The following is a 56,095-nucleotide window of genomic DNA, read 5'->3' as shown; positions in this document are numbered from 1 at the left end:
GATCCCTTCGGCGGTGAGCTCGTTCTGCAGGTCGCGCTGGAACTGCCCGACGGCGGTGATCACGTTGATGAGCAGGGCGGTGGTCGCGTCGTTGGCCGCCAGGTCATGGAAGTTCGACAGCGGTCCGGACAGGACGCGCAGGGCGACGCCGCGGGCCTGGCACCAGTCGCGGACGGCGTGGATGTCGACCAGGTCGCGGCAGAGCCGGAACAGCTCCGACACTGTCAGGACGTCCCCGGGGTGCGCGGCGGCGGCGACCTTGGCGAACGCGGGCCGCTCCAGCGCGGGGATCTTGGAAGTGGTAGCCGGGTCCTCGAACAGCAGCACGCCCTCGGCGGGGCGGAATCCTTCGGCGACGCCTTCGGTCCGGACGAGGAGGCCGGCCTCGGTGAGGATGTGGCGCTGCCGCAGCAGTGACTGGGTCGCGGTGGACACGCGGGAGTAGACGATCCGCACTAGGTGCTCCTCGAGAAGGTCGGAGCCCCTTTTACCTGTCGGGAAATCCTGTCGTCAATTCAGACGCGAATTCGACCGCCTGGGGCGGTGTTTCGTCACCCGGTGTCCGGTTTTCCGGGTGGTCGCGGACCGGTTCGGTGGGGTGTCGGGAAACCTTCTAATCCCGACACCCATCACGCGAATCCAATGGCGCCGTCAGACCTACCTGGCGGCCGGGGACACGTTCGGGAGCGGAGGGCCGGCTCCGCGAGGCCGCCCCTGGGGCCACCAGGGTCAGCCGCCTTCCCTCGCCGCGAACCACCGTGATCGGATTAGGCTCTCCGGATGATCACTCCGATTGAACTCGTCATTTTCGACTGCGACGGCGTGCTCGTCGACAGCGAACGCATTGCCGCGCGCCTCCACGTCGCCGTGGGCGCCGAGCTGGGCTGGCCGCTGACCGAAGCCGAGGTAATCGAAAAGTTCATCGGCCGGTCGCCCCTCTCCAACGGAGAACAAATCACCGCCCGAGTAGGGCCGCGCCGGGCCGCACTCTGGCAGGAGAGATTCGAGCAACTGCACCGCACGGCCGTCGATGCCGAACTCACCCCGGTCGATGGCATCCTCGAAGTCCTCGACACCCTCACACTTCCCAGCTGCGTCGCCTCTGGCGGCAGCCACGACACGATGCGCCACACCCTGGGCCACACCGGGATCTACCCATACTTCGAAGGCCGCATCTTCAGCGCCAGCGAGGTCGCCCACGGCAAACCGGCCCCCGACCTGTTCCTGCACGCCGCCAAGCAGATGGGCGTCCACCCCTCGGTCTGCATCGTCGTCGAGGACAGCAAATACGGGATCCAGGCAGCCCGCGCAGCCGGCATGCGCGCTCTTGGCTACGCCGGCGGACTCACACCCGCGAAATGGCTCGAAGGACCAAACACCACAGTCTTCGATGACATGCGCGAACTCCCGACACTCCTCGTACAAACCTGACCGACCATGACTCCGCTGCCCCGCTGGTAGGTGTGGGCCCAGTCGCCCACGGCGACGGCCAGCGCGGCGAGTAGGCCCGCGCGCCAGTCGAGCAGGACGCCGGGTGTGAGTAGTTGAGGTACAGGAAATCCCGGCAAGATTGATCTTGGTCGGCTGGCACACCGGGTGCGGGCACGGCCGGGGTTCGCGGAAAGCTCGCCGGACGGGCGTCGGTGCTGGTTACGGTCCGCCTCGTGCCGGTGGAGTTTCTGACTGATGAGCAGGCCGAGGCGTACGGGACGTTCACCGAGGTGCCCACGCGCCCGGAGCTGGAGCGGTGCCGAGCTGGCGACGTTGCGCCGCCTCGTCGACGAAGGCGTCAGCGTCACGGAGGCCGCCCGCATCCTGAAGCTCTCCCGCAGCACGGCCTACGCCGCACTTGCCGCCGATCAGTAACCAGGCAACTTGTGAAATACGCGCTCCCTATTCTCGCAAGTGACCCTGCGCCCTTGTGAACCGCCTTCCGGGGACCTGCCGGGGCCCGGGAACACGATCTGCCAACGGCCTTCCGATCTTCTTCCCAGCCACCGCACCAGTCCGGCATCGTGGGAGATATGCCGCGTCTCCCCCGCGCACCCCGCCCCGACGGCGCCGCCGAGCCGCGGCCGGTCAAGCTGCTGCACATCGGCGCCGCCCTGGCCCTCACCCTGGCCGCCGCCACGCTTCTCGCCGGCGGACTGCTGGCCGGGGGCCTGGCCTGGATCGGCCTGCCGTCCACGCTCACCCTCGACACCGGCAACCTGCTGGAGATCATCAAGATCTCCCTCGCCGTGGTGGGAGGCATCGGCGGCGCCGTAGCCCTGGTCGTCGCCTACCGCTCGCAGCTCTACGCGGAGCCGCAGCGCCTGGTCACGCTCGGCCTGGTCTCCGCGACGCAGGAGGAGATCGGCCGCAGGCGGCGGACGTTCGCCGTCACCGACACCGGGCGCGAGGAGCTCGTGCGCTGGCTCGGGGAGCCAGCCGAGGCGTCGCAGCACCGCGACCCGGCGATGCTCAAGCTCTTCTTCATGGACGCCGCCCCCGAGCTCATCGAACCCCTCGCCCGCCGACGGGTCGAAGAGCTCTCCGGGACGTTGCGCTTCCTCGAACAGCCCGGGCTCGGGGGCGTCCAGCCGAGCCATCTGCGGGTGCTCACCTGGGGGAGAGCGACCGTGCGCGCCAACCTCGCCTTCTGGCGATCCGTGCTCGACGACCTCGGGGGAGAACGATGATCAAGCGGGATCCGCTGCTCGCCTTCTTAGCCATGGCCTACCTGGGCTCCTGGATCGGCTGGAGTCCGTGGTGGCTGTCGCAGAGCGGGGTGGGGCTTCTGCCGTACGAGCTCTCGCTCCCGGCGATCGCGGGCGTCAACCAGCTCGGCCTGTTCGCCGGTCCGTTCGCGGCGGCGATCGTGGTCACCCGCGTGGTTGAGGGGCCTTCCGGGTGGCGGCGGCTGCTGCGGTGGCGCGCACATCCTGGCTGGTACGTCCTCGCTCTCGCGGTGATCCCCTTCGTGGTCGCCGTGGGGTACACCGTGCAGATCGGGGCGGCGGCGGCCGTCACCTACGTCGTCTACCTGATCGGCGGGCCGGTCCAGGAGGAGCCCGGCTGGCGCGGCGTAGCGCTGCCCCTGCTCCAGCGACGGCTGCATCCGCTCGCCGCCGCGTCGGTGCTCGGGGTGATCCACTGCTTCTGGCACGCGCCGCTCTTCCTGACCCGCGAGTGGGACACCGCGAGGAGCGACGCCGGGCAGCTCGTCGCCTACCTGGTGCTGACGGTCGCGCTGTCGATCGTGCTGGCGTGGCTGGTCAACGGGTCGCGGGGGAGCATGGCGGTGGCCGTCCTCGGGCACAACGGCGTCAACTGGGCGCTCTTCCTGGCGGGGACGACCGTCATGAGCACCTGGCCGGCGGCCCTGGGCCTGGCGGCGCTCGCGGTCGTGGCCGTGGCCGTGACCAGAGGGCGGCTCGGCGTGCCTCAGTAGCGGTCGAGGTGCCTCGAGACCGTTGTCATGTGCAGGTCGGGCCCCGATCACTCGCGGAGTGCGCTTCTCGCAAGTGACCTGGAACCCCGGGTGACGCACGACATCTTCCGCGACCAGGGGGCGAGCCAAGGGGATGGTTCACCGTGGAGGTCAGGCATATCCGTTGGAAATTTCCCCCGTACTACCGGGACCCCTCGAAGGGGGCGGGCCGCTTCATGTCGGCAGGCAGACATACGCGAACCGCCAACTCTTGTGACGAATCGTCCCGAGGGTCGTACCGTGGGTAGCCATAGCTGCCCCCCACTCCACGGAGGACCGATGTGGAGCCAGCAGACAGCCGGGTCATCCTGTTCATCGCCATCGCCTTCGCCCTGTTCATCGCGGGGAGGGCCTTCCAGCGGATGGTGGACCGGTGGCGAAACTGGCGGAACACGGTCGCGTCGATCCCCGGGCTGCGTCAGACAGCGTTCGGCGGGGTCAGGGTGATGTTCAAGGTCGGCGCCATCGCCGCGATCGTGCTGTTCCTCGTGGTGCAGTTGGGCCGCTACATGTAGGCAGCTACCAGCGGCAGGCGGACCGGTACGGCGGGTCTTTCGCCGCGGCTGGCGGAGGTTCCGCCTCAGGCGCCGGAAGGCTCGCGCAGGCTCCAGACAGGTGCAGGACCTGGTGGATCCACGCCTGGACGGCTGCCGAGGCGGGCGGCGGCTGATGTGCCGGATCGTGCTGCGTCACCTGCGGTTTCTCCCCAGCACAAAGCCCGTTTAACAGCATGTTGGAAGCTAGAGAGATTGCAAGGATCCGGGTTCTCGCGTGCCTTGAGCCTGCGCACGCCGATCGCTAGAGTTTCGTCACGCATCTCCGTGACGAAAGCAGGGCCGACGATGGCAGCAGAACCGGACTACGACATGGTGGCGGCCCGCATCCTGCGCCGGATGCGCCCCGAGATCGCGCAGGAGTTCCTCGCCTCGCCCGAGTGGCAGGCCATCCCCGCCGACCTGCGCGAGCGCATCTATGTGGCCGATGCGCGCTGGGAGGAGATCGAGCGCCGTGCGCGGCTCGATACGTCACCGGCCGAGCGTGACGAAACCCCGGTGGCGGCGACGCAGGCCGACCCCGAGCCCGGGGAGTGCGAGGGATGCGGAGGCCCGGTACAGCGCGCCGGCACCGGCCGACCGGCCCGCTTCTGCTCCCAGGCGTGCCGCCAGCGCGCCTACCGGATCCGCAGCACGCCGACGACCGCCACCAGCACGGCGCACCACCTGGCCGAGCGGGTCGCCACATCCGCGAGGCGGGCCGCCGACGCCATCACCGCCCGCACCGACGCCGGTCCTGATCTCGGCCGGGCTCGCGCCGCGCTTGCCGAACTGGCCGCCATGCGTGACGAAACCACCGCGACGGAACCGGCCACCGGCCACGAGAGGAGCCGGCAGTGATGGCCCTTGGGGAGTATCGGAACGGGAATTAGCGGTAGAAGACCGGTCTTGATTCCGGTTCGGTGACGGGTCTCGTTTTTCCTGGTCAGCGGGTCGTACGGTCCTCGGCATGCCTGTCGAGTATCTGTCGCGTCGGCTCGCTAACGCCACTGACCGTTCCGTTGTCGATCAAGCCCCGACACTCTCCAACGGGGACGGCGGTCGGCCGGACCTCCGGATGAGGATCTCCGCCACGATGAGGTTGACGACCCACCCGAGAGCCTGCCCGATCGGGATCATGGACTGGGCGCCGGCGGCGAGCGAGCCCGCGCCCCCCGTACCGCTGAACGGGATCTGGGCCAGCAGGAAGAGCGGCACCAGGATGCGAGAGGTGACGGCGAGGAAGGTGAGCGCGTAGTTGCGCATCATCCAGTGCCGGTGGCGGACGAAGTCGCGGCGGCGGGCGGCCCGGACGGCGAGCCAGCCCGTGATGAGCCACAGGACGGCGGGGATGGTCAGGCCGATCTGGGTGATGACGCGGCCTGACAGCAGCGCCACCGGTACGGCGGCCAGCGCGGAGGGCAGCACCCCCGCCAGGAGGTAACAGCGGCCGATCGTCCGGTGAACCCGCCGGCGCGCCCGGATCGCGGGAATGAACTGCAGCGGGCCGAGCACGAGCGCGACCAGCGCGGTGAAGACGTGCACGACGAGCAGGTAGTAGTACCACTCGCTGGTGACGTCGAGCCTGCTGGAGCCGCTGTCGAGCCCAAGGTAGGGGCTGATGAGCACGGCGCCGAACCCAGCCGCGACGATGAGCATCAGCCAGACCTTGCGGGCTCGCGCCGGCTTGGCGGCGGCTGGCAGGCTCTGGTTGTGGTGGATCATTGAGCTTTCCAAGGTCTAGTGGTGGGGCGGTGCTGAGGCACGCTCGGTGGCCGCCAGCCGTGGACCGCGTCGCCGTGTCTGAGAAGGGAATCGCCGCCTCGGCGGCCGGCCAGCCACAGCCCGGCATCCCGCAGCACCACGGCCGCGCGGGGTTGGACCGCAGCGCCATGCGTCCCAGGGCGCAAGGCCGCCGCACAGGTCAGCCCGCCCAGCCCGCCCCCGATCACCACGGCTTTCACGTTGCGCTCCCTTTCCTGCGCTGATCCAACAACCGCCCATCATGGGATGCGGCGGATCCTCCGGCATCAGCCCAGGAGCGCGACCTCGGCTACGCAAATCGGTGTACACGGACAGGTCGCAACCCGATGCGGGGGGTACAGAAGTGCACGCGGGCGAGCACGGCGTAGGTCGGCGGGAGTACGCACACTGTCGTCAAGAGGATGAAGACGGCCGATCTGCCGTCCCCGTAGCAGCCCCGGACACCGCCTCAGATCACACCACCAGCGAGGCCCCCGCACCAAGTCAGCGCGGGGGCCTCGCCTCATGACTCCGCCTGACGGCGAGGGGTTCCAAAAATCGGCCCGAGACTGAGGGCCAAGATCGAATGCAAATTTTCTCTACGTCTTCAAGGGCGGCCCGCTCCCTCCGGGGCTTGCGCCAGGACGGCCGGACCGCTGCGCCCGGCGTTCTAGTCGGTGAGCAGGATGTCGTCCAGGCACAGCGTGTACGGCGCGTCCGCGCCGCCCAACTGGAACAACACCTGGGCCTCCCGGTCCGAGGTCTTGGCGGTGTTCTGGTAGGCGTAGGTCCTGGACCCGGTGCCGACCTCGGGGTAGCCGTCCACGATCGCGGTGTGCGTCTCACCGCTGCCCTGGACCACCGACCTGATCTTCGCCGTCCGCGTCGCCGACGCCTTGAAGCTCAGCCGGTACGTCTTCCCGGCCGCCACGGCGATGCCGCTCTGCCCGACCATCGAGGCCCACACGTTGTCACCCCCCGCGGGGACCTGGGCGCACAACCGCCCGCCCGTCACCGTGATCGGGGTGTTCTTGGAGGCCCACCAGCCCTTGACTCCGTTGTCCAGCGAGCCGTTCACCACGCTCTGGTGCACGGGCACAAGGGAGACATTGTCCAGGCACAGCGTGTACGGCGCGTCCGCGCCGCCCACCTGGAACAACACCTGGGCCTCCGAGTCCGACACCTTGGCCGTGGCCGCGTAGGTGAACTTCTTCGGGCTGCCGCCGACCTCGGGGTAGCCGTCCACGATCGCGGCGGGCTTCTCGCCGCTGCCCTGGACCACCGACCTGATCCTGGTCGTCTTCGTGGCGGTCGCCTCGAAGCTCAACTGGTAGGTCTGTCCAGCCTGGACCGCGATGCCGCTCTGCCCGATCATCGCGGCCCACATGTTGTCACCACCTGCGGGGACCTGGGCGCACAACTGCCCGCCCGTCACCTTGATCGGGGTGTTCTTGGAGGCCCACCAGCCCTTGACTCCGTTGTCCAGCGAGCCGTTGACCACGAGGTCGCCGGCGGGCGCGGCGGCGTACGCGGGAGTCGCCGCCGCGGCCATTGCCACGAAGGCACCGACGGCGATGAGACGCATCGAGAAAGGATTCATGAAAAATGATCTTATATCGAATGAAAACTTCCTGCGACATAAATTTCCTGCGACATCAAGGCGGCCCGCCGCCGCGCACGACGGCCAGCACGCGCGGTCGGCCGACCCCATGACCAATGGCCAGCCACTCGACCGCCACCTGAGACCGGCCGAGCCTGGCAGGGTCATTCCTCCGGCGAGCGGCGGGCCGCCAGTTCGTCGGAAGCCACCTCCAGCTGGTCGAGCCGCTTCCGCACCCCGGCGACCTGCTCACGCACCAGGGCGACGGCGGTCTCGCCCGATGTGACGGGCGCGGGCAGGTTGATCAGCGTGTGGGGGCGGCGGCCGATCCCGGCGAACACCGGCAGCGATACCACCGCCCACGCCAGCACGGCCACCCCCGCCGCCAGGGCCTGGCCGGCCGCGGGGCTTCCGGCGTAGACCATCGCCACAGTGCCCGCGCCGTACAAGGTCCAGGCCAGGCGCACAGCCCAGGACCGGAACCAGCCGAGCAGCCACAGGACCACCCCGACCACCGCCCACGCCTTCCACAGCGTCTCGGCGGTGATGGGCAGTCCCGCAGCGTGCTCGGTGAGGTAGGCGTGGACCGGCTTGGTGATGACGTCCATGAACTGCGAGGAGGTCGCCGCGTCCACCCCTCCGGCAGCGGCGCCCGTGGCGGCGCCCACGAGGGCTTTGCCGATCGCGATCACCACCCACAGCGCGGCAAACACGACGGCGAGGAAGGCCAGGACCGCCGCGGCCATCACGGAGATGAGCACGGTCTTGCCGCGAGTGCTGTCGACGCCGTACCGGCGATCGACCTGGCCCAGGAGTCTCTCGTAGAGGGTGAGCAGCCTGATCAGCAGGGGTTCATCCGTGTCAGTTTTGCGGGGGCCGGCCGATTGGCTCATAAGCAGTGCTCCCGCTTGCCGAGATCATCGCTCATACCGCCATAGGAACATTTCGCGGGAGCCAACGCACCCCCTGGAGAAAATGATCGGCCGACCGACGCCGACCAGTCCCCGACCCGACTCCCAGACAGCCAAGGCCGTGACGATCGCCGGGGGTGCCTGGCAGCCGCACGTGGTCGGGGCGATCGCTCACTTCGGTGCTCGCCTTACGTGATCCGGCTCGCCTGCCCTAATTCGCCCAGATATGACCGCCCCCGCCGATAACAGCTCAGTAAGCCGTCCCTTTCAGACGCCACAACGGCGGGCACCCTCGGCCACAGTAGGGACAAGCCGATCACGGGGGAGGGCGAGATGCAGCAGTACGGCGAGCACCCGACGACCCCACGCGGCCGCCATCCCTACGGCGGAGCCGCGGGCCAGTCCAGGCAACACGATCCCGCGCAGCCCCTCGGCCCGGACGGGCCCGCCGACGAAGTGGCCACAGACGAGTTCGCGCGCATCGCCAGCACCCCACAACCACCCATCACTGCCGCCCGCTGGCGCCTGCCGTATGAGGTGCGCGACCGACTGACCAAGCCCGCACTCGTCCTCGGCTTCCTCGCCTGCACGACCGCGGGCATCAGCCTCGCCAACGCCCGCCCTGCGCCGCCCGCGCGCCACGGCGCGGCAGCAGCCAGCCCCGCCCCCAGACTTGCCGAGGCCCGACCCCGCATCCTGCCGCCGACCGCCAAGCACTCCCCTGCCGCCGTCGCTCCGTCGCCGGCGAGGACCCCCAAGCCGAAACCCCGGGCAGCCGAGCCGCCAGTGGCCCGCCCGCTCGCCAAGCCGGTGATACTGGCCGAGCCACAGACGAGGCGGACGACGCTAGAGCCCGCCCCTCACCGGGAGGCACGCACCCCGCGGCCGCGCCCGACCGAGCGTAGTCGCCGCAAGCCGCCCACATCTCGGGGCCTTCCGCCCGGTCCGGCATGGCTCCACGACCCCGACCCCTGCAGCGGGTTCCAGCCCTTCCAACAGCCCACCTGCCACGCATTCCTTGGCCGGTGACGGGCCCACGCTCGGACTAATCCGCCGATTACGCCGCGTGGCCCGCGTCGACCGCTGCACCTGGCTACGGTCGGCCCTCGTGATCCCGGACGAGTGCCCGCACGAGGTCGCAGTGCCACTGGTCGACGATGGGCCGACCGGGGGCCGGTCCGTCGTCTGCCTATGCGGTGCCCGATGGACGCGCCGGGCCGACGTGCCTCACGCGGTCGCGCTGCGCCTCGATGCCCGTCTCGGCGCCGAGGCATGGACACCGACCAGGGCAACCGGCCCGGAGTACCCTAAAGGCGCACATGACCATGAGGCAGGGAGGCAACCGTGTCAGCTCAGCCCATCGAGCCCCACGGCGCCGGGGCCGGCCACGATCCCGACGAGATCCTCTCCCGTCTACCCGAGCGCTACCGCGCCCGTTTCCTCGCCGACTACCGGGAAGCGATGATCGCGGCGGCTCACGAGACGTGGCGATGGAAGCACCTCGCCGAGGTGCTCAACCTCTGGCACCTGCGCTCGCTGACCTACTCCCAGCCCGGCTACGACCAGGCCCGCGCCGATGTCGCGGCCGGTCTGCCCGGCACCCCCGCCGAGGATGTCATTCCCGGATGGGCCGAGCTGGTCGCCGAGCGCACGAGCCGCAGCGCGTGAACTACGCGGTCAACTTCCACGCGTCGGCTTCCTCACAGATTCCGGGGCTTCCCGCTGAGGCGTTTCGCGCCCTGGTCGACGAGCTGCTCATCATCGGCGCAGACCCTCACCACCGCGGCTTCCCCGATCCCGACGATCCCAGATACCGCGAGCAGGTGTTCGGCGCGGTCGGCCTGGCCTCCTACCTGATCGACGACGCCGCCAAGGTTGTGCACGTGTACGCGATCACCTGGGCAGGCTGACCGCTGCGCTCGGCAGGGCTACGGCTGGCCGCCTTCGCCCGCGGGTAGCTCATCACTTGCGGACTCTTTGACGAACGTGCCCCGACCCTGCACCGACTCAATGAGCCCTGCATCCCGGATCGGCGTCGGCTGCCCGACCAGGGACAGCGATGCGCAAGCGCAGCCGGAGGCCCGATCTTGTGTCACCGTTCGCAGTGGACTTCTTCGCGTACCCGCTCAGATCGGTCAACGGCGCACCCGATAGCGCAGGTGAAGCACCCGGTTGCCCTGAATCACCACGTCAGGATCCTCCAACAGGTGCTGCGCGTGGACCGACCCGAAGTAGCGCTTGCCGGACCCGAACACGACGGGTACGACGTCCATGCGCACCTCGTCGATCAGGCCCGCGGCAAGCACCTGGCCACCGACGTCGCCAGCGGCGACCTCGACCATGCGGTCACCCGCAAGCTCCTGCGCCTTGGCCATGGCTGCCTCGACGCCGTCGATGAAGTGAAACGGCGCCTCGGGGTCCCAGCCCTCGGGCATCGGCCGGTGCGACACGACGACCACGTGATCGATGCCGCCCGGCGGCTTCCCGTCCCAGCCGTCCGTCAGGTCGAATACGTGGCGGCCGACGATCGTGACTCCGATCTGGTCCCAGTACGTCCGGGTGTAGTCGTAGGACGTCTGCGACACCTTCAGCTCGCCGCTCTCGTCCAACGGGACGTCACCGCTGGACAACCAGTCGAACAGCGGCCCGGGCTGGTCATTCTCGTCCGCGACGAAGCCGTCCACCGACACCGAGCTGTACATGACCACCTTGCCCACGGGGCTCTCCTCTGCTTTGGGGTGCCCCCAAATTAACGTGTCGTGAACTGTCGCTCTTGTAAGAAATCAATCGGCCGGCAGCGGCCAGCCGTCCAGCGCGTGGCCGGGATGTTCGCGCAGGAACCGCCGCCGGACTTAGACGTACCGGGTCGGCGTGAGCCCGGTGAACGCCCGGAACTCGTGGCCGAAGTGGGCCTGGTCGAAGTAGCCTGCGCCACCGGCGAGGTCGCCCCAGTCGATCGGTCCGGCGGGGTTGATCGCGAACACGGTGGCGGCGAAGCGGTAGGTGCGGGCCAGCCGCTTCGGCGTGACGCCGATGAGCTCCTTGAACCGCTGTGCCAGATGAGTGCTGCTGACACCGGCTGCCACGCTCAGGTCGCCGATCGCCACCGCCCCGCTGGTCGCCGCGATGACACTGCTCGTGTGGCGGACCAGCCCCAGGCCGGCGGTCTCGCACAGCCGTCGCATTAGCTCCTCCTCGAGCAGCGTCAGCATCTCGTGCGGTCCGTCCGCCGTGGCCAGCCGGTCTCGCAGCTCAGCAATGGCGGGCCGACCTCAAACCTGCTCTACCGTCACAGGCCAGTCACACAGCTCGGCCGCGGGCATCGGCAGGAACGGCGCCATCTCCCACGGCTTGAAGTGCACGCCGACGGACCGGGTCCGGAGTGGGTAGCCGAACTCCAACGCGCGGGTGGGCATGGTGACCACGCAGCCGTCGGCGTACTCGGCCGTCTCGATGTCGGTGCCGGCGCGGATGCGGAACGGCGCCCCGAGGTTGACGATGAGCAACGCCGACGGCATCGGCGGCAGCGTCAGCCGGGCGTACGGCGGCGCACCCTCCAGGTAGTAAAGGTCGTCGATCAGCCCGTCCAGCGGCGGTCGCGGCACTCTGGACACGTACGCCACGCCCACAGCATCGCCGCCACCGTGTTCGCGATCAACCCCGCCGGCATCGGGCGCCGGGATGGTCCAGCCGCGCTGCCGCCGGAACGGATGGTCCGTCCGACGTTCTGAGTTGTGATCGCGGGACGTATGGCCGCCTATGGGAGGATTGGTTCGTGGGAGCATCAGTGAGGCAGATTCAAGTCACTTTCGACTGTGCAGAACCTGAGCGCGTTGCTCGTTTCTGGTGTGAGGTGTTGGGGTACGTCGCGCCGCCGCCACCGGAGGGGTTTGCCAGCTGGGACGATTTCAATCGCACGCTGCCGCCTGAGCAGCGGGATTCATGGTTCGCATGCAGTGATCCCTCGGGCGCGGGCCCGCGGTTGTACTTCCAGCGTGTTCCCGAAGGCAAGGTCGTCAAGAATCGGCTGCACCTTGACGTGCGGGTGGGGATCGGGCTGGTGGGCGAGGAGCGCCTGGCGGCCCTTGAGGCCGAATGCTCGCGGCTGATCCAGCTCGGCGCGGTACGCGTACGGCTCCTGCCTGCCGATGAAGTAAACGAGTCGGTCGTGGTCATGCAGGACGTTGAGGGCAACGAGTTCTGCCTCGCCTGAGTGGCAGGCAGGAGCGAAGAGCCCGGCCGGCTATGCCGGCTCCCATTCGCCGACCTCGAACTCCTCCACCACAGCCTCGGCCCCACTCAAAGGGGTCATGCGTCACGAGACCTGGCGGCTGGGGACACGTTCGGGAGCGGAGGGCCGTCTCCGGGGCCGGGGTCACCACCACCACCCGGCCGCGCGCAGTATTTGCATGTGGCCGTGGGAAGGGGCGCCGTACCCAGTACGGCGCCCCTTCTACATCTCGCGGAAGTCAAAAGTTCTTCGGCGACACGCCGCGTAACTGAATGCATAGATCTTGCTAATACGCCATGATCTCCTCCATGGCTGGGAAACCAGGGAGACGCAAGCGGTCACAGGGGACCGGCGGCACAGTGCCGCTGCAAACCAAGGTGCCGGCTCACGTCAAGGAGCGGTACGAGCGGCTCGCGGCTGTGCGCGAGATCTCGCTCAGCATGCTGTTTGAAGAACTGATCGATGAGCTCGACCCGCACGTCACGGGACCGCAGGAGGAGACCGCTCTAGAGATGACCGCATAAATACGTAGGGCCCCGGTTACCAACCGGGGCGCTGCCTACGACATCCGGAGAAGTCCGCCTCAACGGGGCACCACACCCGGCGGACGTCTCACCAAAATTCCACTGCTCGCCTACCAAGCGAGCACCCAGACCCAACAACGGAGACACGAAACGCCGGTTACCAGCCGGCCCTTCGTCGTGCCTCTGACAGTCCGACATAGACGGATGACAGTCCGACAGAGACGGATGACAGTCCGACAGAGACGGAGACCACGATAGCCGATGGTCGTCCGGCTAGCCCAGCATGTCCGAATTTGGGCGTGTCGCTGCGACGGGGCAGCGTGCGGGAAGCCGAGAAGAACAATGCCCCGTCTCGCCCGCGTACGCCCTACTACGAGGGCGCGGAGCATCTGCCCGCGATGCTGCGCCGGACGTGGTTCCGCCTTGCCGCGCTGAAGCGCTGGCGCGGCGACCTCGCCGACGAGTGCGCCTGGCGGATGGTGCGGCACCTGACCCACTGGGCAGACGAGCGCGGCCGCCTGGCCGACATGCAGGCCGTCATGGAGTCCTACGCCACCCGCCACCGGGTCAGCGTCCGTATCGCCTGGGCCGACTTCGGCCGACTGCGGCCCCTGGGCCTGGTACGGCAGACCGCCGCCCCCGCCCCGGGCCGGCGGGCCCGCTACGTCCTCAGCGTGCCCGCCGAGCTGCCCGCCGAGCTGCCGCGCACGCTGGCCAGGGCTGTACGAGACGAGATCGACCCCGCCGCCAGCCGAGCTAAGGGCACCATCACCCGAGCACAGGCCGACGCTCTGCTCGCTGACTGTGAGGTGATCCGGCAAGGCTCGACCACCGGGCCCGCACGCCACACTGCAGGCGGTTGTGGACGACTTCACACGTCTCCTTATATGCAAGAGGGCTCTCCCCCCTCCCCTCGGCGAGCAGACCGGCCGAGCCTGCCACGGCCGCACCGCACCCCGTATCGGGGGATCAGCGACGAAGAAACAACCTCTGGCCTTTACTTAGTACAGATCTGCGGACCGCTGTGGGCAGCTCAGCGAGGCCAAGCCCGCGGCCTCGCTGACGCCGAAGCCGCGGAAATCGGGCGGCTGGTCGCCCTGCTGCTGCGCCGCCTGCCCAAATCCGAGGTCGTCGAGCTGCTCACCGAGCAGACCGGATCGGCCGCCGACCTGGCCCGGGTCGTACGCTTCCGCATCGGCCGCACCCTCACCGCGCTCCGCCGCCGGGCCGAGGTCCCCGCCGACGAGGACGGCCAGAGCTACGCCGCAGGGATGGCGGCCCGGGCCGCCGCGGTGGCCGCGCAGCACGAAGCCACTACGACCAGCCGGCACGCGGTTCGACGCGCGCTGGAGGAAGCCCGAGCGAGGACCGCTGCCCGAGATGGACGGGACGGAGCCGACAGTCGGAGCAGCACCGTGGCCCCGCCACGGTGGGCCGCCGAGCCCGAGGAAGTGTTCGCAGCGACGCTCAGCGAGCCGACCCCGAGCCGTACGGGCGCCGGTTGGGACGAGCGTGCGTGGCTGGCCAACGCCGCGGCGTTCGCCAGAGCCGCTCAGCACGGGCAGCACCAGGACCACGACAATGAGGGGTCCCGGTAGCAATGAAGAAATTTCCAACGAAGTAGCCCCTGACCTGCGATGACCCCGGAATCTACGGCCAAGATCTCGATTCGCTTACGGTGTAGGCCATGCCCGCGATGATCAACTCTGCTGATGAGCTGCCAGAGGCAGGAGCGCGCCGGTCGGCCAGGAACACCGGTCCGGTGGTGCGGCCGGCCAACAGGCGGGGCAGCAGCCGGGCGGTGGGGGTGGCCCAGTGGACGTACTCGATGGCGCCGCCCTTGGAGACGACCCGGGCGCGCCGGAATTCCAGGTCGAGGTCCTCGACGTTGAGCGTGAGGATTTCCTCGGCTCTGGCGGCCGTTTCGTACAGCAGCCTCCACAACACCCGTTCGCGCAGGGCGTGGGCGGGGTCGGTGAAGAGGTACTGGTGTCTCGCCTATTCCCTGAAGTGGCTCCCCTGACCGCGAACGGACAGGGTCGCCGGCACCAAGGGCATGCCCAGCTATGGGGTCGCGGGGTGGGGTTCTCCCGGGGAACCGTCGGGGACATCCCTGATGCAGGTTGGGGGGAATGTCGGACAGGATCGACAGGATGAAGATCACTGCGATCGCGGGCGGCCTGCTGGCCTCCGCGATGCTCCTGACCGGGTGCGGCCTGGACGCCATCAGCAAACCGAAGAACGAGGAAACCAGCACGTACCAAGTCAAGGAGAAGGTGCAGCAGCTTCACCTCAGAAGCGGCAGCGGGAACGTGGCCGTCACCGAGTCGGACGCGACGTACGTCAGCGTGACCGAGAGGCTCTACTGGAGCAACGACAAGCCGCAGGCAGGGCACAAGATGAAGGGCGACGCGCTCTCCGTCTACTACGACTGCCGGAAGTCGTGGGGCACCTGCGGGGTCGACTACAAGGTGGAGATCCCCAAGGGGGTACAGGTCAACCTGGACGCCGGCTCGGGCGATCTGACGCTAAGGTCACTCACCGGCCCTCTGGACCTCAAGGTCGGCTCTGGCGACATCGAGGGCGACGGCCTGGGCGGAAAGAAGCTCCTCGCGGAGGCGGGGTCCGGCAACGTCACCCTGAAGTACGCGGCCGCACCGGACGGTGTCGAGCTGTCGGTCGGCTCGGGCGACGTCGTGCTCACCGTCCCCGACGAGACCTATGACGTCAACACCAGGACGACATCCGGTAACGCGAACATCTCGGTCAAGAAAGACAGCTCCTCACCGCGCAAGATGTCTCTGACCACGGGTTCCGGAGACGTCACTGTCTCGGCTGGGTAACCGGCTTCCCTGCTCACGTCCCAGTTGCCGCCGTGCGAGCTGGCGAGGTGGCGCGGCGGCGCCTCGTCGTAGGCGCCCGCGCGAAGATGCGGCTCTTCCCGCGCCACCTGTCCCCGCCGGGATGGGCGGTCAGGCCCCCGTGGCCGGTCCCGGTGACGAACTGGGACAGGTAGACGCCGTCCTTGCCGGCCTGTCGAGGATTGCCAGCTCGCCCACCAGGCGGTCGGGATGGAAGTTGAGCGTCACACGCAGGCCGGGATCGACCGGGCCGTGACGTCGCTGAGGGCACGTGCGTGTGCCGTACCCGACATGTCTGTCGTCATCATGACCCGTCGGACGCGTGCAACAGGAAGGCCAGCACATCGGCGAGCAGTGCCTGCTCCTGGTCTCTGGTCGAGCCGGCGCCATGCCAGCCGTGCTCCTCGACGCGCATCAGCACCGGCCGACCGGAGTCCGTGGCCGCCTGCAGGCGAGCAGCCAGCTTCGCCAGGCCGTCCGCCCCCGTGGTGGACCTGAACGCTCGCCGTAAGGGCCGTTAGGCCCTGGTCGACTCCAAGACCGACGACAACGAGCCGGAATGGCGGCTACGCAACCGATAGAAGCCGCTCGGCACGGTGAGGGGTGCAGGCCGTACGGCTCGCACCCCTCACGCTGTTGATCTTGTCTACCAAAATCGCGGATTGGTAGACAAGATCAACTAGACGTCGTCGTCCTTCGGGAGATCTGCCTCCAGCTCGGCCGCCGCCTTCCGGAACTTCATCGCCAGCTCGCGGGCCCGATCCGGAGCCTCGGCTGCCACCTGGCGAAGGCCCCGCAGATCCTCAAGCTCCCGCAGCATCGGCTCATACCGAGGCCATGCCAGCACGACCGGCTTCGCCTCAGGCTCCGGCGGAGCTGCCAGCGCGGCCCGATAATTCAGGTCGATGGCCGCCTGCTCCAGCGCAGCACCCGAGGTCCGGCCGCGCTCCTCAGCCAGCTTCCACACAGCCTGCGCCGCTTCCACGCCATGCTGATCGACCACCGGGACGATCGCGCGGAGCTGCCGTTCGTTCGGCACCTCCGACGTGACCGGCCCAAGTGCCTTCATCGCCCGCACGGAGTCGATGAGCTGGTAGGCCCGCGGGCGTGACATGCCCCACCGCTCGGCCACGTACCGCTCGAACGAGGCGAACCCGGCCCCCTGATACAGCGCGTTGTCGCGGATCTCCTGCAACGCGGGCCCGGCGGTGAGTCGCCAGTACCGCTCCGCCTTGGTGAGTACCGTCTCGACCTTGCCCCGAGCTCGGGAAATCAAGCCCTCGTAGTGGTGGAACTGCGACTCCACATCGGCATCAGCCGGGGCCAGCGCGAACTCTGGCTCATCCGGAATCATCCCGCTCGATGGCGGCAGCACCATACCGGTGACCACCCGCTCGGCGGCAGGGGCCTCGGCTACTAGCGCGGACACCTCCGCCGGCTCCTCGTTGGGTGTCTGGCCGACGTTGAGTTCGGCGAAGCTTGTGCGCCTACCAGCCATCAGCGGACACCGCCTCGCTGGCCGAGTTCCAGGGCCAACCGGTAGAAGTCCTCACGCGCCTCCATCGCGACCCGGTTACGGGGGTACTGGGTGACGACCAATCCTTCCGCGCTGGCGCGTGTATGGATCTTGTAGTGGCGGATCACCGTCCGGGACAGCGGCCACCCCTGACGTGTGACGAACAACTCGGTGTCCTCCAAGTCGGCCCGGCCGTCTCGAGGATCCCAGTTGTTGATGACGACGAGGAACGGCAGCCCGCGAGGCTTGATGACCTTCTCGATCGTGTTCCAGGTCGGCTGAAAGGACAACGGCTCCGGCTCGATCGGGACGAGCACTTCGCTGGTGTTGTCCAGGACTGCTCGCAATGCCTTGGCATCGTCGCCACTGCCGAGCGGGTCCACCATGGAGTCCATCCCGGACATGTCGATCCAGCCGGGGGTGTCCACCACGACGTGGCCGACCCCTGGCAGGGTCGGCATGGTCATCAGCCCGGCGAGGTCGTCGTGCGCCTGGATGAAATCAAAGGGCAGCGCCCGCGCAGCGGCGCGCTCGGGGTCCGTCTTGGACAGTTCCTCGAAGACGCGCGACACCTGGTCCGACCACCAGGTAGCTGACCCCTGAGGGTCGATGGAAACGGCGACGGTCTTCTCATCAGAGCGGGCGGTCTCGGCGAAAACCGCCGCCAGGTTGACGGTGATGGTGGATTTACCGACGCCACCCTTTTGGTTGAGGACCGTCGTTACCTTTGCCATGTGCGACTCCTGTTCCGTGTGCTTCCCAGCGTTCCGCTGGTACTTCGGATTCGGGAGATGACTATCCCAGGAAAGCCCCTGGCAAGACAGAAGCCGCGACAGGAGCCCTGCGGCGTGTCCGTGTCAGCGGTCTCCCGAACGACGACGACGCCTAGTTGATCTTGTCTACCAATCCGCGGTTTTGGTAGACAAGATCAATAACATGGACTGCGCCACCCAGTGAGCCCACGCAATACGACACCCGCGCAACCTGCATGAGCCCGATCCACAGAAAGGCCTCGGGGGCTCCGCCCCCGAATCTCGCGCCTCGCCGGCGGGACAGGCTCCGGGATGGGGGAAGGGCCCCGCCGAACGATCTTGCCCGCAGGTGGTGCCGATGGGTCGCTGGCCCATCCCGTCGTCTCTCCTGGGCCTACCACGGAACCTCTCCGACCCGCCCGAGCTGACTGAGGTCGAGGCGATCGCCGCGCTGCTGGCCTAGTTGATCTTGTCTACCAATCCGCGGTTTGGTAGACAAGATCGCCTTGCCAACGCGGATGCCGTCGAGCTGCTCGTGCTCGGTCACACCTGTTCCGAGGCCGCCCTGGCCGATCTGCGGTCCCGCCTGACGGGACGTCGTACGCGAGGCCCACCAGGGCGCGGCGGCCGCCGAGGAGCGGGTCGCACCCCTTTAAGGCAGCGCACGGCCCGAGATATCTGGTCACTTGTCTGGTCCCCCGGCCGCCGGTGGCAACGCGGAGGCAGCGGCGGCCGCCAGCAGGCCGACTGTGTCGACGTCGAGCTGCCGGCCGTGCCGCAGGATCCAGTTGGGTACGCGCCGGGCTCGCAGCAGTGTGACCCCGTCCACGGCCAGCGCGCCCCATTGGGGCATCTGCGCGCCGTGCACGGCCATCACCGGGACGACGTCGACCCGGCGGCCGGTGGCCCGGGTCAGCGCCGTACCGACCGTTCGCGCCTCGAAAAGCACGGGCGTGACGACCGGCCCGGCGGGGCGCTTGCCGATCCAGATCCGGCCGCGGACCCCGCTGATCCGGGTACGGCGATCCCACTTCTTGGAATCGACCACGAACACCCCGGCCGGTCCGATCACCAGGTGGTCGACGTTGGCCCGGCTCGCGGGCAGTGCCCGGTCATGCAGCACCGTGTAGCCGGCGCGCTCCAGGCGGCGCAGCAGGCGCGCGGTCGCGCGCTCCCCCGCCGCGCCTTTGCGCCAGGCCGTCACGCCCGAATGACTACGCCAGCGGTGGACCGCGTCGGCGGCCGCGGCGACCGCCGCCGCCGCGAGCCCGGCCCGCCAGCCGAGTACCCACGTCCCCGCGCCGCCGACGGCCGCCGCGATGGCGGCCCGCGCCGTCCATCGCCGGGCCCGGGTGAGGGCGAGCTGTGCGCGGTAGTGCGCCTGAGCGGAGGCGCCGGCCGAACCGGTGCCGGGAGTGTGAGCGGTCAACGGGCCACCTCCACAAAACGCGAGTCGGTGACCGAAACCATACGCTCCGTGATCGTCGAAGGCCCGCCCTTGCCCCTCCGCACTGCCCCCGGACGGTGCCCCAAGAGCGGGCGACCGGCCCGTCCGCTTGCCTGTCCGCAGGACCCGTCGCTATCCAAGATCAGGAAAATCCAAAGGCGAGGTATCAAGGTTTCTCCGATACGAGGGGCAAGATCGCTGCCCCCGCGGGCGTGGAAGGAGGGCCGCCGGGCGGTGGCGTGGGTGACCGTGCGCGGTCCGCCCGAGGAACAGGTGGTACCGGCTCGCCGCCGGGAGCGGCTGCGACCGCATCACACCTACCGGCTGGCCAACGGCACCACGGTCCACCTGCATGACCCGTCGCTGGCGCGGCCGCTGATATGGATCGGCGAGGGCCTTGCCGAGGTCGGCATCATGCCGGAAAGGCCGCTGACCACCGAGCAGCAGAGCGCGGCCCGCGCGCTGATGGACGGCGTCGACTTGGCCGACGTCTACGAGCCGAGCGAACTCGAGTACGCCCGCGCGCATCGCGACGCCCGGGTGCGGGTCAGGCTCGGCGCCGACGATTGGGAGCCACAAGGCCGCACTGGTACAGGCCGTGACGATCGCCCACTTCGGTGCCCGCCGTAAGGGGTGGGGCGATCGGCGCCGATCGCCTTCGGCGCCCGGCATCGAGAATCCCCCGATCAGGTCAGCAGCATGGTCCCGGGCCACGTGGTGCGCCAGTTCGGCACACCAGGTCGTGGACCTCCTCGAACTGGCCGTTTCGGTCACTGCTCCACTCGAATCCAAGTGGGGGACTTCCCATGTAGGTAGCCCCTAGAGGTTGCCGCGCGGGAGCTGCGCGTTAGGTGCCTGCTCCTGGGCAGCCCGCTAACGATCAGCCGGGTTCTCGGAAACAGCCCCCACCGAACTGGCGGAGAACGGTCCACCAGCGCCTCCGCGTCTCTCGCTGTCGGCGGTGACGCGGTCCCGACGAGACTGCGGTGTTGTCGCCGGTGTCCGGAAATCCGCGGATAGGTGGCCACCAACTAACAGCGACGTCATCGGTTAGCGCCGACCGTGCCAGCTGCGGCTGGCAGTGGGCTGACAGCTCGCGTTCCCCGGCCTCGGATGTGATGGCCGGAGCATCAGTCATGTAGCCGTACTGCCAGTACCACCTTTGGATGCCTTGCGACACGCAGACGTAGAGGATGTCCATATTCGTGGAGCGCTGCGCGGCGTACATGGTGATCTGGTCCCAGCTGGCAATCATCGTCTCTGTGGCGGATCTCCCGGCGTAGACGCCGGTGAACACGTATACCTCTGCCTTTTCATCACATCCGGCTCCGGCCGGGCTGCTGATGCACGGCTCCTCGAGGCCGAGAATGGCCTGCCGCCATGGCGGCCAAGCCGACGCGGAGAGCACGCCCAACAGTGTCCCCATGACACACCAGTCCAACGAAGTCATCGTGATTCCATTCGTCGCAGGTTCGGAACCCGGCGCCGGGCGCTATCGCGGCCCCTGCCGTCGAGGACGGTCAAGCGCCAGCGGGTCTTTCCGTACTCACGCCGAGGTGCCGATACCCGCCACGAACTGCCCTTACAGATGGCACATCTGCCTGTCGAACGTCGACATCAGCATCATGTGTGACAAGGCCGATGCTTCTGTACGGGCTCTGCAGGCAAGACATGAGAGGAGAGCGGCTGCGATGTCTCCCATCGCAGCCGCTCTATCGCGGTGTGTTCCCATCCGCACCAATTCCCCAGGTGCGAGGCGCGAGATGGAAACGATCAGCCGGGGCACCGGGATCGACCCCTGCTGCCGCGATCTGGACGAGAGACGCTCACCAGCGCCTTCACGTCTCTCGTTCTCGGCGGTCGTGCGGTGCCCGCCGAGGCTGTTGTGGTGATGCCGCCCGTGTTCTGGGCTCCGCAATCACCAGTTAGCGCTGGCCACCCCAGCCGCCACGGCCCGGACCGCCGGTGCCAGGACCGCCGGTGCCCGGACCGCCGGTACCGGGGCCGTGAGTGCCGCCGCCCCAGCCGCCGCCGGGAGTGCCGCCACCCCAGCCGCCGCCGGGAGTCCCCGAGCCCGGAGTGCTAGGGACCGGAGTGCTCGGGCTGGAAGTCGGGCGCGGCCAGCCGTGGCCGCCCCAGCCACCAGGGTTGCCCCAGCTGCCGTGGTTGCCCCAGCCGCCGTGGTCGCCCCAGCCGCTGCCGGGCCCGCCCCAGTTGTGGCCGAAGCCGCCCCAGTTACGGCCGAAGCCGCCCCAGTTACGGCCGAACCCGATCCAGTTCTCGCCGAACCCGAACCCGCGTCCGGGAAGGCCGTACCAGCCGCCGGGGAGACCCGCCACGGTCTGGTTGCACCAGGAGCCGGGCAGAGGGAACGTGCGGCCGTTCAGGAGGTAGACCGGCTGGCTGTAGCTCGATCCGCAGGAGGGCGAGACGTACACCCCGCCGTTCACGATGTACTGGCAGCTGGGCAGCGTGTACGAGCGGCCGTCCAGGACGTACTGGTGAACGCTCTGGCCGAGCCGGTAACCCGGGAGGCCGTACCAGCCACCGGGCATGCCGGAGATGACCTGGCGCTGCCAGGTGCCGGGCAGAGGGTACGGGCGGTTGTTCAGGAGGTAGACCGGCTGGCTGTAGCTCGATCCGCAGGAGGGCGAGACGTACACCCCGCCGTTCATGATGTACTGGCAGCTGGGCAGCGTGTACGAGCGGCCGTCCAGGACGTACTCGTGACTCTCCACGGTCGTCTTGACGGTCCGGACGGCCACCACGTCCCCCCTGGACGTGGTGTAGCCAGGCCCCGCTATGCCAGAGCTGCCGGCCGTCTGTGTGGTGATGCTCGCCGCGTTTGCGGCCTCGGTAGCCACTGCCGCAGATGCGATCACGGCGGAGGCTGCGAAGACGCCGATGGCGAGGGCTTTCTTCATCGTCAAGAGACGATTCCTTTCGTGAGGTTTGCGGAATGCGCTCTTACCGGTGGTGCCGAGGGCGCATCCCAGGAGCCGCGTCTGAGAACGGCGCGGCGGAATGTGTAGCTCAGTCGAAATGGCGCGAATCGGACTTCGGGTAAGAACCCCCTCCGAGGGGCAAAGGGATACGAATCCTTAATCGAAAACGCACTCCGAGATCACAGATCTCTGATGTCAGCAGATTTTGATGACATTCGCGGGTTGAACAGGTCGAGAGTCTGCACTCCCGCCGCTGCCGCGATGGCATCCGCCGTGGTACGGCGGCACGTGCCTCGCTTGAGTAGACCGTCGATGCACTGCCTGGTGAGGTCCGCGTGGCGAGCAAACTCGGCCATGCTGCGATTGTGTCCCAACATCACGGCGCGTAAGAGCGCCACGCTCCGCAGGTGCATCTGCGGCTTTCCCGCCATGGCCAACCATCTCCGATGGAGTAGTGCGTCATCAGATTCCGCTGACAGTTCGACTGCAGGTGGCACTGTAACCACAGCAGATACTCGGATGCACGTGGAACCGAAAGATTCTGCATACGCGTCTAAGGGCGGGGGATCCTTTGTCCGGCCATCTTGCTGACAAACCCGCACCGGGTTTCGCAGAGGATTGCTCTCTGTTATCAGGATCCGGTGGGCATGACGGGCCGCGATCACTACGGACAGAGTCCAGAGCCGGCAACCAAATGCCGTTGCGACGTGTGGCGGAGTGCGGCACCGGTCGGATCGCGGCGCGACCAGCGGATCGGCATCCGGCGTCAGATCGGTGGTCACCCCGCGGCCACTGCTGGGATCGCCTGCGACGCGTCCCGCGACTTATGCCGGCGCCCCGAAAGCCGGGCGAGGTCACATGCACCACCCGCCAAAACCGCACACGATTGATCATTTCGGTGCAGGTGGGGTGGAGATGGGTGAAACGTAAATCGTAATTTCCCGATACACCATCGCCGTTGCTGTTGGAACGCGCCAGGCTGTCCGCATCTGAGCCTGCCAGTCACATACAAGCGGACATAGTGGCACAGAAAGGACGCGGTGGGTGGTCCGTGTCATCGCCGTTACAGCCGTCAATAGAGTTCCGTCGCACGCCATTGCCATGTGGCTGCCCAGGACTGATCAGCCGCACGTTTCCGGGGCCTCGGATCCTCGCCTTTGTCGATGAGGCGCAGTTCGCCCCGGAGTTGGAGGACCCTCTCGCCGAGATCGGCATGATCAAAATACTCGGCCTGCTCCAGCCCGTCGAAGAGACGCTCCCGGACCCTGCAGTCCGCATACGCGTTCGACGAACCGGAGATCTCGGGCATGAGATCGCGGTGGCTGAGATCGCTCGGAAAGAGATCACTGTCGGGGTAGAAAAGAGTCTTATTTCCGAAGATTTAGCCAATTTCCTGAGTGAAGCGGGCACTTCGGTTACCCGCGACTTCATCCGACGGATGATTTGAGGGCCGCCAGGGCATAGCCCCAGCGGCCCGCTGTCCTCCGTGATCGCCGAGCGGCGTGATGGCGCCGGATCGGCGATCTGCGGGGCAGCGAAATGTGAGGTTGGCGCAGGTGGTTTCGCCAACTCGGATCGCCATGTGGACGCGCATGAGCGCAGCCTGCTCGTGCGGAAAGTGACCGCGGGCCATGACCGCCCGCCAGGCCCGTGCGTTCGTCGAGCAGATCACACCTGCCTGGGCCTCTCCGTGCCGAAGAGCGCAGTTCTTCGCCCAAGCGCGCATCGAGCGGCCGGTCATGCCGGGCCTCCCGCGCGGGATATAGAGGGCGATCGCGGGCAAAGGGCGGGAAGCCGAACCCGTTCAACCGACATGACTCGCAGAGTCGTCGAGGTTGCGACAGAGGCGTGCTTTATCGGTCATCTTGCTGACGAGGTTGCTGCCAAGGCTTGCAGAGGATTGCTCCCTGTCGTCAGGATCTAGCGGGCATGATGGTCACGATCACGACGAAGAGATTTCGAGGAGCTGACAACTAAATGCCGCTGCGACGCGTCGCTGCCGATCGGCCTCCTAGTCCCCTGAGCGACTTCATCCGCGACCACATCAGGGACGTGGGCCTCAGCATCCGCACGCTCGCGTTGCAGTCCGTGAGCCCGACCACGGGCCAGAATCTCACCGCCCAGTGGATAACCGACGTGCTGAACGGCCGTGTGCCCCGAATGCCTGATAGCTGGCGCCTGGACGCCCTTGCGGCAGGACTCGGACTGGATCCGGACAGCGTGAAGGCGATGGCCATCGCTCAGTGGATCGGGTGGGACATCGCTGACATCCAGACCGATGCGGGAGAACGCCTGATCTTTCGTGTGCCCAAGGGCTGTACCCCTGAGCAGCGCGCACGCTTGGCTGATGAACTCGGACGAATGATCACTTCGGCAGAGCTGAGAACGAAAGAGTGATGTTCACGCGGGCAGGCCCCAGGCCATCGCCTACGCCCGCGGTGAGCTGAGCGAGGCCGAGTGGGCGGCCGTGCCCGGCCTGGAGCCGGTCTGGTGCTACTGGCTGCGTCGGCTCCGGATCGTCACGATCGCCGCCGTCGACCAAGCGCTCGTCGACGCCTTGGCCGCCCGTCCTCCGACCGACCATTTCGCCCGCATTTGACCGGGGCCCCTTGTAACAGCTCAGGAAGCCGTCCCGTTCGTACGCCCCAGTCGCGCGCATCCTCGGCCACAGTAGGGGGCAAGCGGGCAGGGGAGGGTGAGATGCAGCAGTACGGTGAGCAGCCGACGACCCCACGTGGCCGCCATCCCTACGGCGGAGCCGGAGACGGGGTCCCCGTAGTTCTCAGGAAATTTCGGGCGGATATGCCTGACCTGCGGTGATTCTGATCAGTGCGTGGCCATGCGGGCGGCGAGTTCCTCCGTGCTGGGCGTTTAGGTACCGCGTTGAGCGTCGATCTCGTCCAGCCGTCGGTGGGTGCCCTCCTTGGACGGCTTGAGGTACCGCTGTAGCGTGCGGCGGTCTTCGTGACCGGAGAGGTTCATCAGGTCGGCCTCGGTGGCGCCGTCCTCTCCGGCGTGGGTGAGCCGGGAGTGGCGTAGATCGTGCAGGTCCCAGCCACTGGTAGCGGTGCCAAGGTGTCGTTCGGCGGTGCGGTAGGTCATCCGGCGCCGTCGACTGCTCTTGTCGAACCCCCCGGAGCGCGCGGTGCCGTCCTCGGGTGCGCGGCGGGTGGACAGGAACACCGGCCCGGTGCGGCGGCGGCCGAGGAGCTGGCCGAGCATCCGGGCGGTGCGGCTGTCGTAGAGCAGGTCGTCTTCCTTGCCGCCCTTGCGGATCGTGCGGGCACGCCGGTTGGCGCGGTCCAGGTCCTCGACGTCCAGGCGCAGCACCTCGTCGGCGCGGGCGGCCGTGGAGTACAGCATCGACCACAGCGTCCGGTCCTCCAGCGACTGGCGCTTGTCGATGATCAGCCGGTCGATCTGTTCGCGGGTGCGGACGCGGTTGTCGGTCGGCTTGGGCTGGTGTTCCCGGTCGAGTCCGGCCAGGACCGCGGTCGGGTCGCCGATCCAGTCCTGTTCGTGGAAGTAGGCCAGGGCGACGGGGTGGCATTCCTTGGGGCCGCGCCCTCTCGTCAGCCGATCCTGATCGCCTGCTCCCTTCACATTCGACCAGCTCACCGCCATAACGAGAAACAAGATCTTTCTCATCGCCAACGGCTGTTCCGCTGTTCCTCAACCCCGGGGTCAGATGGCGTCGTCGCCGCCGCGGGCGCCGGTTGGGATGAGCGTGCGTGGCTGGCCAACGCCTCGGCGGCCACCCGAGCCGCTCAGCATGGGCAGCACCAGGACCACGACGACGAGGGACGCCCGCGCGGGCGGTGAACTACACCATCATCGACCTCGCCGAGATCTTCTCCGTCAGCCGGGCGACCGTGTACCGGGTCCTGGAACGCTTCGTACAATCCACCCCGGCCCTCCGCTCCCGAACATGTCCCCAGCCGCCAGGTAGCGGACCGGGCAGGCCGCGCTTGCCGACGTCGACCAGGAGCAACACCTTGGTGGCAACGAGCAGTTCTCAACGCGGCGGGCGTCCCTCCGCGAAACCGCCGAAGGACGCCCTTCCGGTGGAACTCACCGAACTGCGGTCAGCATGGCCAGTCGAGGGAGAGCGACGACAGTGCGTCGTTGGGGACGCCGCCCCACGGGAAGTTGCCGGCGGAATTCGCCGGGAAGAACCCCCACGGGGCAGTGCCCGGCTGGTACGCGTAGAACACGCCGGAGGTGCAGCCGGAAATCCACGAGCTGGCCTGATCGTTGTACGCGGGCGGGACCCAGAGATCTCCCGAGCCGTAGGCGCAGAGCTCCCAGCCGTTGGCCCATGCGGGTGAGAAGACAGGTCCGTTCTGGTAGATGCACACCCCTGGGGATGCGGCGGCACTCGATCCGGCGGCCAGCGTGACGCTCTTTTGCAGACAGACCCGTCCTTGGTCGCTGCTGGCCTTGGGAGCCAGCACCATGGCGCAGCCGGGCAGCGGCGCCCTGCTGGCCACGTGCTGGTTGTCCGGTCCGGGAGTGGTCGCCGACGCCGGAGTGGCGGCCACTCCCAGCAGCAGCGTCGTTGCTGCCAGAAGCGTCGTCAGAGCGGCCGCCGCGAAGGTGGCGATGAGTTTCTTCATCCTGCACCTTTCCTGATCGGGGAAATTACGAGACCTTCTTAAGGTGTGAATTGTCCGAACTGAAGCAATCTGGACAATTCACTGCAGGCCGTTGTCCAGCCGCACGAAAGGCAGTTGTCCAGTTCGTCAGGAGGGGGTGAGCCATCGGACGGCGCATGCGGGCCCTGGATCCTGCTACGGGCCCAGTCGAGCGATTTGCGTGTGAGCTGAGGGCGCTGCGAGCTGCCGCTGGTGAGCCGCCGTTTTGGAAGATGGCGCGGCGCTGTGCGGTCTCCAAGAGTGCGCTGGCCGACGCCGTGGCGGGTCACCGGTTGCCGTCAGAGAACGTGGTACGGAATTTCGTTTTGATCTGTGGAGGGGACTGGCCACGCTGGCGAGAACGCTGGTCGCACGCAATCGCGGAGGTATCGGCTGCCGCGGACGAAAACAACGAATCGGACAAGCAGAAAGGTGTTCTCGTCCCTACGGCGATCATGCCGCCCCTATGGTCGAGGCAAGTTGAAGTTGCTGTGAATGAGCCCGTCAGCAGAGGCGAAGTCGTCATTGATTTCCCGTATGACTGTGAATGAGCCCGTCCAGAGGCGAAGTCGTCATTGATTTCCCGTATGACCACGAGCCAGGCAAACGCAGGCGACGCTTTGGCCTCTCGGTGACCTGGCGTTTCGTCATAGCGGGGGGCGTCGCTGGCCGGCAACTGGCGGCAGGCGCCAGTATCGGGCCGCGGCCCGATACTGCCGTATTCCGGTGGCACCCCACGCTCGGCATCCTGCTCGACTGGCGCGCGGGCCTGCTCGTCGGCCTGGCATCGTAGACGAGCTGATCGCCTCGGACCGGCTCCCCGGTTCGCATCTGGTTCCGACCGTACGCGGGGAGCTGCTGGCCGGGATTCCGGACTGAACGGGAGCTCAGCTGTTCAGGCAGCTTCTAGGCCAGGGCGCTCGTCATGCCTGGATGGCGAGGGGACCTGCGTTTCGGTACGCACGATGTGGGCCTAGCTAAGCCTTCCCCCTCTGGTCCGCACTGTTGTCAGTCGGCCGCGACGGCCCCGCCCGCTGGCTCTGTGGGCACCAGCCGCACCGTGACGGTGGTGCCGTACATGCGGGCGACCTCGAACAGCGCGGTGAGGGCGTTACCGGCGTGCTCGGGGCGCTCGCCTCTCAGCTGTACGTGCCAGGCCGTGGTGGACGGATTCCAGGTCATCAGCGGCCTGAGTGCCGCTACCTGATTCTCGAACTCTTCTTTCTTCAGGTCACGGTTGGAGAAAGCCGTCACGAGCACATTGAAGGTGTCCATGATGTCGTTTTACGCCGCAGCGCCGACGAGGGGGCAGAACCGGCGGCTCACCCCTACCCGAAGTGCCGTTAAGAACGCTGGCGAGCTAACCGTTCGTAATGCTGGGATGTCGCCTTGTGGCCGACCCCATCGCGATGCGGTGGGACGGCCGGAGCCGGACGACCCACCGGCTGCCCGGCGAGACCCCGGTTGCCGCTTTCGCGGGGGCATATCCTCCACCCAGCACGCGACCCTCTGGACGATCAGCGAATAAGCCCGAGCTTCTGTTCAGACGGCTGAACCACGGTCTGGTACGGCGTAGCCGAGCGATGCGGTGGTTCGCTCAGCGATGGTGTGACACTCGCGTGGGTAGACGATCGCGGTTGCGTATGCGCTCACCCATATCTCTTTCGGCTGGGCGATCATGGGACATATGATCTTTCTGCCCGGAGTGATCTGGTTCGCCCAACGGTGTGTCGACGCACTTGGCGGCGAGCCGCACAACCTTGTCCCCGACCGAGCAAATTGGCCAGATCTGAACTACTCCTGCCAGCTCGATGGCGACACACCCGGGTAGGAACAGCGACCGCACCTGCTTCGCGGAAAGGGCCCCCATGAACACCCTTACAAAACGCATCGCCACCGTCGCCGCCACCACCGTCGTCCTGGCCGGGACCTTCGCGGCCCCGGCCTTCGCAGATGAAGCGCAATGGACCTGCGCCAAGGGCGCCCGCTCCTTCGTTTCCGATTCGATCGGTTACGTCATTCACGGCGGCGAATGCTCCGGCTCGGGCCTTGGGCCGGGACTGGTCACCATCCCCTCGGGCACCTACCACTGCACGGGCATCGGCTTCAACTCCAAGATCGGCCTGCTCAACGCTGCGGGCTGCTGACCCGCAGCGCCGCGAGCCACCCACCGTCTCATGCACGCTAGGGCGGGCGCGCCCGGAACCTCTTCCTGGAAGAGCCCGTGGCGAACCCTGCCCGGCTCCTCCACGGGCTCGACTCCACCGCCGTCCGCGAGTTCGGCACTCGCGAACGCCTGGGTGACGCGGGCGGGTGACAGGCACAGCCGGGCGGCGGTGCCTGTCACCCGCCCGGCCTGGCGTGGGTAGTCACAGCCTCCGCGGCCGACCACTGTCATGCCTACCAACGCGCAGTGCCGAACTCACCCGTGGCGATCACTCGGCCCGATCCAGAGAAAGGCCTCGGGGGCTAAACGGCCAGTGGCGATAACGAGCCCGCGGGGGACGCGCTATCGCCGCTGGCCGTTCCGATGGAGGCGGCCTGATTACTGGTCCGGCTGGGCCTGGTGAGGTAGCAGGTCGGCGAGCGCGGTCCGTACGGCGGCGCGGCTGACTCCGTGGGTGCGTGCGAGGGCCGCGATCGACGTGCCCTGATCCTGGAACGCCGCCCGCGCTTCCTGGCGCCGGGCGCCGTCGAGGGCGGGAGGCCGGCCGCGGTAGCGCCCTTCGGCCTCGGCGGCGGCGATCCCTTCGGCGGTGAGCTCGTTCTGCAGGTCGCGCTGGAACTGCCCGACGGCGGTGATCACGTTGATGAGCAGGGCGGTGGTCGCGTCGTTGGCCGCCAGGTCATGGAAGTTCGACAGCGGTCCGGACAGGACGCGCAGGGCGACGCCGCGGGCCTGGCACCAGTCGCGGACGGCGTGGATGTCGACCAGGTCGCGGCAGAGCCGGAACAGCTCCGACACTGTCAGGACGTCCCCGGGGTGCGCGGCGGCGGCGACCTTGGCGAACGCGGGCCGCTCCAGCGCGGGGATCTTGGAAGTGGTAGCCGGGTCCTCGAACAGCAGCACGCCCTCGGCGGGGCGGAATCCTTCGGCGACGCCTTCGGTCCGGACGAGGAGGCCGGCCTCGGTGAGGATGTGGCGCTGCCGCAGCAGTGACTGGGTCGCGGTGGACACGCGGGAGTAGACGATCCGCACTAGGTGCTCCTCGAGAAGGTCGGAGCCCCTTTTACCTGTCGGGAAATCCTGTCGTCAATTCAGACGCGAATTCGACCGCCTGGGGCGGTGTTTCGTCACCCGGTGTCCGGTTTTCCGGGTGGTCGCGGACCGGTTCGGTGGGGTGTCGGGAAACCTTCTAATCCCGACACCCATCACGCGAATCCAATGGCGCCGTCAGACCTACCTGGCGGCCGGGGACACGTTCGGGAGCGGAGGGCCGGCTCCGCGAGGCCGCCCCTGGGGCCACCAGGGTCAGCCGCCTTCCCTCGCCGCGAACCACCGTGATCGGATTAGGCTCTCCGGATGATCACTCCGATTGAACTCGTCATTTTCGACTGCGACGGCGTGCTCGTCGACAGCGAACGCATTGCCGCGCGCCTCCACGTCGCCGTGGGCGCCGAGCTGGGCTGGCCGCTGACCGAAGCCGAGGTAATCGAAAAGTTCATCGGCCGGTCGCCCCTCTCCAACGGAGAACAAATCACCGCCCGAGTAGGGCCGCGCCGGGCCGCACTCTGGCAGGAGAGATTCGAGCAACTGCACCGCACGGCCGTCGATGCCGAACTCACCCCGGTCGATGGCATCCTCGAAGTCCTCGACACCCTCACACTTCCCAGCTGCGTCGCCTCTGGCGGCAGCCACGACACGATGCGCCACACCCTGGGCCACACCGGGATCTACCCATACTTCGAAGGCCGCATCTTCAGCGCCAGCGAGGTCGCCCACGGCAAACCGGCCCCCGACCTGTTCCTGCACGCCGCCAAGCAGATGGGCGTCCACCCCTCGGTCTGCATCGTCGTCGAGGACAGCAAATACGGGATCCAGGCAGCCCGCGCAGCCGGCATGCGCGCTCTTGGCTACGCCGGCGGACTCACACCCGCGAAATGGCTCGAAGGACCAAACACCACAGTCTTCGATGACATGCGCGAACTCCCGACACTCCTCGTACAAACCTGACCGACCATGACTCCGCTGCCCCGCTGGTAGGTGTGGGCCCAGTCGCCCACGGCGACGGCCAGCGCGGCGAGTAGGCCCGCGCGCCAGTCGAGCAGGACGCCGGGTGTGAGTAGTTGAGGTACAGGAAATCCCGGCAAGATTGATCTTGGTCGGCTGGCACACCGGGTGCGGGCACGGCCGGGGTTCGCGGAAAGCTCGCCGGACGGGCGTCGGTGCTGGTTACGGTCCGCCTCGTGCCGGTGGAGTTTCTGACTGATGAGCAGGCCGAGGCGTACGGGACGTTCACCGAGGTGCCCACGCGCCCGGAGCTGGAGCGGTGCCGAGCTGGCGACGTTGCGCCGCCTCGTCGACGAAGGCGTCAGCGTCACGGAGGCCGCCCGCATCCTGAAGCTCTCCCGCAGCACGGCCTACGCCGCACTTGCCGCCGATCAGTAACCAGGCAACTTGTGAAATACGCGCTCCCTATTCTCGCAAGTGACCCTGCGCCCTTGTGAACCGCCTTCCGGGGACCTGCCGGGGCCCGGGAACACGATCTGCCAACGGCCTTCCGATCTTCTTCCCAGCCACCGCACCAGTCCGGCATCGTGGGAGATATGCCGCGTCTCCCCCGCGCACCCCGCCCCGACGGCGCCGCCGAGCCGCGGCCGGTCAAGCTGCTGCACATCGGCGCCGCCCTGGCCCTCACCCTGGCCGCCGCCACGCTTCTCGCCGGCGGACTGCTGGCCGGGGGCCTGGCCTGGATCGGCCTGCCGTCCACGCTCACCCTCGACACCGGCAACCTGCTGGAGATCATCAAGATCTCCCTCGCCGTGGTGGGAGGCATCGGCGGCGCCGTAGCCCTGGTCGTCGCCTACCGCTCGCAGCTCTACGCGGAGCCGCAGCGCCTGGTCACGCTCGGCCTGGTCTCCGCGACGCAGGAGGAGATCGGCCGCAGGCGGCGGACGTTCGCCGTCACCGACACCGGGCGCGAGGAGCTCGTGCGCTGGCTCGGGGAGCCAGCCGAGGCGTCGCAGCACCGCGACCCGGCGATGCTCAAGCTCTTCTTCATGGACGCCGCCCCCGAGCTCATCGAACCCCTCGCCCGCCGACGGGTCGAAGAGCTCTCCGGGACGTTGCGCTTCCTCGAACAGCCCGGGCTCGGGGGCGTCCAGCCGAGCCATCTGCGGGTGCTCACCTGGGGGAGAGCGACCGTGCGCGCCAACCTCGCCTTCTGGCGATCCGTGCTCGACGACCTCGGGGGAGAACGATGATCAAGCGGGATCCGCTGCTCGCCTTCTTAGCCATGGCCTACCTGGGCTCCTGGATCGGCTGGAGTCCGTGGTGGCTGTCGCAGAGCGGGGTGGGGCTTCTGCCGTACGAGCTCTCGCTCCCGGCGATCGCGGGCGTCAACCAGCTCGGCCTGTTCGCCGGTCCGTTCGCGGCGGCGATCGTGGTCACCCGCGTGGTTGAGGGGCCTTCCGGGTGGCGGCGGCTGCTGCGGTGGCGCGCACATCCTGGCTGGTACGTCCTCGCTCTCGCGGTGATCCCCTTCGTGGTCGCCGTGGGGTACACCGTGCAGATCGGGGCGGCGGCGGCCGTCACCTACGTCGTCTACCTGATCGGCGGGCCGGTCCAGGAGGAGCCCGGCTGGCGCGGCGTAGCGCTGCCCCTGCTCCAGCGACGGCTGCATCCGCTCGCCGCCGCGTCGGTGCTCGGGGTGATCCACTGCTTCTGGCACGCGCCGCTCTTCCTGACCCGCGAGTGGGACACCGCGAGGAGCGACGCCGGGCAGCTCGTCGCCTACCTGGTGCTGACGGTCGCGCTGTCGATCGTGCTGGCGTGGCTGGTCAACGGGTCGCGGGGGAGCATGGCGGTGGCCGTCCTCGGGCACAACGGCGTCAACTGGGCGCTCTTCCTGGCGGGGACGACCGTCATGAGCACCTGGCCGGCGGCCCTGGGCCTGGCGGCGCTCGCGGTCGTGGCCGTGGCCGTGACCAGAGGGCGGCTCGGCGTGCCTCAGTAGCGGTCGAGGTGCCTCGAGACCGTTGTCATGTGCAGGTCGGGCCCCGATCACTCGCGGAGTGCGCTTCTCGCAAGTGACCTGGAACCCCGGGTGACGCACGACATCTTCCGCGACCAGGGGGCGAGCCAAGGGGATGGTTCACCGTGGAGGTCAGGCATATCCGTTGGAAATTTCCCCCGTACTACCGGGACCCCTCGAAGGGGGCGGGCCGCTTCATGTCGGCAGGCAGACATACGCGAACCGCCAACTCTTGTGACGAATCGTCCCGAGGGTCGTACCGTGGGTAGCCATAGCTGCCCCCCACTCCACGGAGGACCGATGTGGAGCCAGCAGACAGCCGGGTCATCCTGTTCATCGCCATCGCCTTCGCCCTGTTCATCGCGGGGAGGGCCTTCCAGCGGATGGTGGACCGGTGGCGAAACTGGCGGAACACGGTCGCGTCGATCCCCGGGCTGCGTCAGACAGCGTTCGGCGGGGTCAGGGTGATGTTCAAGGTCGGCGCCATCGCCGCGATCGTGCTGTTCCTCGTGGTGCAGTTGGGCCGCTACATGTAGGCAGCTACCAGCGGCAGGCGGACCGGTACGGCGGGTCTTTCGCCGCGGCTGGCGGAGGTTCCGCCTCAGGCGCCGGAAGGCTCGCGCAGGCTCCAGACAGGTGCAGGACCTGGTGGATCCACGCCTGGACGGCTGCCGAGGCGGGCGGCGGCTGATGTGCCGGATCGTGCTGCGTCACCTGCGGTTTCTCCCCAGCACAAAGCCCGTTTAACAGCATGTTGGAAGCTAGAGAGATTGCAAGGATCCGGGTTCTCGCGTGCCTTGAGCCTGCGCACGCCGATCGCTAGAGTTTCGTCACGCATCTCCGTGACGAAAGCAGGGCCGACGATGGCAGCAGAACCGGACTACGACATGGTGGCGGCCCGCATCCTGCGCCGGATGCGCCCCGAGATCGCGCAGGAGTTCCTCGCCTCGCCCGAGTGGCAGGCCATCCCCGCCGACCTGCGCGAGCGCATCTATGTGGCCGATGCGCGCTGGGAGGAGATCGAGCGCCGTGCGCGGCTCGATACGTCACCGGCCGAGCGTGACGAAACCCCGGTGGCGGCGACGCAGGCCGACCCCGAGCCCGGGGAGTGCGAGGGATGCGGAGGCCCGGTACAGCGCGCCGGCACCGGCCGACCGGCCCGCTTCTGCTCCCAGGCGTGCCGCCAGCGCGCCTACCGGATCCGCAGCACGCCGACGACCGCCACCAGCACGGCGCACCACCTGGCCGAGCGGGTCGCCACATCCGCGAGGCGGGCCGCCGACGCCATCACCGCCCGCACCGACGCCGGTCCTGATCTCGGCCGGGCTCGCGCCGCGCTTGCCGAACTGGCCGCCATGCGTGACGAAACCACCGCGACGGAACCGGCCACCGGCCACGAGAGGAGCCGGCAGTGATGGCCCTTGGGGAGTATCGGAACGGGAATTAGCGGTAGAAGACCGGTCTTGATTCCGGTTCGGTGACGGGTCTCGTTTTTCCTGGTCAGCGGGTCGTACGGTCCTCGGCATGCCTGTCGAGTATCTGTCGCGTCGGCTCGCTAACGCCACTGACCGTTCCGTTGTCGATCAAGCCCCGACACTCTCCAACGGGGACGGCGGTCGGCCGGACCTCCGGATGAGGATCTCCGCCACGATGAGGTTGACGACCCACCCGAGAGCCTGCCCGATCGGGATCATGGACTGGGCGCCGGCGGCGAGCGAGCCCGCGCCCCCCGTACCGCTGAACGGGATCTGGGCCAGCAGGAAGAGCGGCACCAGGATGCGAGAGGTGACGGCGAGGAAGGTGAGCGCGTAGTTGCGCATCATCCAGTGCCGGTGGCGGACGAAGTCGCGGCGGCGGGCGGCCCGGACGGCGAGCCAGCCCGTGATGAGCCACAGGACGGCGGGGATGGTCAGGCCGATCTGGGTGATGACGCGGCCTGACAGCAGCGCCACCGGTACGGCGGCCAGCGCGGAGGGCAGCACCCCCGCCAGGAGGTAACAGCGGCCGATCGTCCGGTGAACCCGCCGGCGCGCCCGGATCGCGGGAATGAACTGCAGCGGGCCGAGCACGAGCGCGACCAGCGCGGTGAAGACGTGCACGACGAGCAGGTAGTAGTACCACTCGCTGGTGACGTCGAGCCTGCTGGAGCCGCTGTCGAGCCCAAGGTAGGGGCTGATGAGCACGGCGCCGAACCCAGCCGCGACGATGAGCATCAGCCAGACCTTGCGGGCTCGCGCCGGCTTGGCGGCGGCTGGCAGGCTCTGGTTGTGGTGGATCATTGAGCTTTCCAAGGTCTAGTGGTGGGGCGGTGCTGAGGCACGCTCGGTGGCCGCCAGCCGTGGACCGCGTCGCCGTGTCTGAGAAGGGAATCGCCGCCTCGGCGGCCGGCCAGCCACAGCCCGGCATCCCGCAGCACCACGGCCGCGCGGGGTTGGACCGCAGCGCCATGCGTCCCAGGGCGCAAGGCCGCCGCACAGGTCAGCCCGCCCAGCCCGCCCCCGATCACCACGGCTTTCACGTTGCGCTCCCTTTCCTGCGCTGATCCAACAACCGCCCATCATGGGATGCGGCGGATCCTCCGGCATCAGCCCAGGAGCGCGACCTCGGCTACGCAAATCGGTGTACACGGACAGGTCGCAACCCGATGCGGGGGGTACAGAAGTGCACGCGGGCGAGCACGGCGTAGGTCGGCGGGAGTACGCACACTGTCGTCAAGAGGATGAAGACGGCCGATCTGCCGTCCCCGTAGCAGCCCCGGACACCGCCTCAGATCACACCACCAGCGAGGCCCCCGCACCAAGTCAGCGCGGGGGCCTCGCCTCATGACTCCGCCTGACGGCGAGGGGTTCCAAAAATCGGCCCGAGACTGAGGGCCAAGATCGAATGCAAATTTTCTCTACGTCTTCAAGGGCGGCCCGCTCCCTCCGGGGCTTGCGCCAGGACGGCCGGACCGCTGCGCCCGGCGTTCTAGTCGGTGAGCAGGATGTCGTCCAGGCACAGCGTGTACGGCGCGTCCGCGCCGCCCAACTGGAACAACACCTGGGCCTCCCGGTCCGAGGTCTTGGCGGTGTTCTGGTAGGCGTAGGTCCTGGACCCGGTGCCGACCTCGGGGTAGCCGTCCACGATCGCGGTGTGCGTCTCACCGCTGCCCTGGACCACCGACCTGATCTTCGCCGTCCGCGTCGCCGACGCCTTGAAGCTCAGCCGGTACGTCTTCCCGGCCGCCACGGCGATGCCGCTCTGCCCGACCATCGAGGCCCACACGTTGTCACCCCCCGCGGGGACCTGGGCGCACAACCGCCCGCCCGTCACCGTGATCGGGGTGTTCTTGGAGGCCCACCAGCCCTTGACTCCGTTGTCCAGCGAGCCGTTCACCACGCTCTGGTGCACGGGCACAAGGGAGACATTGTCCAGGCACAGCGTGTACGGCGCGTCCGCGCCGCCCACCTGGAACAACACCTGGGCCTCCGAGTCCGACACCTTGGCCGTGGCCGCGTAGGTGAACTTCTTCGGGCTGCCGCCGACCTCGGGGTAGCCGTCCACGATCGCGGCGGGCTTCTCGCCGCTGCCCTGGACCACCGACCTGATCCTGGTCGTCTTCGTGGCGGTCGCCTCGAAGCTCAACTGGTAGGTCTGTCCAGCCTGGACCGCGATGCCGCTCTGCCCGATCATCGCGGCCCACATGTTGTCACCACCTGCGGGGACCTGGGCGCACAACTGCCCGCCCGTCACCTTGATCGGGGTGTTCTTGGAGGCCCACCAGCCCTTGACTCCGTTGTCCAGCGAGCCGTTGACCACGAGGTCGCCGGCGGGCGCGGCGGCGTACGCGGGAGTCGCCGCCGCGGCCATTGCCACGAAGGCACCGACGGCGATGAGACGCATCGAGAAAGGATTCATGAAAAATGATCTTATATCGAATGAAAACTTCCTGCGACATAAATTTCCTGCGACATCAAGGCGGCCCGCCGCCGCGCACGACGGCCAGCACGCGCGGTCGGCCGACCCCATGACCAATGGCCAGCCACTCGACCGCCACCTGAGACCGGCCGAGCCTGGCAGGGTCATTCCTCCGGCGAGCGGCGGGCCGCCAGTTCGTCGGAAGCCACCTCCAGCTGGTCGAGCCGCTTCCGCACCCCGGCGACCTGCTCACGCACCAGGGCGACGGCGGTCTCGCCCGATGTGACGGGCGCGGGCAGGTTGATCAGCGTGTGGGGGCGGCGGCCGATCCCGGCGAACACCGGCAGCGATACCACCGCCCACGCCAGCACGGCCACCCCCGCCGCCAGGGCCTGGCCGGCCGCGGGGCTTCCGGCGTAGACCATCGCCACAGTGCCCGCGCCGTACAAGGTCCAGGCCAGGCGCACAGCCCAGGACCGGAACCAGCCGAGCAGCCACAGGACCACCCCGACCACCGCCCACGCCTTCCACAGCGTCTCGGCGGTGATGGGCAGTCCCGCAGCGTGCTCGGTGAGGTAGGCGTGGACCGGCTTGGTGATGACGTCCATGAACTGCGAGGAGGTCGCCGCGTCCACCCCTCCGGCAGCGGCGCCCGTGGCGGCGCCCACGAGGGCTTTGCCGATCGCGATCACCACCCACAGCGCGGCAAACACGACGGCGAGGAAGGCCAGGACCGCCGCGGCCATCACGGAGATGAGCACGGTCTTGCCGCGAGTGCTGTCGACGCCGTACCGGCGATCGACCTGGCCCAGGAGTCTCTCGTAGAGGGTGAGCAGCCTGATCAGCAGGGGTTCATCCGTGTCAGTTTTGCGGGGGCCGGCCGATTGGCTCATAAGCAGTGCTCCCGCTTGCCGAGATCATCGCTCATACCGCCATAGGAACATTTCGCGGGAGCCAACGCACCCCCTGGAGAAAATGATCGGCCGACCGACGCCGACCAGTCCCCGACCCGACTCCCAGACAGCCAAGGCCGTGACGATCGCCGGGGGTGCCTGGCAGCCGCACGTGGTCGGGGCGATCGCTCACTTCGGTGCTCGCCTTACGTGATCCGGCTCGCCTGCCCTAATTCGCCCAGATATGACCGCCCCCGCCGATAACAGCTCAGTAAGCCGTCCCTTTCAGACGCCACAACGGCGGGCACCCTCGGCCACAGTAGGGACAAGCCGATCACGGGGGAGGGCGAGATGCAGCAGTACGGCGAGCACCCGACGACCCCACGCGGCCGCCATCCCTACGGCGGAGCCGCGGGCCAGTCCAGGCAACACGATCCCGCGCAGCCCCTCGGCCCGGACGGGCCCGCCGACGAAGTGGCCACAGACGAGTTCGCGCGCATCGCCAGCACCCCACAACCACCCATCACTGCCGCCCGCTGGCGCCTGCCGTATGAGGTGCGCGACCGACTGACCAAGCCCGCACTCGTCCTCGGCTTCCTCGCCTGCACGACCGCGGGCATCAGCCTCGCCAACGCCCGCCCTGCGCCGCCCGCGCGCCACGGCGCGGCAGCAGCCAGCCCCGCCCCCAGACTTGCCGAGGCCCGACCCCGCATCCTGCCGCCGACCGCCAAGCACTCCCCTGCCGCCGTCGCTCCGTCGCCGGCGAGGACCCCCAAGCCGAAACCCCGGGCAGCCGAGCCGCCAGTGGCCCGCCCGCTCGCCAAGCCGGTGATACTGGCCGAGCCACAGACGAGGCGGACGACGCTAGAGCCCGCCCCTCACCGGGAGGCACGCACCCCGCGGCCGCGCCCGACCGAGCGTAGTCGCCGCAAGCCGCCCACATCTCGGGGCCTTCCGCCCGGTCCGGCATGGCTCCACGACCCCGACCCCTGCAGCGGGTTCCAGCCCTTCCAACAGCCCACCTGCCACGCATTCCTTGGCCGGTGACGGGCCCACGCTCGGACTAATCCGCCGATTACGCCGCGTGGCCCGCGTCGACCGCTGCACCTGGCTACGGTCGGCCCTCGTGATCCCGGACGAGTGCCCGCACGAGGTCGCAGTGCCACTGGTCGACGATGGGCCGACCGGGGGCCGGTCCGTCGTCTGCCTATGCGGTGCCCGATGGACGCGCCGGGCCGACGTGCCTCACGCGGTCGCGCTGCGCCTCGATGCCCGTCTCGGCGCCGAGGCATGGACACCGACCAGGGCAACCGGCCCGGAGTACCCTAAAGGCGCACATGACCATGAGGCAGGGAGGCAACCGTGTCAGCTCAGCCCATCGAGCCCCACGGCGCCGGGGCCGGCCACGATCCCGACGAGATCCTCTCCCGTCTACCCGAGCGCTACCGCGCCCGTTTCCTCGCCGACTACCGGGAAGCGATGATCGCGGCGGCTCACGAGACGTGGCGATGGAAGCACCTCGCCGAGGTGCTCAACCTCTGGCACCTGCGCTCGCTGACCTACTCCCAGCCCGGCTACGACCAGGCCCGCGCCGATGTCGCGGCCGGTCTGCCCGGCACCCCCGCCGAGGATGTCATTCCCGGATGGGCCGAGCTGGTCGCCGAGCGCACGAGCCGCAGCGCGTGAACTACGCGGTCAACTTCCACGCGTCGGCTTCCTCACAGATTCCGGGGCTTCCCGCTGAGGCGTTTCGCGCCCTGGTCGACGAGCTGCTCATCATCGGCGCAGACCCTCACCACCGCGGCTTCCCCGATCCCGACGATCCCAGATACCGCGAGCAGGTGTTCGGCGCGGTCGGCCTGGCCTCCTACCTGATCGACGACGCCGCCAAGGTTGTGCACGTGTACGCGATCACCTGGGCAGGCTGACCGCTGCGCTCGGCAGGGCTACGGCTGGCCGCCTTCGCCCGCGGGTAGCTCATCACTTGCGGACTCTTTGACGAACGTGCCCCGACCCTGCACCGACTCAATGAGCCCTGCATCCCGGATCGGCGTCGGCTGCCCGACCAGGGACAGCGATGCGCAAGCGCAGCCGGAGGCCCGATCTTGTGTCACCGTTCGCAGTGGACTTCTTCGCGTACCCGCTCAGATCGGTCAACGGCGCACCCGATAGCGCAGGTGAAGCACCCGGTTGCCCTGAATCACCACGTCAGGATCCTCCAACAGGTGCTGCGCGTGGACCGACCCGAAGTAGCGCTTGCCGGACCCGAACACGACGGGTACGACGTCCATGCGCACCTCGTCGATCAGGCCCGCGGCAAGCACCTGGCCACCGACGTCGCCAGCGGCGACCTCGACCATGCGGTCACCCGCAAGCTCCTGCGCCTTGGCCATGGCTGCCTCGACGCCGTCGATGAAGTGAAACGGCGCCTCGGGGTCCCAGCCCTCGGGCATCGGCCGGTGCGACACGACGACCACGTGATCGATGCCGCCCGGCGGCTTCCCGTCCCAGCCGTCCGTCAGGTCGAATACGTGGCGGCCGACGATCGTGACTCCGATCTGGTCCCAGTACGTCCGGGTGTAGTCGTAGGACGTCTGCGACACCTTCAGCTCGCCGCTCTCGTCCAACGGGACGTCACCGCTGGACAACCAGTCGAACAGCGGCCCGGGCTGGTCATTCTCGTCCGCGACGAAGCCGTCCACCGACACCGAGCTGTACATGACCACCTTGCCCACGGGGCTCTCCTCTGCTTTGGGGTGCCCCCAAATTAACGTGTCGTGAACTGTCGCTCTTGTAAGAAATCAATCGGCCGGCAGCGGCCAGCCGTCCAGCGCGTGGCCGGGATGTTCGCGCAGGAACCGCCGCCGGACTTAGACGTACCGGGTCGGCGTGAGCCCGGTGAACGCCCGGAACTCGTGGCCGAAGTGGGCCTGGTCGAAGTAGCCTGCGCCACCGGCGAGGTCGCCCCAGTCGATCGGTCCGGCGGGGTTGATCGCGAACACGGTGGCGGCGAAGCGGTAGGTGCGGGCCAGCCGCTTCGGCGTGACGCCGATGAGCTCCTTGAACCGCTGTGCCAGATGAGTGCTGCTGACACCGGCTGCCACGCTCAGGTCGCCGATCGCCACCGCCCCGCTGGTCGCCGCGATGACACTGCTCGTGTGGCGGACCAGCCCCAGGCCGGCGGTCTCGCACAGCCGTCGCATTAGCTCCTCCTCGAGCAGCGTCAGCATCTCGTGCGGTCCGTCCGCCGTGGCCAGCCGGTCTCGCAGCTCAGCAATGGCGGGCCGACCTCAAACCTGCTCTACCGTCACAGGCCAGTCACACAGCTCGGCCGCGGGCATCGGCAGGAACGGCGCCATCTCCCACGGCTTGAAGTGCACGCCGACGGACCGGGTCCGGAGTGGGTAGCCGAACTCCAACGCGCGGGTGGGCATGGTGACCACGCAGCCGTCGGCGTACTCGGCCGTCTCGATGTCGGTGCCGGCGCGGATGCGGAACGGCGCCCCGAGGTTGACGATGAGCAACGCCGACGGCATCGGCGGCAGCGTCAGCCGGGCGTACGGCGGCGCACCCTCCAGGTAGTAAAGGTCGTCGATCAGCCCGTCCAGCGGCGGTCGCGGCACTCTGGACACGTACGCCACGCCCACAGCATCGCCGCCACCGTGTTCGCGATCAACCCCGCCGGCATCGGGCGCCGGGATGGTCCAGCCGCGCTGCCGCCGGAACGGATGGTCCGTCCGACGTTCTGAGTTGTGATCGCGGGACGTATGGCCGCCTATGGGAGGATTGGTTCGTGGGAGCATCAGTGAGGCAGATTCAAGTCACTTTCGACTGTGCAGAACCTGAGCGCGTTGCTCGTTTCTGGTGTGAGGTGTTGGGGTACGTCGCGCCGCCGCCACCGGAGGGGTTTGCCAGCTGGGACGATTTCAATCGCACGCTGCCGCCTGAGCAGCGGGATTCATGGTTCGCATGCAGTGATCCCTCGGGCGCGGGCCCGCGGTTGTACTTCCAGCGTGTTCCCGAAGGCAAGGTCGTCAAGAATCGGCTGCACCTTGACGTGCGGGTGGGGATCGGGCTGGTGGGCGAGGAGCGCCTGGCGGCCCTTGAGGCCGAATGCTCGCGGCTGATCCAGCTCGGCGCGGTACGCGTACGGCTCCTGCCTGCCGATGAAGTAAACGAGTCGGTCGTGGTCATGCAGGACGTTGAGGGCAACGAGTTCTGCCTCGCCTGAGTGGCAGGCAGGAGCGAAGAGCCCGGCCGGCTATGCCGGCTCCCATTCGCCGACCTCGAACTCCTCCACCACAGCCTCGGCCCCACTCAAAGGGGTCATGCGTCACGAGACCTGGCGGCTGGGGACACGTTCGGGAGCGGAGGGCCGTCTCCGGGGCCGGGGTCACCACCACCACCCGGCCGCGCGCAGTATTTGCATGTGGCCGTGGGAAGGGGCGCCGTACCCAGTACGGCGCCCCTTCTACATCTCGCGGAAGTCAAAAGTTCTTCGGCGACACGCCGCGTAACTGAATGCATAGATCTTGCTAATACGCCATGATCTCCTCCATGGCTGGGAAACCAGGGAGACGCAAGCGGTCACAGGGGACCGGCGGCACAGTGCCGCTGCAAACCAAGGTGCCGGCTCACGTCAAGGAGCGGTACGAGCGGCTCGCGGCTGTGCGCGAGATCTCGCTCAGCATGCTGTTTGAAGAACTGATCGATGAGCTCGACCCGCACGTCACGGGACCGCAGGAGGAGACCGCTCTAGAGATGACCGCATAAATACGTAGGGCCCCGGTTACCAACCGGGGCGCTGCCTACGACATCCGGAGAAGTCCGCCTCAACGGGGCACCACACCCGGCGGACGTCTCACCAAAATTCCACTGCTCGCCTACCAAGCGAGCACCCAGACCCAACAACGGAGACACGAAACGCCGGTTACCAGCCGGCCCTTCGTCGTGCCTCTGACAGTCCGACATAGACGGATGACAGTCCGACAGAGACGGATGACAGTCCGACAGAGACGGAGACCACGATAGCCGATGGTCGTCCGGCTAGCCCAGCATGTCCGAATTTGGGCGTGTCGCTGCGACGGGGCAGCGTGCGGGAAGCCGAGAAGAACAATGCCCCGTCTCGCCCGCGTACGCCCTACTACGAGGGCGCGGAGCATCTGCCCGCGATGCTGCGCCGGACGTGGTTCCGCCTTGCCGCGCTGAAGCGCTGGCGCGGCGACCTCGCCGACGAGTGCGCCTGGCGGATGGTGCGGCACCTGACCCACTGGGCAGACGAGCGCGGCCGCCTGGCCGACATGCAGGCCGTCATGGAGTCCTACGCCACCCGCCACCGGGTCAGCGTCCGTATCGCCTGGGCCGACTTCGGCCGACTGCGGCCCCTGGGCCTGGTACGGCAGACCGCCGCCCCCGCCCCGGGCCGGCGGGCCCGCTACGTCCTCAGCGTGCCCGCCGAGCTGCCCGCCGAGCTGCCGCGCACGCTGGCCAGGGCTGTACGAGACGAGATCGACCCCGCCGCCAGCCGAGCTAAGGGCACCATCACCCGAGCACAGGCCGACGCTCTGCTCGCTGACTGTGAGGTGATCCGGCAAGGCTCGACCACCGGGCCCGCACGCCACACTGCAGGCGGTTGTGGACGACTTCACACGTCTCCTTATATGCAAGAGGGCTCTCCCCCCTCCCCTCGGCGAGCAGACCGGCCGAGCCTGCCACGGCCGCACCGCACCCCGTATCGGGGGATCAGCGACGAAGAAACAACCTCTGGCCTTTACTTAGTACAGATCTGCGGACCGCTGTGGGCAGCTCAGCGAGGCCAAGCCCGCGGCCTCGCTGACGCCGAAGCCGCGGAAATCGGGCGGCTGGTCGCCCTGCTGCTGCGCCGCCTGCCCAAATCCGAGGTCGTCGAGCTGCTCACCGAGCAGACCGGATCGGCCGCCGACCTGGCCCGGGTCGTACGCTTCCGCATCGGCCGCACCCTCACCGCGCTCCGCCGCCGGGCCGAGGTCCCCGCCGACGAGGACGGCCAGAGCTACGCCGCAGGGATGGCGGCCCGGGCCGCCGCGGTGGCCGCGCAGCACGAAGCCACTACGACCAGCCGGCACGCGGTTCGACGCGCGCTGGAGGAAGCCCGAGCGAGGACCGCTGCCCGAGATGGACGGGACGGAGCCGACAGTCGGAGCAGCACCGTGGCCCCGCCACGGTGGGCCGCCGAGCCCGAGGAAGTGTTCGCAGCGACGCTCAGCGAGCCGACCCCGAGCCGTACGGGCGCCGGTTGGGACGAGCGTGCGTGGCTGGCCAACGCCGCGGCGTTCGCCAGAGCCGCTCAGCACGGGCAGCACCAGGACCACGACAATGAGGGGTCCCGGTAGCAATGAAGAAATTTCCAACGAAGTAGCCCCTGACCTGCGATGACCCCGGAATCTACGGCCAAGATCTCGATTCGCTTACGGTGTAGGCCATGCCCGCGATGATCAACTCTGCTGATGAGCTGCCAGAGGCAGGAGCGCGCCGGTCGGCCAGGAACACCGGTCCGGTGGTGCGGCCGGCCAACAGGCGGGGCAGCAGCCGGGCGGTGGGGGTGGCCCAGTGGACGTACTCGATGGCGCCGCCCTTGGAGACGACCCGGGCGCGCCGGAATTCCAGGTCGAGGTCCTCGACGTTGAGCGTGAGGATTTCCTCGGCTCTGGCGGCCGTTTCGTACAGCAGCCTCCACAACACCCGTTCGCGCAGGGCGTGGGCGGGGTCGGTGAAGAGGTACTGGTGTCTCGCCTATTCCCTGAAGTGGCTCCCCTGACCGCGAACGGACAGGGTCGCCGGCACCAAGGGCATGCCCAGCTATGGGGTCGCGGGGTGGGGTTCTCCCGGGGAACCGTCGGGGACATCCCTGATGCAGGTTGGGGGGAATGTCGGACAGGATCGACAGGATGAAGATCACTGCGATCGCGGGCGGCCTGCTGGCCTCCGCGATGCTCCTGACCGGGTGCGGCCTGGACGCCATCAGCAAACCGAAGAACGAGGAAACCAGCACGTACCAAGTCAAGGAGAAGGTGCAGCAGCTTCACCTCAGAAGCGGCAGCGGGAACGTGGCCGTCACCGAGTCGGACGCGACGTACGTCAGCGTGACCGAGAGGCTCTACTGGAGCAACGACAAGCCGCAGGCAGGGCACAAGATGAAGGGCGACGCGCTCTCCGTCTACTACGACTGCCGGAAGTCGTGGGGCACCTGCGGGGTCGACTACAAGGTGGAGATCCCCAAGGGGGTACAGGTCAACCTGGACGCCGGCTCGGGCGATCTGACGCTAAGGTCACTCACCGGCCCTCTGGACCTCAAGGTCGGCTCTGGCGACATCGAGGGCGACGGCCTGGGCGGAAAGAAGCTCCTCGCGGAGGCGGGGTCCGGCAACGTCACCCTGAAGTACGCGGCCGCACCGGACGGTGTCGAGCTGTCGGTCGGCTCGGGCGACGTCGTGCTCACCGTCCCCGACGAGACCTATGACGTCAACACCAGGACGACATCCGGTAACGCGAACATCTCGGTCAAGAAAGACAGCTCCTCACCGCGCAAGATGTCTCTGACCACGGGTTCCGGAGACGTCACTGTCTCGGCTGGGTAACCGGCTTCCCTGCTCACGTCCCAGTTGCCGCCGTGCGAGCTGGCGAGGTGGCGCGGCGGCGCCTCGTCGTAGGCGCCCGCGCGAAGATGCGGCTCTTCCCGCGCCACCTGTCCCCGCCGGGATGGGCGGTCAGGCCCCCGTGGCCGGTCCCGGTGACGAACTGGGACAGGTAGACGCCGTCCTTGCCGGCCTGTCGAGGATTGCCAGCTCGCCCACCAGGCGGTCGGGATGGAAGTTGAGCGTCACACGCAGGCCGGGATCGACCGGGCCGTGACGTCGCTGAGGGCACGTGCGTGTGCCGTACCCGACATGTCTGTCGTCATCATGACCCGTCGGACGCGTGCAACAGGAAGGCCAGCACATCGGCGAGCAGTGCCTGCTCCTGGTCTCTGGTCGAGCCGGCGCCATGCCAGCCGTGCTCCTCGACGCGCATCAGCACCGGCCGACCGGAGTCCGTGGCCGCCTGCAGGCGAGCAGCCAGCTTCGCCAGGCCGTCCGCCCCCGTGGTGGACCTGAACGCTCGCCGTAAGGGCCGTTAGGCCCTGGTCGACTCCAAGACCGACGACAACGAGCCGGAATGGCGGCTACGCAACCGATAGAAGCCGCTCGGCACGGTGAGGGGTGCAGGCCGTACGGCTCGCACCCCTCACGCTGTTGATCTTGTCTACCAAAATCGCGGATTGGTAGACAAGATCAACTAGACGTCGTCGTCCTTCGGGAGATCTGCCTCCAGCTCGGCCGCCGCCTTCCGGAACTTCATCGCCAGCTCGCGGGCCCGATCCGGAGCCTCGGCTGCCACCTGGCGAAGGCCCCGCAGATCCTCAAGCTCCCGCAGCATCGGCTCATACCGAGGCCATGCCAGCACGACCGGCTTCGCCTCAGGCTCCGGCGGAGCTGCCAGCGCGGCCCGATAATTCAGGTCGATGGCCGCCTGCTCCAGCGCAGCACCCGAGGTCCGGCCGCGCTCCTCAGCCAGCTTCCACACAGCCTGCGCCGCTTCCACGCCATGCTGATCGACCACCGGGACGATCGCGCGGAGCTGCCGTTCGTTCGGCACCTCCGACGTGACCGGCCCAAGTGCCTTCATCGCCCGCACGGAGTCGATGAGCTGGTAGGCCCGCGGGCGTGACATGCCCCACCGCTCGGCCACGTACCGCTCGAACGAGGCGAACCCGGCCCCCTGATACAGCGCGTTGTCGCGGATCTCCTGCAACGCGGGCCCGGCGGTGAGTCGCCAGTACCGCTCCGCCTTGGTGAGTACCGTCTCGACCTTGCCCCGAGCTCGGGAAATCAAGCCCTCGTAGTGGTGGAACTGCGACTCCACATCGGCATCAGCCGGGGCCAGCGCGAACTCTGGCTCATCCGGAATCATCCCGCTCGATGGCGGCAGCACCATACCGGTGACCACCCGCTCGGCGGCAGGGGCCTCGGCTACTAGCGCGGACACCTCCGCCGGCTCCTCGTTGGGTGTCTGGCCGACGTTGAGTTCGGCGAAGCTTGTGCGCCTACCAGCCATCAGCGGACACCGCCTCGCTGGCCGAGTTCCAGGGCCAACCGGTAGAAGTCCTCACGCGCCTCCATCGCGACCCGGTTACGGGGGTACTGGGTGACGACCAATCCTTCCGCGCTGGCGCGTGTATGGATCTTGTAGTGGCGGATCACCGTCCGGGACAGCGGCCACCCCTGACGTGTGACGAACAACTCGGTGTCCTCCAAGTCGGCCCGGCCGTCTCGAGGATCCCAGTTGTTGATGACGACGAGGAACGGCAGCCCGCGAGGCTTGATGACCTTCTCGATCGTGTTCCAGGTCGGCTGAAAGGACAACGGCTCCGGCTCGATCGGGACGAGCACTTCGCTGGTGTTGTCCAGGACTGCTCGCAATGCCTTGGCATCGTCGCCACTGCCGAGCGGGTCCACCATGGAGTCCATCCCGGACATGTCGATCCAGCCGGGGGTGTCCACCACGACGTGGCCGACCCCTGGCAGGGTCGGCATGGTCATCAGCCCGGCGAGGTCGTCGTGCGCCTGGATGAAATCAAAGGGCAGCGCCCGCGCAGCGGCGCGCTCGGGGTCCGTCTTGGACAGTTCCTCGAAGACGCGCGACACCTGGTCCGACCACCAGGTAGCTGACCCCTGAGGGTCGATGGAAACGGCGACGGTCTTCTCATCAGAGCGGGCGGTCTCGGCGAAAACCGCCGCCAGGTTGACGGTGATGGTGGATTTACCGACGCCACCCTTTTGGTTGAGGACCGTCGTTACCTTTGCCATGTGCGACTCCTGTTCCGTGTGCTTCCCAGCGTTCCGCTGGTACTTCGGATTCGGGAGATGACTATCCCAGGAAAGCCCCTGGCAAGACAGAAGCCGCGACAGGAGCCCTGCGGCGTGTCCGTGTCAGCGGTCTCCCGAACGACGACGACGCCTAGTTGATCTTGTCTACCAATCCGCGGTTTTGGTAGACAAGATCAATAACATGGACTGCGCCACCCAGTGAGCCCACGCAATACGACACCCGCGCAACCTGCATGAGCCCGATCCACAGAAAGGCCTCGGGGGCTCCGCCCCCGAATCTCGCGCCTCGCCGGCGGGACAGGCTCCGGGATGGGGGAAGGGCCCCGCCGAACGATCTTGCCCGCAGGTGGTGCCGATGGGTCGCTGGCCCATCCCGTCGTCTCTCCTGGGCCTACCACGGAACCTCTCCGACCCGCCCGAGCTGACTGAGGTCGAGGCGATCGCCGCGCTGCTGGCCTAGTTGATCTTGTCTACCAATCCGCGGTTTGGTAGACAAGATCGCCTTGCCAACGCGGATGCCGTCGAGCTGCTCGTGCTCGGTCACACCTGTTCCGAGGCCGCCCTGGCCGATCTGCGGTCCCGCCTGACGGGACGTCGTACGCGAGGCCCACCAGGGCGCGGCGGCCGCCGAGGAGCGGGTCGCACCCCTTTAAGGCAGCGCACGGCCCGAGATATCTGGTCACTTGTCTGGTCCCCCGGCCGCCGGTGGCAACGCGGAGGCAGCGGCGGCCGCCAGCAGGCCGACTGTGTCGACGTCGAGCTGCCGGCCGTGCCGCAGGATCCAGTTGGGTACGCGCCGGGCTCGCAGCAGTGTGACCCCGTCCACGGCCAGCGCGCCCCATTGGGGCATCTGCGCGCCGTGCACGGCCATCACCGGGACGACGTCGACCCGGCGGCCGGTGGCCCGGGTCAGCGCCGTACCGACCGTTCGCGCCTCGAAAAGCACGGGCGTGACGACCGGCCCGGCGGGGCGCTTGCCGATCCAGATCCGGCCGCGGACCCCGCTGATCCGGGTACGGCGATCCCACTTCTTGGAATCGACCACGAACACCCCGGCCGGTCCGATCACCAGGTGGTCGACGTTGGCCCGGCTCGCGGGCAGTGCCCGGTCATGCAGCACCGTGTAGCCGGCGCGCTCCAGGCGGCGCAGCAGGCGCGCGGTCGCGCGCTCCCCCGCCGCGCCTTTGCGCCAGGCCGTCACGCCCGAATGACTACGCCAGCGGTGGACCGCGTCGGCGGCCGCGGCGACCGCCGCCGCCGCGAGCCCGGCCCGCCAGCCGAGTACCCACGTCCCCGCGCCGCCGACGGCCGCCGCGATGGCGGCCCGCGCCGTCCATCGCCGGGCCCGGGTGAGGGCGAGCTGTGCGCGGTAGTGCGCCTGAGCGGAGGCGCCGGCCGAACCGGTGCCGGGAGTGTGAGCGGTCAACGGGCCACCTCCACAAAACGCGAGTCGGTGACCGAAACCATACGCTCCGTGATCGTCGAAGGCCCGCCCTTGCCCCTCCGCACTGCCCCCGGACGGTGCCCCAAGAGCGGGCGACCGGCCCGTCCGCTTGCCTGTCCGCAGGACCCGTCGCTATCCAAGATCAGGAAAATCCAAAGGCGAGGTATCAAGGTTTCTCCGATACGAGGGGCAAGATCGCTGCCCCCGCGGGCGTGGAAGGAGGGCCGCCGGGCGGTGGCGTGGGTGACCGTGCGCGGTCCGCCCGAGGAACAGGTGGTACCGGCTCGCCGCCGGGAGCGGCTGCGACCGCATCACACCTACCGGCTGGCCAACGGCACCACGGTCCACCTGCATGACCCGTCGCTGGCGCGGCCGCTGATATGGATCGGCGAGGGCCTTGCCGAGGTCGGCATCATGCCGGAAAGGCCGCTGACCACCGAGCAGCAGAGCGCGGCCCGCGCGCTGATGGACGGCGTCGACTTGGCCGACGTCTACGAGCCGAGCGAACTCGAGTACGCCCGCGCGCATCGCGACGCCCGGGTGCGGGTCAGGCTCGGCGCCGACGATTGGGAGCCACAAGGCCGCACTGGTACAGGCCGTGACGATCGCCCACTTCGGTGCCCGCCGTAAGGGGTGGGGCGATCGGCGCCGATCGCCTTCGGCGCCCGGCATCGAGAATCCCCCGATCAGGTCAGCAGCATGGTCCCGGGCCACGTGGTGCGCCAGTTCGGCACACCAGGTCGTGGACCTCCTCGAACTGGCCGTTTCGGTCACTGCTCCACTCGAATCCAAGTGGGGGACTTCCCATGTAGGTAGCCCCTAGAGGTTGCCGCGCGGGAGCTGCGCGTTAGGTGCCTGCTCCTGGGCAGCCCGCTAACGATCAGCCGGGTTCTCGGAAACAGCCCCCACCGAACTGGCGGAGAACGGTCCACCAGCGCCTCCGCGTCTCTCGCTGTCGGCGGTGACGCGGTCCCGACGAGACTGCGGTGTTGTCGCCGGTGTCCGGAAATCCGCGGATAGGTGGCCACCAACTAACAGCGACGTCATCGGTTAGCGCCGACCGTGCCAGCTGCGGCTGGCAGTGGGCTGACAGCTCGCGTTCCCCGGCCTCGGATGTGATGGCCGGAGCATCAGTCATGTAGCCGTACTGCCAGTACCACCTTTGGATGCCTTGCGACACGCAGACGTAGAGGATGTCCATATTCGTGGAGCGCTGCGCGGCGTACATGGTGATCTGGTCCCAGCTGGCAATCATCGTCTCTGTGGCGGATCTCCCGGCGTAGACGCCGGTGAACACGTATACCTCTGCCTTTTCATCACATCCGGCTCCGGCCGGGCTGCTGATGCACGGCTCCTCGAGGCCGAGAATGGCCTGCCGCCATGGCGGCCAAGCCGACGCGGAGAGCACGCCCAACAGTGTCCCCATGACACACCAGTCCAACGAAGTCATCGTGATTCCATTCGTCGCAGGTTCGGAACCCGGCGCCGGGCGCTATCGCGGCCCCTGCCGTCGAGGACGGTCAAGCGCCAGCGGGTCTTTCCGTACTCACGCCGAGGTGCCGATACCCGCCACGAACTGCCCTTACAGATGGCACATCTGCCTGTCGAACGTCGACATCAGCATCATGTGTGACAAGGCCGATGCTTCTGTACGGGCTCTGCAGGCAAGACATGAGAGGAGAGCGGCTGCGATGTCTCCCATCGCAGCCGCTCTATCGCGGTGTGTTCCCATCCGCACCAATTCCCCAGGTGCGAGGCGCGAGATGGAAACGATCAGCCGGGGCACCGGGATCGACCCCTGCTGCCGCGATCTGGACGAGAGACGCTCACCAGCGCCTTCACGTCTCTCGTTCTCGGCGGTCGTGCGGTGCCCGCCGAGGCTGTTGTGGTGATGCCGCCCGTGTTCTGGGCTCCGCAATCACCAGTTAGCGCTGGCCACCCCAGCCGCCACGGCCCGGACCGCCGGTGCCAGGACCGCCGGTGCCCGGACCGCCGGTACCGGGGCCGTGAGTGCCGCCGCCCCAGCCGCCGCCGGGAGTGCCGCCACCCCAGCCGCCGCCGGGAGTCCCCGAGCCCGGAGTGCTAGGGACCGGAGTGCTCGGGCTGGAAGTCGGGCGCGGCCAGCCGTGGCCGCCCCAGCCACCAGGGTTGCCCCAGCTGCCGTGGTTGCCCCAGCCGCCGTGGTCGCCCCAGCCGCTGCCGGGCCCGCCCCAGTTGTGGCCGAAGCCGCCCCAGTTACGGCCGAAGCCGCCCCAGTTACGGCCGAACCCGATCCAGTTCTCGCCGAACCCGAACCCGCGTCCGGGAAGGCCGTACCAGCCGCCGGGGAGACCCGCCACGGTCTGGTTGCACCAGGAGCCGGGCAGAGGGAACGTGCGGCCGTTCAGGAGGTAGACCGGCTGGCTGTAGCTCGATCCGCAGGAGGGCGAGACGTACACCCCGCCGTTCACGATGTACTGGCAGCTGGGCAGCGTGTACGAGCGGCCGTCCAGGACGTACTGGTGAACGCTCTGGCCGAGCCGGTAACCCGGGAGGCCGTACCAGCCACCGGGCATGCCGGAGATGACCTGGCGCTGCCAGGTGCCGGGCAGAGGGTACGGGCGGTTGTTCAGGAGGTAGACCGGCTGGCTGTAGCTCGATCCGCAGGAGGGCGAGACGTACACCCCGCCGTTCATGATGTACTGGCAGCTGGGCAGCGTGTACGAGCGGCCGTCCAGGACGTACTCGTGACTCTCCACGGTCGTCTTGACGGTCCGGACGGCCACCACGTCCCCCCTGGACGTGGTGTAGCCAGGCCCCGCTATGCCAGAGCTGCCGGCCGTCTGTGTGGTGATGCTCGCCGCGTTTGCGGCCTCGGTAGCCACTGCCGCAGATGCGATCACGGCGGAGGCTGCGAAGACGCCGATGGCGAGGGCTTTCTTCATCGTCAAGAGACGATTCCTTTCGTGAGGTTTGCGGAATGCGCTCTTACCGGTGGTGCCGAGGGCGCATCCCAGGAGCCGCGTCTGAGAACGGCGCGGCGGAATGTGTAGCTCAGTCGAAATGGCGCGAATCGGACTTCGGGTAAGAACCCCCTCCGAGGGGCAAAGGGATACGAATCCTTAATCGAAAACGCACTCCGAGATCACAGATCTCTGATGTCAGCAGATTTTGATGACATTCGCGGGTTGAACAGGTCGAGAGTCTGCACTCCCGCCGCTGCCGCGATGGCATCCGCCGTGGTACGGCGGCACGTGCCTCGCTTGAGTAGACCGTCGATGCACTGCCTGGTGAGGTCCGCGTGGCGAGCAAACTCGGCCATGCTGCGATTGTGTCCCAACATCACGGCGCGTAAGAGCGCCACGCTCCGCAGGTGCATCTGCGGCTTTCCCGCCATGGCCAACCATCTCCGATGGAGTAGTGCGTCATCAGATTCCGCTGACAGTTCGACTGCAGGTGGCACTGTAACCACAGCAGATACTCGGATGCACGTGGAACCGAAAGATTCTGCATACGCGTCTAAGGGCGGGGGATCCTTTGTCCGGCCATCTTGCTGACAAACCCGCACCGGGTTTCGCAGAGGATTGCTCTCTGTTATCAGGATCCGGTGGGCATGACGGGCCGCGATCACTACGGACAGAGTCCAGAGCCGGCAACCAAATGCCGTTGCGACGTGTGGCGGAGTGCGGCACCGGTCGGATCGCGGCGCGACCAGCGGATCGGCATCCGGCGTCAGATCGGTGGTCACCCCGCGGCCACTGCTGGGATCGCCTGCGACGCGTCCCGCGACTTATGCCGGCGCCCCGAAAGCCGGGCGAGGTCACATGCACCACCCGCCAAAACCGCACACGATTGATCATTTCGGTGCAGGTGGGGTGGAGATGGGTGAAACGTAAATCGTAATTTCCCGATACACCATCGCCGTTGCTGTTGGAACGCGCCAGGCTGTCCGCATCTGAGCCTGCCAGTCACATACAAGCGGACATAGTGGCACAGAAAGGACGCGGTGGGTGGTCCGTGTCATCGCCGTTACAGCCGTCAATAGAGTTCCGTCGCACGCCATTGCCATGTGGCTGCCCAGGACTGATCAGCCGCACGTTTCCGGGGCCTCGGATCCTCGCCTTTGTCGATGAGGCGCAGTTCGCCCCGGAGTTGGAGGACCCTCTCGCCGAGATCGGCATGATCAAAATACTCGGCCTGCTCCAGCCCGTCGAAGAGACGCTCCCGGACCCTGCAGTCCGCATACGCGTTCGACGAACCGGAGATCTCGGGCATGAGATCGCGGTGGCTGAGATCGCTCGGAAAGAGATCACTGTCGGGGTAGAAAAGAGTCTTATTTCCGAAGATTTAGCCAATTTCCTGAGTGAAGCGGGCACTTCGGTTACCCGCGACTTCATCCGACGGATGATTTGAGGGCCGCCAGGGCATAGCCCCAGCGGCCCGCTGTCCTCCGTGATCGCCGAGCGGCGTGATGGCGCCGGATCGGCGATCTGCGGGGCAGCGAAATGTGAGGTTGGCGCAGGTGGTTTCGCCAACTCGGATCGCCATGTGGACGCGCATGAGCGCAGCCTGCTCGTGCGGAAAGTGACCGCGGGCCATGACCGCCCGCCAGGCCCGTGCGTTCGTCGAGCAGATCACACCTGCCTGGGCCTCTCCGTGCCGAAGAGCGCAGTTCTTCGCCCAAGCGCGCATCGAGCGGCCGGTCATGCCGGGCCTCCCGCGCGGGATATAGAGGGCGATCGCGGGCAAAGGGCGGGAAGCCGAACCCGTTCAACCGACATGACTCGCAGAGTCGTCGAGGTTGCGACAGAGGCGTGCTTTATCGGTCATCTTGCTGACGAGGTTGCTGCCAAGGCTTGCAGAGGATTGCTCCCTGTCGTCAGGATCTAGCGGGCATGATGGTCACGATCACGACGAAGAGATTTCGAGGAGCTGACAACTAAATGCCGCTGCGACGCGTCGCTGCCGATCGGCCTCCTAGTCCCCTGAGCGACTTCATCCGCGACCACATCAGGGACGTGGGCCTCAGCATCCGCACGCTCGCGTTGCAGTCCGTGAGCCCGACCACGGGCCAGAATCTCACCGCCCAGTGGATAACCGACGTGCTGAACGGCCGTGTGCCCCGAATGCCTGATAGCTGGCGCCTGGACGCCCTTGCGGCAGGACTCGGACTGGATCCGGACAGCGTGAAGGCGATGGCCATCGCTCAGTGGATCGGGTGGGACATCGCTGACATCCAGACCGATGCGGGAGAACGCCTGATCTTTCGTGTGCCCAAGGGCTGTACCCCTGAGCAGCGCGCACGCTTGGCTGATGAACTCGGACGAATGATCACTTCGGCAGAGCTGAGAACGAAAGAGTGATGTTCACGCGGGCAGGCCCCAGGCCATCGCCTACGCCCGCGGTGAGCTGAGCGAGGCCGAGTGGGCGGCCGTGCCCGGCCTGGAGCCGGTCTGGTGCTACTGGCTGCGTCGGCTCCGGATCGTCACGATCGCCGCCGTCGACCAAGCGCTCGTCGACGCCTTGGCCGCCCGTCCTCCGACCGACCATTTCGCCCGCATTTGACCGGGGCCCCTTGTAACAGCTCAGGAAGCCGTCCCGTTCGTACGCCCCAGTCGCGCGCATCCTCGGCCACAGTAGGGGGCAAGCGGGCAGGGGAGGGTGAGATGCAGCAGTACGGTGAGCAGCCGACGACCCCACGTGGCCGCCATCCCTACGGCGGAGCCGGAGACGGGGTCCCCGTAGTTCTCAGGAAATTTCGGGCGGATATGCCTGACCTGCGGTGATTCTGATCAGTGCGTGGCCATGCGGGCGGCGAGTTCCTCCGTGCTGGGCGTTTAGGTACCGCGTTGAGCGTCGATCTCGTCCAGCCGTCGGTGGGTGCCCTCCTTGGACGGCTTGAGGTACCGCTGTAGCGTGCGGCGGTCTTCGTGACCGGAGAGGTTCATCAGGTCGGCCTCGGTGGCGCCGTCCTCTCCGGCGTGGGTGAGCCGGGAGTGGCGTAGATCGTGCAGGTCCCAGCCACTGGTAGCGGTGCCAAGGTGTCGTTCGGCGGTGCGGTAGGTCATCCGGCGCCGTCGACTGCTCTTGTCGAACCCCCCGGAGCGCGCGGTGCCGTCCTCGGGTGCGCGGCGGGTGGACAGGAACACCGGCCCGGTGCGGCGGCGGCCGAGGAGCTGGCCGAGCATCCGGGCGGTGCGGCTGTCGTAGAGCAGGTCGTCTTCCTTGCCGCCCTTGCGGATCGTGCGGGCACGCCGGTTGGCGCGGTCCAGGTCCTCGACGTCCAGGCGCAGCACCTCGTCGGCGCGGGCGGCCGTGGAGTACAGCATCGACCACAGCGTCCGGTCCTCCAGCGACTGGCGCTTGTCGATGATCAGCCGGTCGATCTGTTCGCGGGTGCGGACGCGGTTGTCGGTCGGCTTGGGCTGGTGTTCCCGGTCGAGTCCGGCCAGGACCGCGGTCGGGTCGCCGATCCAGTCCTGTTCGTGGAAGTAGGCCAGGGCGACGGGGTGGCATTCCTTGGGGCCGCGCCCTCTCGTCAGCCGATCCTGATCGCCTGCTCCCTTCACATTCGACCAGCTCACCGCCATAACGAGAAACAAGATCTTTCTCAT

The 56,095-nt window shown here is 68.0% G+C and carries 53 protein-coding genes and 7 pseudogenes (1 of these 60 cut by a window edge); 32 read left to right on the top strand and 28 right to left on the bottom strand.

What is annotated here, in order from left to right; genetic code table 11:
• On the bottom strand, window positions 1–456 hold the 5' portion of the coding sequence (locus tag ACQP1V_RS43610; protein WP_433426504.1) for a recombinase family protein. It extends 198 nt beyond the left edge of the window; the window shows 456 of its 654 coding nt (coding positions 1–456); it begins with the start codon at window positions 454–456; the stop codon falls past the left edge of the window.
• Between the two features lie 324 nt (window positions 457–780).
• Here ACQP1V_RS43610 and ACQP1V_RS43605 point away from each other — a divergent pair, with 324 nt between their 5' ends.
• The 6 genes from ACQP1V_RS43605 (at window position 781) to ACQP1V_RS43580 (ending at window position 4,866) form a co-directional block, all read left to right on the top strand.
• Entirely contained in the window at window positions 781–1,431 is a 651-nt protein-coding gene (locus tag ACQP1V_RS43605; RefSeq protein WP_433426503.1) for an HAD family hydrolase, read from the top strand.
• Between the two features lie 333 nt (window positions 1,432–1,764).
• A complete protein-coding gene (locus ACQP1V_RS43600; protein WP_433426510.1) occupies window positions 1,765–1,866 on the top strand; it encodes a helix-turn-helix domain-containing protein in 102 nt (33 codons plus the stop codon).
• A gap of 158 nt (window positions 1,867–2,024) precedes the next feature.
• Window positions 2,025–2,681 carry a PadR family transcriptional regulator gene (locus ACQP1V_RS43595; protein WP_433426500.1) on the top strand — a complete coding sequence of 219 codons (657 nt, stop codon included), beginning with the start codon at window positions 2,025–2,027 and terminating at the stop codon, window positions 2,679–2,681.
• Window positions 2,678–3,433, top strand: coding sequence for a CPBP family intramembrane glutamic endopeptidase (locus ACQP1V_RS43590; protein WP_433426498.1), 756 nt, complete (start codon window positions 2,678–2,680; stop codon window positions 3,431–3,433). Before ACQP1V_RS43595 ends, ACQP1V_RS43590 begins: the two co-directional genes overlap by 4 nt.
• Before the next feature lie 320 nt (window positions 3,434–3,753).
• Window positions 3,754–3,987, top strand: a complete 234-nt coding sequence (locus ACQP1V_RS43585) for a hypothetical protein (RefSeq protein ID WP_433426495.1) — start codon at window positions 3,754–3,756, stop codon at window positions 3,985–3,987.
• Window positions 3,988–4,314: 327 nt separating this feature from the next.
• Window positions 4,315–4,866: a hypothetical protein gene (locus tag ACQP1V_RS43580; protein ID WP_433426494.1), complete on the top strand. Its 552-nt coding sequence runs from the start codon at window positions 4,315–4,317 to the stop codon at window positions 4,864–4,866.
• 168 nt (window positions 4,867–5,034) lie between these two features.
• Here ACQP1V_RS43580 and ACQP1V_RS43575 read toward each other — a convergent pair whose 3' ends face one another.
• From ACQP1V_RS43575 to ACQP1V_RS43565, 3 genes are all read right to left on the bottom strand, one after another.
• Window positions 5,035–5,730 carry a DUF2306 domain-containing protein gene (locus tag ACQP1V_RS43575; protein ID WP_433426491.1) on the bottom strand — a complete coding sequence of 232 codons (696 nt, stop codon included), beginning with the start codon at window positions 5,728–5,730 and terminating at the stop codon, window positions 5,035–5,037.
• A gap of 688 nt (window positions 5,731–6,418) precedes the next feature.
• Window positions 6,419–7,348: a carbohydrate binding domain-containing protein gene (locus ACQP1V_RS43570; protein WP_433426488.1), complete on the bottom strand. Its 930-nt coding sequence runs from the start codon at window positions 7,346–7,348 to the stop codon at window positions 6,419–6,421.
• Between the two features lie 164 nt (window positions 7,349–7,512).
• Window positions 7,513–8,241, bottom strand: a complete 729-nt coding sequence (locus tag ACQP1V_RS43565; RefSeq protein WP_433426485.1) for a hypothetical protein — start codon at window positions 8,239–8,241, stop codon at window positions 7,513–7,515.
• Window positions 8,242–9,603: 1,362 nt separating this feature from the next.
• Here ACQP1V_RS43565 and ACQP1V_RS43560 point away from each other — a divergent pair.
• Window positions 9,604–9,927, top strand: coding sequence for a DUF6247 family protein (locus ACQP1V_RS43560; RefSeq protein ID WP_067143985.1), 324 nt, complete (start codon window positions 9,604–9,606; stop codon window positions 9,925–9,927).
• Window positions 9,924–10,169: a hypothetical protein gene (locus ACQP1V_RS43555; RefSeq protein ID WP_433426482.1), complete on the top strand. Its 246-nt coding sequence runs from the start codon at window positions 9,924–9,926 to the stop codon at window positions 10,167–10,169. The genes ACQP1V_RS43560 and ACQP1V_RS43555 overlap by 4 nt, the downstream gene beginning before the upstream one ends.
• A 225-nt stretch (window positions 10,170–10,394) precedes the next feature.
• Here ACQP1V_RS43555 and ACQP1V_RS43550 read toward each other — a convergent pair whose 3' ends face one another.
• Window positions 10,395–10,976, bottom strand: coding sequence for a dihydrofolate reductase family protein (locus ACQP1V_RS43550; protein ID WP_433426479.1), 582 nt, complete (start codon window positions 10,974–10,976; stop codon window positions 10,395–10,397).
• Window positions 10,977–11,042: 66 nt separating this feature from the next.
• Window positions 11,043–11,864, bottom strand: a pseudogene (locus ACQP1V_RS43545) (helix-turn-helix domain-containing protein).
• Window positions 11,865–12,034: 170 nt separating this feature from the next.
• On the opposite strand from ACQP1V_RS43545, the gene ACQP1V_RS43540 reads away from it, so the two are divergent.
• The 3 genes from ACQP1V_RS43540 to ACQP1V_RS43530 all read left to right on the top strand — a co-directional run bounded on the left by ACQP1V_RS43540 (window position 12,035) and on the right by ACQP1V_RS43530 (window position 14,612).
• Window positions 12,035–12,472 carry a VOC family protein gene (locus ACQP1V_RS43540; protein ID WP_433426477.1) on the top strand — a complete coding sequence of 146 codons (438 nt, stop codon included), beginning with the start codon at window positions 12,035–12,037 and terminating at the stop codon, window positions 12,470–12,472.
• A gap of 326 nt (window positions 12,473–12,798) precedes the next feature.
• Window positions 12,799–13,014, top strand: coding sequence for a hypothetical protein (locus ACQP1V_RS43535; RefSeq protein ID WP_387418253.1), 216 nt, complete (start codon window positions 12,799–12,801; stop codon window positions 13,012–13,014).
• A 299-nt stretch (window positions 13,015–13,313) separates the two neighbouring features.
• Complete coding sequence (locus ACQP1V_RS43530) at window positions 13,314–14,612, top strand: hypothetical protein (RefSeq protein WP_433426475.1); 1,299 nt, start codon at window positions 13,314–13,316, stop codon at window positions 14,610–14,612.
• Window positions 14,613–14,715: 103 nt separating this feature from the next.
• On the opposite strand, the pseudogene ACQP1V_RS43525 reads toward ACQP1V_RS43530, so the two are convergent.
• Window positions 14,716–15,012 (bottom strand): annotated as a pseudogene (locus ACQP1V_RS43525) (tyrosine-type recombinase/integrase); the annotation flags it as partial.
• Between the two features lie 155 nt (window positions 15,013–15,167).
• Between ACQP1V_RS43525 and ACQP1V_RS43520 the strand changes: the two are divergent.
• Window positions 15,168–15,857: a DUF4097 family beta strand repeat-containing protein gene (locus ACQP1V_RS43520; RefSeq protein WP_433426472.1), complete on the top strand. Its 690-nt coding sequence runs from the start codon at window positions 15,168–15,170 to the stop codon at window positions 15,855–15,857.
• A 56-nt stretch (window positions 15,858–15,913) separates the two neighbouring features.
• Here ACQP1V_RS43520 and ACQP1V_RS43515 read toward each other — a convergent pair.
• From ACQP1V_RS43515 to ACQP1V_RS43500, 4 genes and pseudogenes are all read right to left on the bottom strand, one after another.
• Window positions 15,914–16,109 (bottom strand): annotated as a pseudogene (locus ACQP1V_RS43515) (DUF3626 domain-containing protein); the annotation flags it as partial.
• A gap of 445 nt (window positions 16,110–16,554) precedes the next feature.
• Window positions 16,555–17,373: a hypothetical protein gene (locus tag ACQP1V_RS43510; RefSeq protein WP_433426470.1), complete on the bottom strand. Its 819-nt coding sequence runs from the start codon at window positions 17,371–17,373 to the stop codon at window positions 16,555–16,557.
• The gene (locus tag ACQP1V_RS43505) at window positions 17,373–18,125 is read right to left on the bottom strand and encodes a ParA family protein (RefSeq protein WP_433426468.1); all 753 of its coding nucleotides are present in this window, start codon (window positions 18,123–18,125) and stop codon (window positions 17,373–17,375) included. Before ACQP1V_RS43505 ends, ACQP1V_RS43510 begins: the two co-directional genes overlap by 1 nt.
• A gap of 700 nt (window positions 18,126–18,825) precedes the next feature.
• A complete protein-coding gene (locus ACQP1V_RS43500; RefSeq protein WP_433426465.1) occupies window positions 18,826–19,572 on the bottom strand; it encodes a nuclease-related domain-containing protein in 747 nt (248 codons plus the stop codon).
• Window positions 19,573–19,824: 252 nt separating this feature from the next.
• On the opposite strand from ACQP1V_RS43500, the gene ACQP1V_RS43495 reads away from it, so the two are divergent.
• A complete protein-coding gene (locus ACQP1V_RS43495) occupies window positions 19,825–20,220 on the top strand; it encodes a hypothetical protein (RefSeq protein ID WP_433426462.1) in 396 nt (131 codons plus the stop codon).
• 1,295 nt (window positions 20,221–21,515) lie between these two features.
• Here the strand turns inward: ACQP1V_RS43495 and ACQP1V_RS43490 are convergent.
• Window positions 21,516–22,520: a hypothetical protein gene (locus tag ACQP1V_RS43490; RefSeq protein ID WP_433426459.1), complete on the bottom strand. Its 1,005-nt coding sequence runs from the start codon at window positions 22,518–22,520 to the stop codon at window positions 21,516–21,518.
• Between the two features lie 1,066 nt (window positions 22,521–23,586).
• On the opposite strand from ACQP1V_RS43490, the gene ACQP1V_RS43485 reads away from it, so the two are divergent.
• Both ACQP1V_RS43485 and ACQP1V_RS43480 read left to right on the top strand, forming a co-directional pair.
• Entirely contained in the window at window positions 23,587–23,982 is a 396-nt protein-coding gene (locus tag ACQP1V_RS43485; RefSeq protein ID WP_433426512.1) for a hypothetical protein, read from the top strand.
• A 530-nt stretch (window positions 23,983–24,512) separates the two neighbouring features.
• Window positions 24,513–24,932 (top strand): hypothetical protein, encoded by a 420-nt coding sequence (locus ACQP1V_RS43480; RefSeq protein WP_433426456.1) that lies wholly within the window; start codon window positions 24,513–24,515, stop codon window positions 24,930–24,932.
• Between the two features lie 474 nt (window positions 24,933–25,406).
• Here the strand turns inward: ACQP1V_RS43480 and ACQP1V_RS43475 are convergent, their stop codons facing one another.
• Window positions 25,407–26,153: a tyrosine-type recombinase/integrase gene (locus tag ACQP1V_RS43475; RefSeq protein ID WP_433426453.1), complete on the bottom strand. Its 747-nt coding sequence runs from the start codon at window positions 26,151–26,153 to the stop codon at window positions 25,407–25,409.
• Between the two features lie 113 nt (window positions 26,154–26,266).
• Between ACQP1V_RS43475 and ACQP1V_RS43470 the strand changes: the two are divergent.
• Window positions 26,267–26,419 (top strand): annotated as a pseudogene (locus tag ACQP1V_RS43470) (helix-turn-helix domain-containing protein); the annotation flags it as partial.
• 201 nt (window positions 26,420–26,620) lie between these two features.
• On the opposite strand, the gene ACQP1V_RS43465 reads toward ACQP1V_RS43470, so the two are convergent.
• Window positions 26,621–27,151: a hypothetical protein gene (locus ACQP1V_RS43465; protein WP_433426514.1), complete on the bottom strand. Its 531-nt coding sequence runs from the start codon at window positions 27,149–27,151 to the stop codon at window positions 26,621–26,623.
• 1,026 nt (window positions 27,152–28,177) lie between these two features.
• Window positions 28,178–28,444, bottom strand: a complete 267-nt coding sequence (locus ACQP1V_RS43460) for a hypothetical protein (protein ID WP_433426507.1) — start codon at window positions 28,442–28,444, stop codon at window positions 28,178–28,180.
• Between the two features lie 593 nt (window positions 28,445–29,037).
• Between ACQP1V_RS43460 and ACQP1V_RS43455 the strand changes: the two genes are divergently transcribed.
• Window positions 29,038–29,316: a hypothetical protein gene (locus ACQP1V_RS43455; RefSeq protein WP_433426506.1), complete on the top strand. Its 279-nt coding sequence runs from the start codon at window positions 29,038–29,040 to the stop codon at window positions 29,314–29,316.
• Between the two features lie 398 nt (window positions 29,317–29,714).
• Here ACQP1V_RS43455 and ACQP1V_RS43450 read toward each other — a convergent pair whose 3' ends face one another.
• Entirely contained in the window at window positions 29,715–30,368 is a 654-nt protein-coding gene (locus tag ACQP1V_RS43450) for a recombinase family protein (RefSeq protein WP_433426504.1), read from the bottom strand.
• Between the two features lie 324 nt (window positions 30,369–30,692).
• Here ACQP1V_RS43450 and ACQP1V_RS43445 point away from each other — a divergent pair, with 324 nt between their 5' ends.
• The 6 genes from ACQP1V_RS43445 to ACQP1V_RS43420 all read left to right on the top strand — a co-directional run bounded on the left by ACQP1V_RS43445 (window position 30,693) and on the right by ACQP1V_RS43420 (window position 34,778).
• Window positions 30,693–31,343 (top strand): HAD family hydrolase, encoded by a 651-nt coding sequence (locus ACQP1V_RS43445; protein WP_433426503.1) that lies wholly within the window; start codon window positions 30,693–30,695, stop codon window positions 31,341–31,343.
• Window positions 31,344–31,676: 333 nt separating this feature from the next.
• Window positions 31,677–31,778, top strand: a complete 102-nt coding sequence (locus tag ACQP1V_RS43440) for a helix-turn-helix domain-containing protein (RefSeq protein WP_433426510.1) — start codon at window positions 31,677–31,679, stop codon at window positions 31,776–31,778.
• A 158-nt stretch (window positions 31,779–31,936) separates the two neighbouring features.
• Window positions 31,937–32,593 carry a PadR family transcriptional regulator gene (locus ACQP1V_RS43435; protein ID WP_433426500.1) on the top strand — a complete coding sequence of 219 codons (657 nt, stop codon included), beginning with the start codon at window positions 31,937–31,939 and terminating at the stop codon, window positions 32,591–32,593.
• On the top strand, window positions 32,590–33,345 hold the full coding sequence (locus ACQP1V_RS43430; RefSeq protein WP_433426498.1) for a CPBP family intramembrane glutamic endopeptidase: 756 nt from the start codon (window positions 32,590–32,592) through the stop codon (window positions 33,343–33,345). The genes ACQP1V_RS43435 and ACQP1V_RS43430 overlap by 4 nt, the downstream gene beginning before the upstream one ends.
• 320 nt (window positions 33,346–33,665) lie before the next feature.
• Window positions 33,666–33,899 (top strand): hypothetical protein, encoded by a 234-nt coding sequence (locus ACQP1V_RS43425; RefSeq protein ID WP_433426495.1) that lies wholly within the window; start codon window positions 33,666–33,668, stop codon window positions 33,897–33,899.
• Window positions 33,900–34,226: 327 nt separating this feature from the next.
• On the top strand, window positions 34,227–34,778 hold the full coding sequence (locus tag ACQP1V_RS43420) for a hypothetical protein (RefSeq protein WP_433426494.1): 552 nt from the start codon (window positions 34,227–34,229) through the stop codon (window positions 34,776–34,778).
• 168 nt (window positions 34,779–34,946) lie between these two features.
• On the opposite strand, the gene ACQP1V_RS43415 is transcribed toward ACQP1V_RS43420, so the two are convergent.
• The 3 genes from ACQP1V_RS43415 to ACQP1V_RS43405 all read right to left on the bottom strand — a co-directional run bounded on the left by ACQP1V_RS43415 (window position 34,947) and on the right by ACQP1V_RS43405 (window position 38,153).
• Complete coding sequence (locus ACQP1V_RS43415; protein WP_433426491.1) at window positions 34,947–35,642, bottom strand: DUF2306 domain-containing protein; 696 nt, start codon at window positions 35,640–35,642, stop codon at window positions 34,947–34,949.
• Between the two features lie 688 nt (window positions 35,643–36,330).
• A complete protein-coding gene (locus ACQP1V_RS43410; RefSeq protein WP_433426488.1) occupies window positions 36,331–37,260 on the bottom strand; it encodes a carbohydrate binding domain-containing protein in 930 nt (309 codons plus the stop codon).
• Window positions 37,261–37,424: 164 nt separating this feature from the next.
• Complete coding sequence (locus ACQP1V_RS43405; protein WP_433426485.1) at window positions 37,425–38,153, bottom strand: hypothetical protein; 729 nt, start codon at window positions 38,151–38,153, stop codon at window positions 37,425–37,427.
• 1,362 nt (window positions 38,154–39,515) lie between these two features.
• On the opposite strand from ACQP1V_RS43405, the gene ACQP1V_RS43400 reads away from it, so the two are divergent.
• Complete coding sequence (locus ACQP1V_RS43400) at window positions 39,516–39,839, top strand: DUF6247 family protein (RefSeq protein WP_067143985.1); 324 nt, start codon at window positions 39,516–39,518, stop codon at window positions 39,837–39,839.
• Window positions 39,836–40,081, top strand: a complete 246-nt coding sequence (locus ACQP1V_RS43395; protein WP_433426482.1) for a hypothetical protein — start codon at window positions 39,836–39,838, stop codon at window positions 40,079–40,081. Before ACQP1V_RS43400 ends, ACQP1V_RS43395 begins: the two co-directional genes overlap by 4 nt.
• Window positions 40,082–40,306: 225 nt before the next feature.
• Here the strand turns inward: ACQP1V_RS43395 and ACQP1V_RS43390 are convergent, their stop codons facing one another.
• Both ACQP1V_RS43390 and ACQP1V_RS43385 read right to left on the bottom strand, forming a co-directional pair.
• Entirely contained in the window at window positions 40,307–40,888 is a 582-nt protein-coding gene (locus tag ACQP1V_RS43390) for a dihydrofolate reductase family protein (protein ID WP_433426479.1), read from the bottom strand.
• Between the two features lie 66 nt (window positions 40,889–40,954).
• Window positions 40,955–41,776: pseudogene (locus tag ACQP1V_RS43385) on the bottom strand (helix-turn-helix domain-containing protein).
• Between the two features lie 170 nt (window positions 41,777–41,946).
• Here ACQP1V_RS43385 and ACQP1V_RS43380 point away from each other — a divergent pair.
• The 3 genes from ACQP1V_RS43380 to ACQP1V_RS43370 all read left to right on the top strand — a co-directional run bounded on the left by ACQP1V_RS43380 (window position 41,947) and on the right by ACQP1V_RS43370 (window position 44,524).
• Window positions 41,947–42,384 carry a VOC family protein gene (locus tag ACQP1V_RS43380; protein WP_433426477.1) on the top strand — a complete coding sequence of 146 codons (438 nt, stop codon included), beginning with the start codon at window positions 41,947–41,949 and terminating at the stop codon, window positions 42,382–42,384.
• 326 nt (window positions 42,385–42,710) lie between these two features.
• Entirely contained in the window at window positions 42,711–42,926 is a 216-nt protein-coding gene (locus tag ACQP1V_RS43375) for a hypothetical protein (protein ID WP_387418253.1), read from the top strand.
• Between the two features lie 299 nt (window positions 42,927–43,225).
• Window positions 43,226–44,524 carry a hypothetical protein gene (locus ACQP1V_RS43370; RefSeq protein ID WP_433426475.1) on the top strand — a complete coding sequence of 433 codons (1,299 nt, stop codon included), beginning with the start codon at window positions 43,226–43,228 and terminating at the stop codon, window positions 44,522–44,524.
• Between the two features lie 103 nt (window positions 44,525–44,627).
• Here ACQP1V_RS43370 and ACQP1V_RS43365 read toward each other — a convergent pair.
• Window positions 44,628–44,924 (bottom strand): annotated as a pseudogene (locus ACQP1V_RS43365) (tyrosine-type recombinase/integrase); the annotation flags it as partial.
• A gap of 155 nt (window positions 44,925–45,079) precedes the next feature.
• On the opposite strand from ACQP1V_RS43365, the gene ACQP1V_RS43360 reads away from it, so the two are divergent.
• Window positions 45,080–45,769, top strand: coding sequence for a DUF4097 family beta strand repeat-containing protein (locus tag ACQP1V_RS43360; RefSeq protein ID WP_433426472.1), 690 nt, complete (start codon window positions 45,080–45,082; stop codon window positions 45,767–45,769).
• A gap of 56 nt (window positions 45,770–45,825) precedes the next feature.
• Here ACQP1V_RS43360 and ACQP1V_RS43355 read toward each other — a convergent pair.
• From ACQP1V_RS43355 to ACQP1V_RS43340, 4 genes and pseudogenes are all read right to left on the bottom strand, one after another.
• Window positions 45,826–46,021 (bottom strand): annotated as a pseudogene (locus tag ACQP1V_RS43355) (DUF3626 domain-containing protein); the annotation flags it as partial.
• 445 nt (window positions 46,022–46,466) lie between these two features.
• Complete coding sequence (locus tag ACQP1V_RS43350) at window positions 46,467–47,285, bottom strand: hypothetical protein (protein WP_433426470.1); 819 nt, start codon at window positions 47,283–47,285, stop codon at window positions 46,467–46,469.
• Window positions 47,285–48,037 carry a ParA family protein gene (locus tag ACQP1V_RS43345; protein WP_433426468.1) on the bottom strand — a complete coding sequence of 251 codons (753 nt, stop codon included), beginning with the start codon at window positions 48,035–48,037 and terminating at the stop codon, window positions 47,285–47,287. Before ACQP1V_RS43345 ends, ACQP1V_RS43350 begins: the two co-directional genes overlap by 1 nt.
• Before the next feature lie 700 nt (window positions 48,038–48,737).
• Entirely contained in the window at window positions 48,738–49,484 is a 747-nt protein-coding gene (locus ACQP1V_RS43340; protein ID WP_433426465.1) for a nuclease-related domain-containing protein, read from the bottom strand.
• Window positions 49,485–49,736: 252 nt separating this feature from the next.
• Between ACQP1V_RS43340 and ACQP1V_RS43335 the strand changes: the two genes are divergently transcribed.
• A complete protein-coding gene (locus tag ACQP1V_RS43335) occupies window positions 49,737–50,132 on the top strand; it encodes a hypothetical protein (RefSeq protein ID WP_433426462.1) in 396 nt (131 codons plus the stop codon).
• A gap of 1,295 nt (window positions 50,133–51,427) precedes the next feature.
• On the opposite strand, the gene ACQP1V_RS43330 is transcribed toward ACQP1V_RS43335, so the two are convergent.
• Window positions 51,428–52,432: a hypothetical protein gene (locus ACQP1V_RS43330; protein ID WP_433426459.1), complete on the bottom strand. Its 1,005-nt coding sequence runs from the start codon at window positions 52,430–52,432 to the stop codon at window positions 51,428–51,430.
• Window positions 52,433–53,498: 1,066 nt separating this feature from the next.
• On the opposite strand from ACQP1V_RS43330, the gene ACQP1V_RS43325 reads away from it, so the two are divergent.
• Entirely contained in the window at window positions 53,499–53,894 is a 396-nt protein-coding gene (locus tag ACQP1V_RS43325) for a hypothetical protein (protein WP_433426512.1), read from the top strand.
• Between the two features lie 530 nt (window positions 53,895–54,424).
• Window positions 54,425–54,844, top strand: coding sequence for a hypothetical protein (locus tag ACQP1V_RS43320; protein ID WP_433426456.1), 420 nt, complete (start codon window positions 54,425–54,427; stop codon window positions 54,842–54,844).
• Between the two features lie 474 nt (window positions 54,845–55,318).
• Here the strand turns inward: ACQP1V_RS43320 and ACQP1V_RS43315 are convergent, their stop codons facing one another.
• Window positions 55,319–56,065, bottom strand: coding sequence for a tyrosine-type recombinase/integrase (locus ACQP1V_RS43315; RefSeq protein WP_433426453.1), 747 nt, complete (start codon window positions 56,063–56,065; stop codon window positions 55,319–55,321).
• Between the last annotated feature and the right edge of the window lie 30 nt (window positions 56,066–56,095).

The sequence above is a fragment of the Microtetraspora malaysiensis genome, from assembly GCF_050947145.1.
Lineage (GTDB): Bacteria > Actinomycetota > Actinomycetes > Streptosporangiales > Streptosporangiaceae > Microtetraspora_A > Microtetraspora_A malaysiensis.
This window is presented reverse-complemented; position numbering and strand designations above follow the sequence as displayed.

Bases quoted from the DNA above. Each gene is read 5' to 3' on its own strand.
- ACQP1V_RS43590 (WP_433426498.1), top strand. From the start codon at position 2,678: ATGATCAAGCGGGATCCGCTGCTCGCCTTCTTAGCCATGGCCTACCTG.
- ACQP1V_RS43405 (WP_433426485.1), bottom strand. From the start codon at position 38,153: ATGAGCCAATCGGCCGGCCCCCGCAAAACTGACACGGATGAACCCCTG.
- ACQP1V_RS43460 (WP_433426507.1), bottom strand. From the start codon at position 28,444: ATGGACACCTTCAATGTGCTCGTGACGGCTTTCTCCAACCGTGACCTG.
- ACQP1V_RS43445 (WP_433426503.1), top strand. From the start codon at position 30,693: ATGATCACTCCGATTGAACTCGTCATTTTCGACTGCGACGGCGTGCTC.
- ACQP1V_RS43520 (WP_433426472.1), top strand. From the start codon at position 15,168: ATGAAGATCACTGCGATCGCGGGCGGCCTGCTGGCCTCCGCGATGCTC.
- ACQP1V_RS43360 (WP_433426472.1), top strand. From the start codon at position 45,080: ATGAAGATCACTGCGATCGCGGGCGGCCTGCTGGCCTCCGCGATGCTC.
- ACQP1V_RS43435 (WP_433426500.1), top strand. From the start codon at position 31,937: ATGCCGCGTCTCCCCCGCGCACCCCGCCCCGACGGCGCCGCCGAGCCG.
- ACQP1V_RS43605 (WP_433426503.1), top strand. From the start codon at position 781: ATGATCACTCCGATTGAACTCGTCATTTTCGACTGCGACGGCGTGCTC.
- ACQP1V_RS43415 (WP_433426491.1), bottom strand. From the start codon at position 35,642: ATGATCCACCACAACCAGAGCCTGCCAGCCGCCGCCAAGCCGGCGCGA.
- ACQP1V_RS43430 (WP_433426498.1), top strand. From the start codon at position 32,590: ATGATCAAGCGGGATCCGCTGCTCGCCTTCTTAGCCATGGCCTACCTG.
- ACQP1V_RS43455 (WP_433426506.1), top strand. From the start codon at position 29,038: ATGAACACCCTTACAAAACGCATCGCCACCGTCGCCGCCACCACCGTC.
- ACQP1V_RS43420 (WP_433426494.1), top strand. From the start codon at position 34,227: ATGGCAGCAGAACCGGACTACGACATGGTGGCGGCCCGCATCCTGCGC.
- ACQP1V_RS43480 (WP_433426456.1), top strand. From the start codon at position 24,513: ATGCCGCTGCGACGCGTCGCTGCCGATCGGCCTCCTAGTCCCCTGAGC.
- ACQP1V_RS43570 (WP_433426488.1), bottom strand. From the start codon at position 7,348: ATGAATCCTTTCTCGATGCGTCTCATCGCCGTCGGTGCCTTCGTGGCA.
- ACQP1V_RS43350 (WP_433426470.1), bottom strand. From the start codon at position 47,285: ATGGCTGGTAGGCGCACAAGCTTCGCCGAACTCAACGTCGGCCAGACA.
- ACQP1V_RS43510 (WP_433426470.1), bottom strand. From the start codon at position 17,373: ATGGCTGGTAGGCGCACAAGCTTCGCCGAACTCAACGTCGGCCAGACA.
- ACQP1V_RS43505 (WP_433426468.1), bottom strand. From the start codon at position 18,125: ATGGCAAAGGTAACGACGGTCCTCAACCAAAAGGGTGGCGTCGGTAAA.
- ACQP1V_RS43565 (WP_433426485.1), bottom strand. From the start codon at position 8,241: ATGAGCCAATCGGCCGGCCCCCGCAAAACTGACACGGATGAACCCCTG.
- ACQP1V_RS43345 (WP_433426468.1), bottom strand. From the start codon at position 48,037: ATGGCAAAGGTAACGACGGTCCTCAACCAAAAGGGTGGCGTCGGTAAA.
- ACQP1V_RS43580 (WP_433426494.1), top strand. From the start codon at position 4,315: ATGGCAGCAGAACCGGACTACGACATGGTGGCGGCCCGCATCCTGCGC.
- ACQP1V_RS43535 (WP_387418253.1), top strand. From the start codon at position 12,799: ATGGCTGGGAAACCAGGGAGACGCAAGCGGTCACAGGGGACCGGCGGC.
- ACQP1V_RS43410 (WP_433426488.1), bottom strand. From the start codon at position 37,260: ATGAATCCTTTCTCGATGCGTCTCATCGCCGTCGGTGCCTTCGTGGCA.
- ACQP1V_RS43575 (WP_433426491.1), bottom strand. From the start codon at position 5,730: ATGATCCACCACAACCAGAGCCTGCCAGCCGCCGCCAAGCCGGCGCGA.
- ACQP1V_RS43320 (WP_433426456.1), top strand. From the start codon at position 54,425: ATGCCGCTGCGACGCGTCGCTGCCGATCGGCCTCCTAGTCCCCTGAGC.
- ACQP1V_RS43375 (WP_387418253.1), top strand. From the start codon at position 42,711: ATGGCTGGGAAACCAGGGAGACGCAAGCGGTCACAGGGGACCGGCGGC.
- ACQP1V_RS43595 (WP_433426500.1), top strand. From the start codon at position 2,025: ATGCCGCGTCTCCCCCGCGCACCCCGCCCCGACGGCGCCGCCGAGCCG.
- ACQP1V_RS43465 (WP_433426514.1), bottom strand. From the start codon at position 27,151: ATGAAGAAACTCATCGCCACCTTCGCGGCGGCCGCTCTGACGACGCTT.